This window comes from Gimesia aquarii, assembly GCF_007748195.1.
Classification (GTDB): domain Bacteria; phylum Planctomycetota; class Planctomycetia; order Planctomycetales; family Planctomycetaceae; genus Gimesia; species Gimesia aquarii.
On sequence record NZ_CP037920.1, the window covers coordinates 2,083,529 to 2,141,199 of the forward strand.

The 57,671-nt window shown below is 43.5% G+C and carries 42 protein-coding genes and 1 pseudogene (1 of these 43 cut by a window edge); 27 read left to right on the forward strand and 16 right to left on the reverse strand.

Annotation, left to right across the window (positions count from 1 at the left end):
• The first annotated feature begins 176 nt into the window (after positions 1–176).
• The 3 genes from V144x_RS08335 (at position 177) to V144x_RS08345 (ending at position 1,589) form a co-directional block, all read left to right on the forward strand.
• Positions 177–380, forward strand: a complete 204-nt coding sequence (locus tag V144x_RS08335) for a hypothetical protein (protein WP_144984103.1) — start codon at positions 177–179, stop codon at positions 378–380.
• A gap of 286 nt (positions 381–666) precedes the next feature.
• On the forward strand, positions 667–1,020 hold the full coding sequence (locus V144x_RS08340; RefSeq protein WP_144984106.1) for a MerR family transcriptional regulator: 354 nt from the start codon (positions 667–669) through the stop codon (positions 1,018–1,020).
• 152 nt (positions 1,021–1,172) lie between these two features.
• On the forward strand, positions 1,173–1,589 hold the full coding sequence (locus tag V144x_RS08345) for a hypothetical protein (protein WP_144984109.1): 417 nt from the start codon (positions 1,173–1,175) through the stop codon (positions 1,587–1,589).
• 392 nt (positions 1,590–1,981) lie between these two features.
• Here the strand turns inward: V144x_RS08345 and V144x_RS08350 are convergent, their stop codons facing one another.
• On the reverse strand, positions 1,982–3,235 hold the full coding sequence (locus tag V144x_RS08350) for a hypothetical protein (RefSeq protein ID WP_144984112.1): 1,254 nt from the start codon (positions 3,233–3,235) through the stop codon (positions 1,982–1,984).
• A 767-nt stretch (positions 3,236–4,002) separates the two neighbouring features.
• Between V144x_RS08350 and V144x_RS08355 the strand changes: the two genes are divergently transcribed.
• From V144x_RS08355 to V144x_RS08370, 4 genes are all read left to right on the forward strand, one after another.
• Positions 4,003–4,299: a type II toxin-antitoxin system RelE/ParE family toxin gene (locus tag V144x_RS08355; RefSeq protein ID WP_197998823.1), complete on the forward strand. Its 297-nt coding sequence runs from the start codon at positions 4,003–4,005 to the stop codon at positions 4,297–4,299.
• A gap of 18 nt (positions 4,300–4,317) precedes the next feature.
• Positions 4,318–5,424 carry a HigA family addiction module antitoxin gene (locus tag V144x_RS08360; protein ID WP_144984118.1) on the forward strand — a complete coding sequence of 369 codons (1,107 nt, stop codon included), beginning with the start codon at positions 4,318–4,320 and terminating at the stop codon, positions 5,422–5,424.
• 15 nt (positions 5,425–5,439) lie between these two features.
• On the forward strand, positions 5,440–5,991 hold the full coding sequence (locus V144x_RS08365; protein WP_144984121.1) for a hypothetical protein: 552 nt from the start codon (positions 5,440–5,442) through the stop codon (positions 5,989–5,991).
• Positions 5,992–6,172: 181 nt separating this feature from the next.
• Positions 6,173–6,976, forward strand: a complete 804-nt coding sequence (locus V144x_RS08370; RefSeq protein WP_197998824.1) for a restriction endonuclease — start codon at positions 6,173–6,175, stop codon at positions 6,974–6,976.
• A gap of 218 nt (positions 6,977–7,194) precedes the next feature.
• Here V144x_RS08370 and V144x_RS08375 read toward each other — a convergent pair whose 3' ends face one another.
• The gene (locus tag V144x_RS08375; protein WP_144984127.1) at positions 7,195–10,230 is read right to left on the reverse strand and encodes a tetratricopeptide repeat protein; all 3,036 of its coding nucleotides are present in this window, start codon (positions 10,228–10,230) and stop codon (positions 7,195–7,197) included.
• A gap of 366 nt (positions 10,231–10,596) precedes the next feature.
• Here V144x_RS08375 and fxsT point away from each other — a divergent pair, with 366 nt between their 5' ends.
• From fxsT to V144x_RS28670, 3 genes and pseudogenes are all read left to right on the forward strand, one after another.
• Entirely contained in the window at positions 10,597–13,482 is a 2,886-nt protein-coding gene (gene fxsT, locus V144x_RS08380; protein ID WP_144984130.1) for an FxSxx-COOH system tetratricopeptide repeat protein, read from the forward strand.
• A gap of 171 nt (positions 13,483–13,653) precedes the next feature.
• Positions 13,654–15,135, forward strand: a pseudogene (locus V144x_RS28995) (leucine-rich repeat domain-containing protein); the annotation flags it as partial.
• A gap of 108 nt (positions 15,136–15,243) precedes the next feature.
• Positions 15,244–17,382, forward strand: coding sequence for a COR domain-containing protein (locus V144x_RS28670; RefSeq protein ID WP_232102764.1), 2,139 nt, complete (start codon positions 15,244–15,246; stop codon positions 17,380–17,382).
• 142 nt (positions 17,383–17,524) lie between these two features.
• On the opposite strand, the gene V144x_RS29000 is transcribed toward V144x_RS28670, so the two are convergent.
• Positions 17,525–17,683: a LexA family protein gene (locus V144x_RS29000; protein WP_144990790.1), complete on the reverse strand. Its 159-nt coding sequence runs from the start codon at positions 17,681–17,683 to the stop codon at positions 17,525–17,527.
• A 323-nt stretch (positions 17,684–18,006) separates the two neighbouring features.
• On the opposite strand from V144x_RS29000, the gene V144x_RS08395 reads away from it, so the two are divergent.
• On the forward strand, positions 18,007–18,552 hold the full coding sequence (locus tag V144x_RS08395) for a hypothetical protein (RefSeq protein ID WP_144984136.1): 546 nt from the start codon (positions 18,007–18,009) through the stop codon (positions 18,550–18,552).
• A gap of 269 nt (positions 18,553–18,821) precedes the next feature.
• Here the strand turns inward: V144x_RS08395 and V144x_RS08400 are convergent, their stop codons facing one another.
• The 4 genes from V144x_RS08400 to V144x_RS08415 all read right to left on the reverse strand — a co-directional run bounded on the left by V144x_RS08400 (position 18,822) and on the right by V144x_RS08415 (position 21,968).
• Positions 18,822–19,409 carry a P-loop NTPase family protein gene (locus V144x_RS08400; RefSeq protein WP_197998825.1) on the reverse strand — a complete coding sequence of 196 codons (588 nt, stop codon included), beginning with the start codon at positions 19,407–19,409 and terminating at the stop codon, positions 18,822–18,824.
• Positions 19,390–20,316, reverse strand: a complete 927-nt coding sequence (locus V144x_RS08405; protein ID WP_144984142.1) for a hypothetical protein — start codon at positions 20,314–20,316, stop codon at positions 19,390–19,392. The genes V144x_RS08400 and V144x_RS08405 overlap by 20 nt, the downstream gene beginning before the upstream one ends.
• A 127-nt stretch (positions 20,317–20,443) precedes the next feature.
• The gene (locus tag V144x_RS08410) at positions 20,444–21,346 is read right to left on the reverse strand and encodes a hypothetical protein (protein ID WP_144984145.1); all 903 of its coding nucleotides are present in this window, start codon (positions 21,344–21,346) and stop codon (positions 20,444–20,446) included.
• Between the two features lie 343 nt (positions 21,347–21,689).
• Positions 21,690–21,968, reverse strand: a complete 279-nt coding sequence (locus V144x_RS08415; RefSeq protein ID WP_144984148.1) for a hypothetical protein — start codon at positions 21,966–21,968, stop codon at positions 21,690–21,692.
• Between the two features lie 745 nt (positions 21,969–22,713).
• Between V144x_RS08415 and V144x_RS08420 the strand changes: the two genes are divergently transcribed.
• On the forward strand, positions 22,714–22,908 hold the full coding sequence (locus V144x_RS08420) for a hypothetical protein (protein WP_144984151.1): 195 nt from the start codon (positions 22,714–22,716) through the stop codon (positions 22,906–22,908).
• Between the two features lie 154 nt (positions 22,909–23,062).
• Here V144x_RS08420 and V144x_RS08425 read toward each other — a convergent pair whose 3' ends face one another.
• The 5 genes from V144x_RS08425 to V144x_RS08445 form a co-directional block, all read right to left on the reverse strand.
• Positions 23,063–23,443: a hypothetical protein gene (locus V144x_RS08425; RefSeq protein WP_144984154.1), complete on the reverse strand. Its 381-nt coding sequence runs from the start codon at positions 23,441–23,443 to the stop codon at positions 23,063–23,065.
• A gap of 81 nt (positions 23,444–23,524) precedes the next feature.
• Positions 23,525–24,079 carry a hypothetical protein gene (locus V144x_RS08430; protein ID WP_144984157.1) on the reverse strand — a complete coding sequence of 185 codons (555 nt, stop codon included), beginning with the start codon at positions 24,077–24,079 and terminating at the stop codon, positions 23,525–23,527.
• Between the two features lie 170 nt (positions 24,080–24,249).
• Positions 24,250–25,311, reverse strand: a complete 1,062-nt coding sequence (locus tag V144x_RS08435) for a hypothetical protein (RefSeq protein ID WP_144984160.1) — start codon at positions 25,309–25,311, stop codon at positions 24,250–24,252.
• Between the two features lie 379 nt (positions 25,312–25,690).
• Entirely contained in the window at positions 25,691–25,921 is a 231-nt protein-coding gene (locus V144x_RS08440; RefSeq protein ID WP_144984163.1) for a hypothetical protein, read from the reverse strand.
• Positions 25,922–26,133: 212 nt separating this feature from the next.
• Positions 26,134–26,415 carry a hypothetical protein gene (locus V144x_RS08445; protein ID WP_144984166.1) on the reverse strand — a complete coding sequence of 94 codons (282 nt, stop codon included), beginning with the start codon at positions 26,413–26,415 and terminating at the stop codon, positions 26,134–26,136.
• A gap of 1,494 nt (positions 26,416–27,909) precedes the next feature.
• On the opposite strand from V144x_RS08445, the gene V144x_RS08450 reads away from it, so the two are divergent.
• Positions 27,910–28,665, forward strand: coding sequence for a hypothetical protein (locus tag V144x_RS08450; RefSeq protein ID WP_144984169.1), 756 nt, complete (start codon positions 27,910–27,912; stop codon positions 28,663–28,665).
• A gap of 21 nt (positions 28,666–28,686) precedes the next feature.
• Here V144x_RS08450 and V144x_RS08455 read toward each other — a convergent pair whose 3' ends face one another.
• Entirely contained in the window at positions 28,687–29,685 is a 999-nt protein-coding gene (locus V144x_RS08455) for an adenosine deaminase (RefSeq protein ID WP_144984172.1), read from the reverse strand.
• Between the two features lie 191 nt (positions 29,686–29,876).
• On the opposite strand from V144x_RS08455, the gene V144x_RS08460 reads away from it, so the two are divergent.
• From V144x_RS08460 to hslU, 11 genes are all read left to right on the forward strand, one after another.
• Entirely contained in the window at positions 29,877–31,181 is a 1,305-nt protein-coding gene (locus V144x_RS08460; protein WP_144984175.1) for a neutral/alkaline non-lysosomal ceramidase N-terminal domain-containing protein, read from the forward strand.
• Between the two features lie 703 nt (positions 31,182–31,884).
• Positions 31,885–33,945: a PrkA family serine protein kinase gene (locus tag V144x_RS08465; protein ID WP_144984178.1), complete on the forward strand. Its 2,061-nt coding sequence runs from the start codon at positions 31,885–31,887 to the stop codon at positions 33,943–33,945.
• Between the two features lie 103 nt (positions 33,946–34,048).
• Positions 34,049–35,155, forward strand: coding sequence for a DUF444 family protein (locus V144x_RS08470; RefSeq protein ID WP_144984181.1), 1,107 nt, complete (start codon positions 34,049–34,051; stop codon positions 35,153–35,155).
• An 88-nt stretch (positions 35,156–35,243) separates the two neighbouring features.
• On the forward strand, positions 35,244–36,773 hold the full coding sequence (locus tag V144x_RS08475; RefSeq protein WP_144984184.1) for a SpoVR family protein: 1,530 nt from the start codon (positions 35,244–35,246) through the stop codon (positions 36,771–36,773).
• Between the two features lie 37 nt (positions 36,774–36,810).
• A complete protein-coding gene (locus V144x_RS08480) occupies positions 36,811–37,305 on the forward strand; it encodes a hypothetical protein (protein ID WP_144984187.1) in 495 nt (164 codons plus the stop codon).
• A 164-nt stretch (positions 37,306–37,469) separates the two neighbouring features.
• Entirely contained in the window at positions 37,470–38,279 is an 810-nt protein-coding gene (locus V144x_RS08485) for an IclR family transcriptional regulator (protein WP_144984190.1), read from the forward strand.
• A 28-nt stretch (positions 38,280–38,307) separates the two neighbouring features.
• Positions 38,308–39,450 carry an aminotransferase class V-fold PLP-dependent enzyme gene (locus V144x_RS08490; protein WP_144984193.1) on the forward strand — a complete coding sequence of 381 codons (1,143 nt, stop codon included), beginning with the start codon at positions 38,308–38,310 and terminating at the stop codon, positions 39,448–39,450.
• 201 nt (positions 39,451–39,651) lie between these two features.
• Positions 39,652–42,153, forward strand: a complete 2,502-nt coding sequence (locus V144x_RS08495; protein ID WP_144984195.1) for a PSD1 and planctomycete cytochrome C domain-containing protein — start codon at positions 39,652–39,654, stop codon at positions 42,151–42,153.
• Between the two features lie 71 nt (positions 42,154–42,224).
• Positions 42,225–43,643, forward strand: a complete 1,419-nt coding sequence (locus V144x_RS08500) for a DUF1501 domain-containing protein (protein ID WP_144984198.1) — start codon at positions 42,225–42,227, stop codon at positions 43,641–43,643.
• Between the two features lie 320 nt (positions 43,644–43,963).
• Positions 43,964–44,524 (forward strand): ATP-dependent protease subunit HslV, encoded by a 561-nt coding sequence (hslV, locus tag V144x_RS08505; RefSeq protein WP_144984201.1) that lies wholly within the window; start codon positions 43,964–43,966, stop codon positions 44,522–44,524.
• Positions 44,512–45,876 (forward strand): ATP-dependent protease ATPase subunit HslU, encoded by a 1,365-nt coding sequence (gene hslU / locus V144x_RS08510; RefSeq protein WP_144984204.1) that lies wholly within the window; start codon positions 44,512–44,514, stop codon positions 45,874–45,876. Before hslV ends, hslU begins: the two co-directional genes overlap by 13 nt.
• A 101-nt stretch (positions 45,877–45,977) precedes the next feature.
• Here the strand turns inward: hslU and V144x_RS08515 are convergent, their stop codons facing one another.
• Positions 45,978–46,886, reverse strand: a complete 909-nt coding sequence (locus V144x_RS08515) for a DUF1559 domain-containing protein (protein ID WP_144984207.1) — start codon at positions 46,884–46,886, stop codon at positions 45,978–45,980.
• Positions 46,887–47,215: 329 nt separating this feature from the next.
• Between V144x_RS08515 and V144x_RS08520 the strand changes: the two genes are divergently transcribed.
• Genes V144x_RS08520 through V144x_RS08530 form a run of 3 tightly spaced genes read left to right on the forward strand, consistent with a single transcriptional unit; the run spans position 47,216 to position 49,282 of the window.
• A complete protein-coding gene (locus tag V144x_RS08520) occupies positions 47,216–47,527 on the forward strand; it encodes a zinc ribbon domain-containing protein (RefSeq protein WP_144984210.1) in 312 nt (103 codons plus the stop codon).
• A 17-nt stretch (positions 47,528–47,544) separates the two neighbouring features.
• The gene (locus V144x_RS08525) at positions 47,545–48,174 is read left to right on the forward strand and encodes a Maf family protein (RefSeq protein WP_197998827.1); all 630 of its coding nucleotides are present in this window, start codon (positions 47,545–47,547) and stop codon (positions 48,172–48,174) included.
• A 37-nt stretch (positions 48,175–48,211) separates the two neighbouring features.
• Positions 48,212–49,282 (forward strand): tRNA dihydrouridine synthase, encoded by a 1,071-nt coding sequence (locus tag V144x_RS08530; protein ID WP_144984216.1) that lies wholly within the window; start codon positions 48,212–48,214, stop codon positions 49,280–49,282.
• Between the two features lie 97 nt (positions 49,283–49,379).
• Here V144x_RS08530 and V144x_RS08535 read toward each other — a convergent pair whose 3' ends face one another.
• Together V144x_RS08535 and V144x_RS08540 are read right to left on the reverse strand one after the other, a co-directional pair.
• Positions 49,380–54,329, reverse strand: coding sequence for a GEVED domain-containing protein (locus tag V144x_RS08535; protein ID WP_144984219.1), 4,950 nt, complete (start codon positions 54,327–54,329; stop codon positions 49,380–49,382).
• 414 nt (positions 54,330–54,743) lie between these two features.
• On the reverse strand, positions 54,744–57,671 hold the 3' portion of the coding sequence (locus V144x_RS08540) for a choice-of-anchor Q domain-containing protein (RefSeq protein ID WP_144984222.1). 1,821 nt of this gene lie beyond the right edge of the window; 2,928 of the gene's 4,749 nt are visible here — the last part of the coding sequence; its start codon lies off the right edge, out of view — the gene reads right to left on this strand; it ends in the stop codon at positions 54,744–54,746.

Sequence of the window (57,671 nt, forward strand, 5' to 3'; positions counted from 1 at the left end):
TGAATTCCGGACATGATCGATCAAGGTGCGCCAGCTCCCTATGACGGATCGCTCTTTTCTTTAATGAGTACGTTACACATTGGCAAGAGGGGCCTCAACGGAGACAAGTTTCGTAGTATTCGTTGCTTTATTTGCTCTGATCTATCTCGGATTGAAATTGTTGAAAGGAATCAAATATGAAAAGCCACAGCTCAATTGATCGTCCAGCTGATAAATTACCGGGAGCTGATCCCATCATTCAGCCTGATGAAGATCTCGACAAGGCTTTGAATGAGCTGTCATACCTGGACGAGTTTGATCAGTCGACCAATGAAACTTGCACCAGGTACATCGAGCAACTCGAACAGGAATCTGAACAACAAAATAATGGTTTTGATTGAGTGCAAGAAGAAAGCCAATTCGCTTCCACATGATTTGTTAAGCGCTTAAGATCAGCTAGCCAAGTCTAAGTCTGACTAAAAAATTTCGCGGGTCCTCCCGCGGGGGGCCCGGGGTCGCGCGCGGTTGCACAATCGCACTTTTTTGGTCTCAAAACGCAATTTTAAGTCACTTCTTCTTCTTCCTATTAAATTGAGGGGCAAAACATCAGCAAAGCGATCGTCCAAAAGAGTCGCATCAAAACGCACCACCTCAAAAACGAAATAAACACCTAAAAAAAAGGCTCCAGTGAAAAAAATGGAGCCGGTCAAATGTGTCATTGGATTTACTGTCGCTGCCGAACGGTGGGACGTGAGCGACAAGGCGATTCGGAACTGGATCAAAAAAGGACTTCCGGTTAGCGGAACTCAACGAAAGAGAGTATTCGATGTTTCTGAGTGTGATGCGTGGGTGGCATCATATCGCGATGAGATGCTGATCAGTCGGGAAGAATACGAGTTGTTTGCTGCGGAATGTGTGATCGAAGCCCGCGACCAGATGTTGACGAGACGCCGTTTCACTTTGAGGGCGTTTACCAAGATTGACCGGGTAACCGTAATTACCCGCCCATTATTTTTAATTTTAGAAGGGAAGTCACAGTGACCAGTATTGAGCATATCAATCGAGCTTTATCGACTACCAAATATGTGAAAAATGCCCCAAGTCAGTCTTTACCATCTAGCATCAATTGATAGTAGACAGGAACGCTGATAGGTTATGGCAGAATCAGATTTTCTCCTTCAAGAGTTAGTAGCATGGACCAACATCTTCCTCATCACCATGTCGTAGAGATCGTAAAGGGGATCTGGTCATCTGCTAATGCGAGATGGGATCCGATCATGTGGTTCTTCAGAATGATAGGTGCAGCTCAAACTGTGGATGCTGTGTTTGTTATTGAATATGGCTCGGGAGATTGGGAACATCCTCTTTGTAAGGGTGAGCCAGATCAGATCTGGAAATACGATGGTTCAAACTTCGTCACGATAGAAGAAATGCCAGATCTTGTTCATGGATCCATTTCAACTAAAACACCCATTGTTAGATATTGCATCAATAACAAAGGTAGTAAGATGATCTTGAATACATTTTATGGCTACCGCTCTGGCATTGGAACGGTGCTAGAGGAAAAAGGTGGAAAATGGATCCGAAGGGGACCAGCATGGCGCTCGTGATCCCTGCTGTTAACAAGGCGCCAAAGCGGCTACATCGCGCCCTTAGCTATGACTTTATCTGGTCACTTTTTGTGCGCGGTCTTGGTTCTCTTAATGTCATGGTAACGCTTATTACCCGGGTATTTGCATTGTAAGAATAAGATTAGGGTTGGTGACAGGCCCACGATAGACATAAGTCGTGTGGTCGAGCATTTCTTGATTAATATAATCAGAGATACGCTTCCACGCTGAGAGCTTGACCTCGATTGCGCCTATCTTGAGTTCGCCATACTATTAGACCAGCGAGAAGTGCGTGCCATAGTTCGGAGATCTTCTGCTGGCTAACGCCTTGCTCTGGGGCTGCATGGAGCGAAGCGTAATGCAGAGTCCCTAGCAGCTGATTATTAGGCCATTTACATATCATCAATTAGATCTTTAATCTCGTCGATCTCATCGATGCTAGCTTGAATTGTTAGCTTTCCTTGAATGTAATCCAAAAGCGATTTCGCTTTAACTCTGGGTTTATTTTGGAATAGCTCTCCATTGGCTCTCTCATTGTCCTTAAACATTCTCGCCAAAGTCATGAGCTGATTACTATTGATCGCATCAATAAACGGCTTTAGTATCACGTGGGAATCTGATCTACCCCAGTAGTTACCACACCACACTGCAAGGATTTCTTGATAAACGTCTTCGAAAGCAATAGAAGGTACATGAGGACCAAATTGAGCTAGTGCTTTAGCCGCTTTTTCTTCGTCAGTCCAGCCGTAGGAAGTATCTTTTGCCTTTGCAAGCTTTTTAATAGTATGCCTGTAAAGGCTAGCCCTTGCTGCATCTGGGATATATTTTATACCCTTGACTTTCACTAGAGTTTCAAGAACTCTAATTTTTGCGCCTTTGTCGTCGCTTGAATCTGAGTCAGGGTCTACTAGATATGAGTGGTATCTCTGCCCTGCTGATTTCATCAGGTCTTCGTTCGCTCTTTCCCAGGCATTTGGAAAGAGCTTGCTAGCATTTTCGTGAGATGGGCTTTCCCCTTTACAAATCATGTCTAGTAAAAAGCCAAAAGTAAGACGGATGTCTCCAGGTTTAAATGCTCTTATTTGATCCTTTAAAATCTCTTCATTCTCTTCGGATAACTCCGAGCTTTTAATTGGCTCAAATAGGCCAGATGGAGAATGTCCAGGATCTGGCATCTCAGCTTTAAAGAGATTTACTTCAAGCATAAGTGCTAGGCCGTAAACCTCCTCAGCTTTTACAGAGTCATCACTTCCATGAGCTGGGGATGCGTGATTGCGCATCCAATTGATCATCTCAAGTGACTTTCCAGCTTTCTTGTTTAGAACACCAAGCTTTGTGGCACCATTTATTAATGTAAGATCATCAACACCAGACCATCTTTCGCCAAGAGTCTCACCATCTTTATCGTATTTTTTTCTTCCCGCTTCATCCTTCACTGCTGATACAAATAATTCAATACCATACGCTTCCAGTCTCCGACGCAAGTTATGAACTGCAGCATTCCATATGTCTAAAAGTGAATGATCAGGAAAGCCTGCATCTAAAAGCTCTCTTGCTTGAGATAAGTATCCTATTTCGGCATTAACAGTTGCGGGAAAATTATCCGTTGAAGGTTCCCCTAGTATCGCTGGTAAATTATCTGTCACCTTTAGTCCTTAATTTTATACCTTGCCTGTTCCGGGTGTGGGCATAACTTGTTATTCAGCTGCATGACTCGTTCATATATGAAACTGATATTGAACAAATACATACAAAATGACTAGTTTTTTTCAAATATGATTCCACAGAGGCTTCATATCACGCACAAATGCAAGTTATGGTCCTAGCATCCTAGATACTTCGCCAGACTCTAGACACATTATAAAGCAAAAAATGGTATTTATGTCTAGTATTCTGTAGATATGAATAAACAGAAAACGCAACAGATCAAACTAGCTTCTCGGCGTAATGTCGGGGAAACCCTAGTTTCCCCAACACCAACCAACGATCTCACAAGAAAAAAATGACCGGGTAACGATGGGGTCTGTTGCAAAAGTCTTTACAGCCACCGTAAGTCCTTAAGCCAGGTTGTGCGAGCATTGCCTATCTTGCCCACTTCGATGAAACAAGGGGTTTTTCAACATCCATGAGGAAGCCGTTGTCAAGTTGATAGCGAGAAGGATACGGGATCTCCATCAGCTCATGTTCTAATTCTCTCCTCATTACAGTCTTGTGAATCTTCCAGTTTATATCAGACTAAATAACTGGAAATTTGCTTCCATCAGAGTATTCTAGGGAATGTGCACATACGCGCACATCTTTCTCGAATTTTAATATGTAACAATGTAACATATATTGTTACATATTAAGTATTGACTTTTGCGCGAAATGTTCGATAATTGATAAAGTAGGGCCGCTTTTCTGGAATTTTATTATGGAAGTTGATTTCGAAGATGATGAACTCCAAGAGTTAGAAAACAATGAAGATGCCAAAAGCAGGCTTGATGACTCGGTTATTAGGGCATTTAGAAAGCGTATGCGTTTTTTGAGAGACGCTGTAGATGAGCGTGATTTACGTGAAATGAAATCGTTACATTTTAAAAAACTTAAAGGTGATAGGGATGGTCAATATTCGATTCGCCTAAATGATCAATGGCGACTGATTATTCAAATTGAGTTCAAAGAAACAGGAAACGTGATCCGTATTTTAAAAATAGAAGACTACCATTAAATCAAAGGGGGCAATCCAATGAACAAGCATGTTTCAATTGAACCGTTCCCTCCATGGGAATTTATAAAAGAGGAATTGAATGAACGAAATTGGACACAAGACGATCTCGCCGATGTAATGGGGTGTTCTCGTCAACATGTCAATAGATTATTAAAAGGGATTACTTCAATAACTCCAAAATCAGCAAACGAATTAGCCGCTGCTTTTGGAACTTCTGCCGAGTTATGGATGAACCTTCAAATATCATATGAGTTGTCAAAAGCAAAAGTAGATGATGATAACATTGCGAAGCGCGCTAAAATTTACAATGAATATCCTATAAGAGATCTTGTGAAGCGTGGGTGGATTGAGAAACCTTCTGACGTAGTGGATCTTGAAAAATCACTTTGTAAATTGCTTAATGTTTCTGATCTTACTGAAACTCCACAACTGGCAGTAGCAGCACGAAAAAGCACTCCATACGATAGCCACACCGGATCTCAGTGGCTGTGGTACAATTATGCTCGAAAGATGGCTGCACACGTATCCGCCTATCAGTTTAAGCAGGCAAAATTTGAGAAAGGTTTATCCGAGATTACTTCACTTGCAGCATACCCTGAAGGAGTACGTCAAGTACCTAAATACTTAGCAGAGTTGGGGGTGAGATTAGTTATTTTAAAGCACATTCCAAGTACAAAGATTGATGGCGCTGCACTTTGGTTGGGTTCCAAATCGCCAGTAGTAGCTCTGTCTTTGCGATATGACCGGATAGATAATTTCTGGTTTACCCTTATGCATGAATTAGTTCATATTAAATACGGTCACGTTGCGCCTGTTGATGAAGACCTAAGTGGTAATGAAGAATCTGATATCGAAAAACAAGCTAACGAAGAAGCAGCAAATTACCTTATTCCTAAAGAGAAACTAGATTCCTTTATTTCAAGGCACGGAAAACTGATCTATCAAAAAAATGTTATTCGGTTTGCAAATGCGAGAGGAGTACATCCAGCTATTGTTGTTGGACAACTTAAGCATCGTAAGAAGCTTCCTCCTACTCACTTAAATAAGCTTCAAGCAAAAATTAGAGAGCATATTGTCGGATATGCTTTAACAGATGGATGGGGAGATTCCCCTTTGGCTAAATGAGAACGGAGTAGTGTGATGTCTAAATCCTGTAATACGTTTCTTGAGAAAATGCAGAAATATACAGATGAGTTCTTTGAAGAAACCGGTAAAACAACAGTCACTACCAAAGAACTTGCGGTATGGGCAATCACAACGAACAGATGGGAACCTCCCATGGATCTGGTTGTAAAGAAATGCCAAGAAGACTTCGCGAGAGCGATGCGTGAACAGCATATTAATAATGAACGTGGCCAACCAGTTAGAGTAAAACATGTTGCCAGAATTCGTAGTGGAGACCAACAGTTATACTTGTGGGGCGATATCCGGAATATGCCCCAGGAGCACATGGAAATATCCTTCCAGCAACGAAGAGAGCAAATTGTTGGTGAATGTAAGCAGCTAAAGCGAGATGTAGATTTCTATAACGAACAGAATATCGGCGCAGAAAAATACCAGATGGTCTTCGATTTCCGTGAAGATATTGAAGAAGGTGAATTCTCAGCAGAATATTCTCCCGTTAGGACATCAATTGGGGATCTCAACTCATATGAAGTTGAGCCAAAGCACTCTAAAAAGGTTGCTAAGTAAAACTTATCGGTCACTATTTATTTAACAGCTCATGTAAGAAAGTAGTTATCTAATGTCACTTGCAACCGTACTTCGTGAAATTGAAAAAATGCAGAGTATGTTACCCTCTGCAAGTACAATAAACAAATTAACCTCCCATGCTCAGTTGGTGAGTAAGCTCGCGTCACCGAGTATCTCTGAAATGTGTCGTACAAAAAAACAGTTCGACTCTATTTTTCAGAAAATTGATGCTGGACTGAATAACTCTTCTGTTACAAAGTTTTTGACCACAAAATCTGAATTGGAAAAGTTTACGTCTACACTCGAACCGACACTTGAATTCTACAATTCATTAAGACCATTAATGTCACCTCTGAGTTCATACCAAAAATCATTTCTTTCCGGACTCAAACCACCAACTTTCCGTATTCAAGAGACGATTGACAGACTTGCTGAAGAAGCAGAAATTCTTGACGAATACGAACCTTGGGCTAAAGAAGAAAAACATGGCGATGAATACGAACCATCAAATCGCAAACAGGAAGTCCGTAATCGTATTGCTCAAGTAAGGTTCCTTCCGATTCGAATCATAGATGCAATCACTAATAATCCGCAATTGATGCATGGTATTACTCCACGGGAATTCGAACGACTTATAGCTGAATTACTTTATGCACAAGAATTTGAGAACATTGTACTAACATCTGAATCTTGTGATGGTGGTAGAGATGTCCTCGCTACAAAATTTGTTGCTGGTATACCACTTCTGTTTGCATTCGAGTGTAAGCGTTACGCCGAGACCAACAAAATCGGCGTTGACATACTTCGTACGCTTTTGGGTACGGTTAATCATGCTAGCACAAAAGCTACAGTTGGGGTCCTTGTAACGACATCAACCTTTACCAAAGGGGCTCGAGATTTCATTGTCACCGAACCTCATGTTGACGGAAAGGATTTCAACGAACTAGTCACGTGGGTAAACGATTACAAGAATCACAATACATGATCACAAACAACTATAAAAATACTTTATTGGTGTGTTGATTAGACTTGAAACCTCAGAGCTTAATGTTGCCTAGTCAGATTACTGCGGCGTTATTTCTACCACATATAGTAATCTTTATAGTTTTCCCGTGAAGCTGATAAATATGACGGGTTTAAGTTTGTATTTAAAGCAAATGTCTGGGAAATTATTGTTACCCGGTCATTCTGAAACCTACGAATTTAGTTATTCATTTTGCATTCTAGTTTTGTGAGAAATTGTTTTGTATTCTGTTGTTTATCCTGATCCAAAGCATTCATTGATAAAGCTCTTCTAAAATCATCCTTTGCCAATTTCCATTCGCCCTGTTTGTCATAACCATAGCCACGATGGACGAGTGCCTGAGCAATCCAATCGACTGGGGCTTCGGTGAGCTGGTCGATGACCCGGGTGTAATCATTCTTTGCTAATTCCCATTCGCCCTGTTTGTCATAACCATAGCCACGAAGGACAAGTGCCTGAGCAATATCATCGACGGGGGCTCCAGTGAGCTGGTCAATGACCCGGGTGTAATCATCCTTTGCTAATTCCCATTCGTCCTGGTCGTCATGATTATGACCGCGGTGGATAAGTGCCTGAGCAATCCAATCGACGGGGGCTCCAGTAAGCTGATCGATGACCCGGGTGTAATCATCCTTTGCTAATTCCCATTCGCCCTGGTCGTCATGATTATGGCCACGATGGACGAGTGCCCGGGCTACCTGATAGATGGGGGTTCCAGTGAGCTGATCGATGACCTGGGTATAATCATCCTTTGCTAATTCCCATTCGCCCTGTTTGTTATAACTAATTCCACGTTGGACAAGTGCCTGAGCAATCCAATCGACGGAGGCTCCAGTGAGCTGGTCGATGACCCGGGTGTAATCATCCTTTGCTAATTCCCATTCGCCCTGGTCGTCATGATTATGGCCACGATGGACGAGTGCCCGGGCTACCTGATAGATGGGGGTTCCAGTGAGCTGATCGATGACCTGGGTATAATCATCCTTTGCTAATTCCCATTCGCCCTGTTTGTCATAACCATAGCCACGATGGATGAGTGCCTGAGCTACTCGATTGACGGAGGCTTCGGGAAGCTGGTCGATGACCCGAGTAAAATCATCCTTTGCTAATTCCCATTCGCCCTGATTGTTATAACATAAGCCACGGTTGAGAAGTGCCATTGCAATTTGATCGAGGGGAGCGCCAGAGTATTCGTCGATGCCCTGCGTATAGTCCTTGATTGCACTCCCATAAAGTTCAAAAATGTGGAAAGAGAGTCCACGTCTGAAAAAGGCCAAGCTAGTTAAAAAGGACTTGTCAGTACATTGTTCGTTCGATAATTTTGCGATTAACTCTTTCGCTGGATGATCAGGAAAATCATCCGCAGTTCTTAATAAAAATGAAGCAGTATTTAAAGGGAATCGACACCAAGCCAGCTTAAGCAATTGATATGCTTCATTCTTGCTTTTTATTGTTCGTTTATCATCAATTCTCAAATCTGCGAGTAAACGCTGTAAGACAAAATATTCTCCAAGAATATCTGGTTCATAAGAGAAAACTTGTTCTTCTCTAATAGTTTGCGAAAAACAAAATACTTGCTGTAAGTCTTGAGTGTCAAGTTCTTCACCGGAAATCAATAATTGTTCTTCCTCACTGATTGATTGATTAATGTCATCAAATAATTTATAGGACTGTGCTCCTGTTATTGTGCTGAAAAACACATTATTCAATAACCGATCATCGAGCTGTGATTTTTTCCAACGTCCAAATTCTTTGTTAAGTATCATGTCTGACAGTATTGACTGATCCCAATGTCGCATAGATTTTAAATCATCTGTTGCACTTGAAGAGATAGCATCGGCCGTCATCATTGCGAATAGTGGTCGTTTTTGTGGGTCAATCAAATTGAGCGTTTCCAAAATCTTAGATTGATGACAATTGTATTTTTTCTTGTCCTCATCGAAGATTGAACACATTAATTTCCAAAGAGCATTATTTGAGAGTGGACTTAATTCTCGAGGGTCATCATATTTGAATGACTCCACCAAATGACGATTTGTGTTAATCTCTGGAAATCGAAACGATTGAAACCATCGATCAAGGTCATTGTCAGCAGAACGTTCCAAAATAAGAATACGAATGGGAGCGCTAACAGATGATTTATGTGTATCTATTTGCATTATCAGTTTTGATGCAATATCCGGTCGAAGAATCGTATAATCAATAATGATTAAATGAGGTTGTTGAAAAGATTCCTTGTTGATCTCTCCTGTACTATCGGTAGGAAGAAATCCTGCGTGGTAACCTTTTGAATGAGCTTCAAGGCAGAGTTCCAATGCTAACCGGCTTTTTCCTAAGCCTCCAGGACCGGTCCAGAGCCACCATTTCAAGTCAAAGGGCTTCGAAGTGTCTGGTTCCAGAAATTGCAACAATTCCTTCAGTTCCTGATCACGGCCTAATAATTGAGTACGTCTGCTTTGATAATGAAACCGAAATATATTTTGATCGTTGTTTTTGTGATCATGAGCATAATTTGGGTAGATTCTAAAATCCAATGGAAGCAGCGTTGCATTTTGTTTCTGAATTTCCGTCAACAGGGTATTGAAACGTTCTGAAAGTTGGTTTAATTCATCAAGTGTTAGCTCAAAAAACGCATCAGAATCATCAAAATAACTCAATGATTTTGCAACTAACTGTTTTTGTAGTGCAAGATTCTCTTCTGATTGTTTCTCGATTTGTTCAATTTTTGGATTCGTTTTTGCAATTTCTCTGCAAACAGTTAATAGTTGAAGTTGTCGTTTTTGACTTTCATTGAGTTCTTCTTTGAGGTCAGTCTGTGACTTAACAATTGACTGGACTTCCTCAGTCAAATGATCGAATTCTCCTTGTATGAAACGATGAATGATCAAGTACGGAGATCTGGAATCATGATAGCCTAAATGATCAATATTGATATCCTTCTCAATAGCAATGAAGTCTGCAATTAATTCAATCCCTTCATGTTGCTGCTTTAATGATTCGAAAGCATCCTCAACATGCTTTCGAATAGTATCAATATCTTTTCCCTGTTGGATGTCGTCGATAAGCTCTTGAGTGAGTAATCCAAGTGCCCCCAAGCAAAACAAGAGACAGCTTGAACCAATCTCCCCCCCAGACAAGCCACACCCTATTGCAACAGCAGATGGAAAATTGGAGATCAGCTTATTAAATATATTCGAGGCGATGGAGACCTTCATTGATAAAACTCAATATGACCAATCAGAAGAGGTAGTACACGAATGACTACTCTTTACGGTACTGTCAGATTTGACGAATTTCAATTCAGGGCAGAGTGAAACCAAATTCTAAAACTGAATATTTCCAAGGAAATTTTCAGTTCCGCAGGTATCAAACGGTGTCTTCACAAAAAAGTGACCAGGTAATAGCAGTTACCCGGACATTTCCACCCTTCGATGATTTTGAGTAAATTCTCCGTGTCGCGAAATTTCATATCGCAGAATGTGTACATATAGACCGATTCGTGTTCTAGTATACGAAACAGCTCATTCGTCCATTTATTTTGAAATTGGAATGTTTTTTTTCACGACCAAGGGTCTACAGAGATGTCACCGAAGCAGCTTTTTTATTCCTATTCTCACAAGGATGAAAATCTACGTGAAGAACTGGAAGAACATTTGAGCCTCTTGAGAAATCAAGAAATCATTAGCGAATGGCACGATCGAAAAATTATCGCTGGAGAGGAATGGGCTGATGAAATTGATCAGAATTTGAAGAATGCAGATATCATTCTGCTACTGATCAGTTCCAGCTTTAATGATTCCGATTACTGCTACAAAAAAGAAATGAAACTTGCGTTGGAGTTGCATGACTCGGGACAAGCTGTTGTTATCCCCGTCATCTTGAGAGATTGCGATTGGGATTCTGCTCCCTATGGAAAGCTTCAGGCACTACCCAAAGATGGGAATGCAGTTACAGGTTCTTACTGGCATAGTACCGACAAAGCTTTTAAAGATGTTGCCAATGGAATTCGTAAAGCTACTCAAAAAAAAACGACAGTAAAAACTAAGATATTTGATGTCCCATTTAATGAAAATCCGGCTTTTACAGGTCGTGAAAACGAACTGAAAAATCTTCGTTCTCGCCTCACTTCCGGTGGTCGAACTGCTCTGACTCAAGCTATCCGCGGATTAGGGGGTATTGGGAAAACACAAATTGCCGTCCAATATGCTTATCAATATCAGGCAGAATATGAATTTGTTTTCTGGGTCCAGTTGACCGATGAGGAAAAAAGGGAACAGACTGATCCCTTACTTCTGCTGTTAAATAGCTATGTCGGTTATTGTGAAAAATTAAGTATCCCCTTCGATCAAACCGAAGCTGAGACGGCGATACCAGCTTTTAAGAATTGGCTGGAACAGCATCATAACTGGTTACTGATTTTTGATAACGCAGATCAACCGAACTCCTTAGAAAGATTCTTACCACTCCAAAGTCAGGGGCATATTCTATTGACCTCTCGGGCAAGTGTGTTCGACACACTGCAAATCCTAGAACCAATCGAAGTCGACAAACTACCTCTGGATCAAGCGACCGCTTTCTTAATCAAACGAGTGGCACGTGAGTTGAATGAATCAGAACAGACATTCGTGCGAGAACTAGCGGAGGAACTCGATAGATTACCTTTGGCCTTAGAGCAAGCCGGTGCCTACCTTCATAGAAAGAAAGCCTCTACTTTCGAAAACTATCTGCGTCGCTATCGCGAGTCAAAATTGACTCATTTAAAACAGCAGGGACCGGTTCTCGGCCAATATTCGAAATCCCTCGAAAAGACTTGGCTAATCAATTTTCAGGAAATAGAAGAAAAGGAGGAATCACAGGCTTCCGCTGATGTACTTCGTTTTTGTGCATTCCTTGCCCCTGATTCCATACCCATAGAATTAATCAGACAAGGGGCACACTATCTGAATGCATCCATTCAGCGTTTTATTGAAGAGACTGGCAATGATGTGTCAGATCTACTTGAGCCATTATTGAATTACTCTCTGATTCAGATGGTGCCTGGGAAGAACGAATTCAGTATTCACCGTCTTGTCCAGGAAGTGATGAAGTCAAGGGTCGACTCACAAGATGAGCAATCGATCTGGCAGGAACGCGTAGTGAACTGTGTCAATAAAATCTATCCCTGGCCTAAGCATGGTAATTGGCAAGTTTGCCGAAGTCTTGCACCACAATGTATGGTCGCCAACGATTACATTAACCAGTTTAAGATAGAAACAGAAAATAGTAGATCATTGTTAGGCAAACAAGCCAATTATTTTTATCAGGTCGGTGAATACGAAGAGGCTGAACCACTCTATTTGCAGGCAATGGAAATTAGTCGTACGGTCCTGGGGGAAAACCATCCGGACTTTGCAACAAGCCTCAACAACCTGGCTAGTTTGTATACAAGCCAGGGGCGTTACGAAGAGGCCGAACCACTCTATTTGCAGGCAAAGGAAATTCGTCGTACGGTCCTGGGGGAAAACCATCCCTCTTTTGCAACAAGCCTCAACAACCTGGCTTTTTTGTATGAAAACCAGGGGCGTTACGAAGAGGCCGAACCACTCTATCAACAGGCAAAGGAAATTCGTCGTACGGTCCTGGGGGAAAACCATCCCTCTTTTGCAACAAACCTCAACAACCTGGCTGGTTTGTATCAAAACCAGGGGCGTTACGAAGAGGCCGAACCACTCCATCAACAGGCAATGGAAATTCGTCGTACGGTCCTGGGGGAAAACCATCCGGACTTTGCAACAAGCCTCAACAACCTGGCTGAACTATATAGAAGCCAGGGGTGTTACGAAGAGGCGGAACCACTCTTTCTAAAGGATATGGAAATTCGTCGTACGGTCCTGGGGGAAAACCATCCGGACTTTGCAACAAGCCTCAACAACCTGGCTGTTTTGTATAAAAGCCAGGGGCGTTACGAAGAGGCGGAACCACTCCATCAACAGGCAATGGAAATTCGTCGTACGGTCCTGGGGGAAAACCATCCGGACTTTGCAACAAGCCTCAACAACCTGGCTATTTTGTATGAAAACCAGGGGCGTTACGAAGAGGCGGAACCACTCCATCAACAGGCAATGGAAATTCGTCCTACGGTCCTGGGGGAAAACCATCCGGACTTTGCAACAAGCCTCAACGACCTGGCTGGTTTGTATCAAAACCAGGGGCGTTACGAAGAGGCCGAACCACTCCATCTAAAAGCAATGGAAATTCGTCGTACGGTCCTGGGGGAAAACCATCCGGACTTTGCAACAAGCCTCAACAACCTGGCTGGTTTGTATGAAAACCAGGGGCGTTACGAAGAGGCGGAAACACTCTATCTAAAGGCAATGGAAATTTTTACTTCGACACTTGGATCGGAACATCCCAAAACGAAAACTGTTAGGAAAAATTACCAGCATTGTAAAGACGCAAAAGATGGGAGAAATGAGGATACACAATGATGTCTTGGTAACTTATGTTACCCGAACATTTTTGTTTGTGTACTCGATAAATAATGACCGGGTAATAGAAGTTACCCGGTCATTAAACGAAGCTACTATGGCAGAGGCAACTATTTTATCCACACCTGAATCGCATTAATATTCCAGTCACTCTCCAGATCAGGACTATCGATGAATTCCACAAAACCACTCATTCCGGTATTAAAAACAAACTTTGATTTACAAAGGGTTTTAAAACAAGCACATGCTGAAGAATGGAATGAGCTTTCTCTTATAAACAATAATTTAGCCATTTCTAATCGCGTGTTCGATCAACAAATCATAGATTACTTAAATATTGCAGAACGATGCTTTCGAATTAGTTCTCCTCTATCATTTGGGAACTTTAATGTAATCAAAAATCTGAAAACACTAAGTTTATTTTTTTTTCAAATCGGAGCTGAGGGGGCACAGACAATCGCCCAACTTCAGAATCTCACCTCGCTCAATCTTATCGAGAACCAGATCGGAGATGAGGGGGCACAGGCGATCGCCCAACTTCAGAATCTCACCTCGCTCAATCTTACCGGGAACCAGATCGGAGATGAGGGGGCACAGGCGATCGCCCAACTTCAGAATCTCACCTCGCTCAATCTTACCGGGAACCAGATCGGAGATGAGGGGGCACAGGCGATCGCCCAACTTCAGAATCTCACCTCGCTCAATCTTAACCGGAACGAGATCGGAGATGAGGGGGCACAGGCGATCGCACAACTTCAGAATCTCACCTCGCTCAATCTTGACTGGAACGAGATCGGAGATGAGGGGGCACAGGCGATCGCCCAACTTCAGAATCTCACCTCGCTCAATCTTGACCGGAACCAGATCGGAGTTGAGGGGGCACAGGCGATCGCCCAACTTCAGAATCTCACCTCGCTCGATCTTTATAGGAACCAGATCGGGGATGAGGGGGCACAGGCGATCGCCCAACTTCAGAATCTCACCTCGCTCAATCTTGACGGGAACCAGATCGGGGATGAGGGGGCACAGGCGATCGCCCAACTTCAGAATCTCACCTCGCTCAATCTTCACTGGAACCAGATCGGAGCTGAGGGGGCACAGGCGATCGCCCAACTTCAGAATCTCACCTCGCTCAATCTTGACTGGAACCAGATCGGAGCTGAGGGGGCACAGGCGATCGCCCAACTTCAGAATCTCACCTCGCTCAATCTTGACCGGAACCAGATCGGAGTTGAGGGGGCACAGGCGATCGCCCAACTTCAGAATCTCACCTCGCTCAATCTTACCGGGAACCAGATCGGAGCTGAGGGGGTACAGGCGATCGCCCAACTTCAGAATCTCACCTCGCTCAATCTTGACGGGAACGAGATCGGAGATGAGGGGGCACAGGCGATCGCCCAACTTCAGAATCTCACCTCGCTCAAACTTCACTGGAACCAGATCGGAGATGAGGGGGCACAGGCGATCGCCCAACTTCAGAATCTCACCTCGCTCAATCTTGACTGGAACGAGATCGGAGATGAGGGGGCACAGGCGATCGCCCAACTTCAGAATCTCACCTCGCTCGATCTTGACGGGAACCAGATCGGAGATGAGGGGGCACAGGCGATCGCCCAACTTCAGAATCTTACCTCGCTCAATCTTCACGGGAACCAGATCGGAGACGAGGGGGCAAAAACTTTATTAGAATTATTATGTAGTTTATCTCGGAAAATTTCCATAACATACTTGAATCTAAAAAACAATAACATATCAGGACTTATGCTTCTCAAAGAAGTCCTAGATACAACAGACGCACAATCAATACTTGCTGCATATCGTCGATTTACTGATTCAGAAAAACAACAAAATAACGAACCACTAAACGAAGCGAAATTACTTGTGGTAGGCCATGAGGATGTAGGAAAGACATCCCTAATTAAGTTTCTTGCCAAAGGTGAAACTTGTGATCCTCAAGAAAAAAAAACCGTTGGTGTTGATATCAGAGAAAAAATTGAAACGCATACTTGGGCCCCAGAAAATACTAACATCATACTAAATATTTGGGACTTTGGCGGCCAATTAATGATGCATCAAACGCATCGTTTTTTTTTCACTGAAAGGAGTCTCTATTTAATTGTGTTGAGTGATCGGACTGAAGATGAGAAGAAGTCTGCACATTCATGGTTAAGAACAATTCAGTCTCACGGAAGAGAATCACCAGTTATTATAGTGATCAATAAGTCTGATGAAGGTAAACAGAGTTTACAACTCAATGAAGTAGGATTGAAGAAAGACTATCCAAATATTATCTGTTTTCATCGCACATCCTGCACAAAAGGTGAATTTGCAAAACAGAGTATTGATAGTTTGAAAATAATAATTTCAACTGCACTTTTCAATGAAGAACAGTTGAAAGAGATCCATGATCCAATCCCAAATTCTTGGAAAAGAGTGAAAAATTCATTAGAAGATCAGTCGGCACAAAATAATGTCTTGAAGCACTCTGATTTTATTAAATTATGTGAGATCCCAGACTCGAATGAGACAATTGAATTAATTGATAATCCAGATGAACAACGAGCCTTACTTAGGCTATTAAATAAACTAGGTGTCATTGTATCACATGGGCTCGACAATAACTCTCCAGCAGCTTTTAAGGAAATTGTTTTACTGAACCCGAATTGGATCACTGACGCAATTTACAAATTGCTAAATAGTCAACTAATCAGTCACCAAAATGGAGAATTTTCGAGACAGCAGATGGCTAAGATCCTGGACGGCACGATCTACCCGAAGGAAACTTATGAGTACATCTTAAGTATGATGGAATCTGATGAAATTGGGCTCTGTTTCGAAATCCCGAATAGCAATCATGAGAAATATCTAATTCCCGAAGCTCTTACTCCTAACGAACCTGAATATCAATATTTTTTTTCTGATTCGTTAAGGTTTCGGTTCAGTTATGACTTTTTACCAACTGGCTTGATTCCTCGATTCATTGTGAACTCTTTTGGTAATTTAACGGCTAAAAAAACTCTTTGGAGAACAGGTTGTTTGCTAGAAGCTGCTTCTTGTCCGATCGTAGTCAAGGGAAATAACGATAAGAATGTCGTTGATATTTTTGTTAGTGGAAAAGCTCAATACCGAAGATCTGCGCTTAGTATTATTATCAATACTCTAGAAATTGTTCATACACTTTTCCCAGAGGCGGGTGCAGAAGCACGCGTCCCCATGCCAAGCCTACCAGAGGTCGATGTCGGATATAACCATCTACTTAAATTAGAATCGAAATATGGTCCGGAACATGAGTTTGAACCAGAGGACGCTGATCGACTCTATACAGTTAAAGAATTGCTGGATGGAATTCGTTTTGACAACTCGATATCTACAGAAAAATCGAGAGAAAAAAACTATTCTCTCGATGGACTGAGTTCTATTCACATGGGTGATTACTCACAGATCAATATCGGTGAAAGCCGGCAGAATCAAATTAATTCAGTTCAAAATCATCAATCACCAAACAAATCATTTAAATCTACCGTCATCTCGTGGCCATATATATCAATAGCTGCTGGCATCATCACCAGTATTTTTATTCTAATTATGATTTTGCTCCCTTCAAATGCATGGCGTGCTTATTTAGGTTTACCTATTGGTGGAGGAATGCTAGTTGCAATTTGGACATTTTTTCGAGATCCAAAATATTACTATCGTCGTTTGCTGAGCTATATTATTTCGTTCGGATTGGCAGTGATAGCGACTGGTGTTTCGTTTGATGCATATTTTAGAACTGATACTAGCCAAGGAGGAATCAGATGGGATGGTTCAATCAGTTTTGGATTTTATTTTGTCTGGGCAATCTGCATCACAGTATTTGTAGTTGCAGATTTTTTGACAAATAATAGGCAAGATTCATGATGACCGGATAATAAGCGTTACCCAGTCTTCTTTCATTAATCTCACAAAAGAAGAGATCCGTAAACGAAAACTTACCAGATATTTTTTACTGAATCACACCACGGTACGGAATTCTTAGATTATCTATCACTTCTAAACCACATTACATGAACTGGAGTCGTCTCTCCTTTGCATTTGCTTCTATAGCTTTAAGATGATCAGAAACACCATTCGAAGAATTAATTCCAAATCTACTTTCAATTTTTCTTACTTTGAGAACATAGCCAATCTTGGTAATGAATTCACGAATGTAACTTAGGATTCGCTGTTGTCTTTAAGTTAATTTTTCATGAGTAAGCTAAGTGTTTCTAGTCAGAGACAAGAACTCAGATGATCGTCATACCAAAGACAAAAAGTAGTGGTTGGATAAATGCAAAGTTTTTCCATAATTTGAAAGGATAATAAGTACACAATGACTAGACAACTTTTGTTATTTGAAAAAACTAATGAATATTATTTATCAGATTCCATAAACATGTATATTATTTTTTATTGGCTAAATGTTTACATGTGGTATTATGAAATTCGTCCATTATTGTTAAGTAAATGTTTAGAATTAGTAAATATGATTGAGGGGAGAAACAAATGAATGATCAAAAGTTAACATCGAACGAAATAATTGCATCATTAAAAGAATTGACAGATAGAATACAAGATGTTGAAGATGAGCTTTTTCCTGAAATTTCAGAAGACGAATACATCGAAAATTGGACATATAATAACGAAGTGTTTAAAGAACCTTCAAACTTTTTGGAACGGGACGATGACAGACCTCACCCAGGAGAACTACCTCACGAGAGAAGGGAGGAAGAAGAAAGAGAAGCGAGAAGGAAAGAAAGAATAAAAGAGATCGAACGAAGAAAGGAGCACGAAAGAAAACTAAATACATGTATCAAGCTTAAATTACGAAAAATAAAGCGTAATAAAAAAGCTTCAAGAGGAGTGAAAAATGTTGATAAGAAAAAAACTGCAGATAAAGCTCTCAAAAAAATGAAAAAAAATCCAAACATGAAAAAAGGGCGAATCATGGCTCCGAAAATTAAAGAAATAGAAGATGATTGTAAGGTTCGACTAATCATTTCTTGGAAGGATGATTTTGAGTTCAGATTTGAATTAGAGTGTGTATTTTAGTTGTAACAGTTAAGACTTAATCTGGCTTCCTTTCTAAAATTAAAAATGATGGGTGGTAAACAACCTTTTCCCACCCACTCACTCTCTGTTTTTAGCAGAACACAAACATTACGCGCTAATTGCTTTAACCCTTCGCTACTGCTTGCGCGTTGCGCTAAACAACCTGTCTAGGGCAATACCAGCAGGTTTCAACCTTACCTGATCCATGATGATGGGGGCACAACTACTCTACTTCAGCCGTGTCATTGTCATAATCACAGCGAATGAATTTAGGACTCTCCACTTTCCTGCCTTCGCCATTCAAAACGTCGGTCTTCTCCTTCTGCCCACACGATAGGACCACAGAATGCACGACTATAGATTCGCTCATCAAACACCTCGGTAAATCGTTTGTGATCCAGATTCGTTGTGATCAATGTGGGTTTCCCCGGTCGCAAATCAAGAATGCGTTTTAAGATTTCGTATTTTGATGGTGTCGGCTCTTTAATCCCCATATCATCCAGGCAGAGCAGACCAGCCCTGGAGATCTTCGCATAAAAATTACCTTCAAACTGTTCTGAGGTCGTTCCGTTGCTGAATCTGGTCGTTATGGAATGGGTCGGTGAAGTACGACAGGCAATAATTTTTGATAATAAGTCTGAGGTGTCATACCAGAGGATTGTGGCCGGCTTTTGAGGGGGCACTCGCCATGACCGATAGACGCACGCCATGGCAAACGTTTTCCCTGTCCCGACAGGCCCTGAAATCATGATTGGCCATCTCAATTTTGTCAGGGCCTCCACAAGATCCTCGGCAAGTGTTTTTGATACTTTCACCCAATCTGGATCCGGAACACCTTCAGGTGCCTGCCTTGGCATTTCTGTCTGCGTCAAGCAACTCAAAACTATCTGGTGTGGAGTCAATTCTTGCGGGGTCTCTGCGTTCGATTCTCCGTTTTCGTTCGTCATAACTTCCCTCCAGAATTTTCATGACATTTTTTTCACCTGTTTTCCCTTTGGCAAACAACCACACAAACTTGAACCAACCCTGTCCATGCAGGAACGTACCATCGCGAATGCGGTTCATGAGTGTGGGAATGTCCTCGAATGCCTCGCGCCACTCAGGATCGTTCTGGACGCGACGCCAGCCCCGGAGGACTTCTTTGCCCCGATGATGGGAGATTTTGTGGCCTATCCCAGGGGGGAGGGCTTCGAAGGCGTGTATGAGTTCATCCAGCTTTTCAGGTTTTGCAATTTTGGGGTCAGGAGGGAGATCGCTGCCGTCAGGCTGCGAATCCTTTTCTTTTTTCTCTTTTTCTTTTATTAATCTATTCTCATTCTCTTTCTCTCTCTTAGTCCGACTAATTCTGGAAGATGTTCCAGGATTACTCGGAACATTTTCGGAAGATGTTCCAGAAATATTCCGAGTTTGCTCGGAAGGTCTGCGCACGGTTTTTTGCTTTCGTCTTCGATCCATGGCCCGCTTTTTTGATGATTCTCCCATGTGTTCCTCGAACTCGGGAAATAAAACCCCGTCATCACTAAGTTCAAGCCAGCCAACGGTTACCATTGCCTGGGCAAACCCCGGGCAGTCGACTCTTTTGTCGATATCGGCATCATCTGCAAAAGGGACAAAGCCGTCCGCGGTTCTTCCGTCTGCCCAGGACCAGACAACGATCAGGCACCCGATGACGTCAAAAACCCGCAATCCCGTTGCTTTGGCGATCGCGGAAACCTTGGGTTCGTCTACCAGACATTTCCTCGCCTTGATCCATTCGTCATACATGTTGTGAAACACCTTCCCAAATTGTTCCGAGTGATTCTGGAACATCTTCCAGAAATACTCGGAATGAATGACTCGGCTGCAGACACACTGAGATCTCCTTCTCAACAGCCGAGTCGCTTCCTTGTAACTAGGCTGGAACCCCGCAAAGCAGTGAAACAACCGCTTCAATGATGGGTCTGATCTCGCGCCAGCGTTTGGGAGAAATAAAACGGCCTCTGATTCCATCTTCGTTGAAAGAGAGCCAGTCATGCCAGCCATGGGTCAATTGATGCCCATTACTGGCACGCGATTCATACTGAATCAATTCATTTGACAAATCGAAAGTCAGTACACACCCGATGAAATAAATGATGTGTTCTCCGGTCGAATCCCGCCATTTATGAGCTACCTGATGACGGTTCAGGAAGGCTCTGATCTGTTTTTCCACGGTCATCGGTGTGACTGGTACTTCATCAGAAGCGGGAGACCAAGCTGACTTGAATACACTCCCCCGATTCTGATCAGTCTGCTGGCTGTGATTGAGAACCGAGTCTGGAGGGACAGCAGAACTATGATTCACCATTGGCGGACTGATTCGTTTGACCTTGATCCCGTTGCACCACCTGATATTTCGATAGGCGTGAATCCATTTCAGGAAGCCTGCCGGCAGTAAATCTGTTTGGGGGAAACGGGACGTGATTTCAAGAAAGACCGGTTCAAATCGGTTCCACCATGCCACATCAATCTTTCGATACTGCAAGTGAGTCTCATCCAGAGCCGCCCATTCCTGTGAACTGCCGGGCTGAACCCGATACGGACGGCTGTTGTGCCAGATCGCCACTCTGTTGAATCTCGGAAAAAACAGGACTGAATGTGATTCGACGCCGATGGCGTAAACTTCCTGTTCGGGATTCCAATCGTAAACAAACTCTTTGAATCCATGTTGCTCCATGAGGTCCAGCAGCTCTGTTTCTGAGATGATCAATGTTTGTCTTTCCTCATTAACTGGATTCTTCTGATCTTCAGGAGTTGGATTTCTGTCTATTGTCATTGTCCTGACTTTCTGAAAAGTGATAAAATTTCCCAATGACGATGTGGTCAAAGGATGTATAAAACAGGGGACGCCAATCGAGTAAGGGCGAGTGAATGACGCTAGATAACGAATCTGCACCCTGCAAAAAGTTTTGAAAATCCACACGGCAATGAGAGTCATCAGCCCTCTCGATCGCTTCAGACTGTAAGGTTAGAGATTTCTGCGAGATGTCTTCGTGTGGATGTTTCAGGTGGTTCATTAGCGCGTACCTTCTTCGCAGAAAAAATAAAGTTGTTTGAAAAATAGCATTTAAGTAACGGTGGTTAGGCTCTGTGCTGTGCTCTTGATTTGGCTTGATGGCTTAAGCAGTGGCTGATTCTGGTTGTTCTGAATCTTCGTTGATTAGTACATGCGATTTACGTTGTCTTTTTTCAACGGGTCGCAACAGATCCCAGAGGTCAGATGCTCGTGCCCATTGTCGACCAGCAAACCACCTCAATTCAAGACCATTACTTTTGAGTTGTTCAATAGCTGGCCTTCCAGCTCCTGCAGACTTTGCGATGTCTGAAATTGGATAAATACAATTTAGATCGAGCTTTAAAATATCACCTGATTTGATTTCTTTTGTTTTTGTTTTCATTTAATTCCCCATCTATTTGAGTAAAGACGAGGTCAACATTACATCTTTTTTTTCGAGTGTAAATCGTGATTGTTGTATTAACTGTAGTTATGGCATTGGTGCCAAAAAAATGTTATGAGATTTTTATGGAAGAGTTCCTGGAAAGTTCCGGGAATTTTTATTCTAGAGTTTTTACAAAAAAATTCACTGAATGTGGAATGGCATCTGTTGAATGTCACCTAATCAATAATCCGATGGATCATGAATAGATCCTGTAGACCCAATTGTAGACCAGGGCATGGATAAAAACGCCATCGTTGACCAAAGTGCGGCTTGTAAATCAATCGAACCTTAATTAGGTTACAATCACTATGACATTATCATGACAGTGTTTATATATTCCTAAAGCATAGGTCGCAGGTTCGAATCCTGCCGGGGGTAATAAAATTGATCTGTTATTGTGGGTTTGGGTGATCAGATATTATTAAGTATCTGTGTATGCGGTTCGGTGTAGTGATGTCATGATCGGACTTGTATTTTATTTAATTATAGTTACTTTTGTGGCGTTAATAATTTATGGCGCCATACTTGCGTTTGCATTTACACGAAAGAAGAATCACTGGTGGGCACACGTCATAGTTGTTGGTAGCTGCGTCGTATTTCTTTTATGGGGGCAATACTTGATATTTGTCTTGGCTGATTTCTCAGTGATTCTCTTAAAATTATGTATGAAGTTGAGCCCAGCTGGGACATTTAGAGCCAGGTGATGCTGTCATTCGAAGGATCGCAAAGAGACGGCCACCGCAAAAACGAGTATTACCAACGGCTCTGTGAATTGGCAGTAAAGCTTGAACTGCCTTATGACTCACCAGTCCACAAGATCCTTGCCACAGTCAAAGCCCCCACCATAGAACAGGCTAAGCTGGTAGCTACAGTGCTGGGGCGAGGAAAGAGCGGTTGATATTCATTATAAGCTGGGATGGTGAAGAGGATTGAGGTACCGAAGTGTAGAGAGGTAATGGAGCAGAATTAAAAACTCCCAACCACAAACAGGGCCGTGAATATTATGTCAGAGAATCAAGAGCCTGCTTGACCACTCACGTCATCATCCTATCTCATAATAGCGAACCGTCATACCCGAGACTTTTGAGATAACTCTCCAACAGGCTAAGCACATACCACAATATCGTGCAGTTAACCACTATCATGAACCATGTCGCCAACTTAATATCTGAAAGATTCGTATCCCCGCTTGGGAACCACGAGAAAGCCAATTCACCGAAGACTATCCCATTGACGCCAGCAATAATCGCAAAAAGTCCCAATCCGATGAGCTTTTTGGAAATCTTAATCTCCGTGACTTCTCCACTTGCCTGGTAGACCGGCCAACCGACGAACACAAGGAGAATTAGGCAGCCAATTCCAAGCACACCAAGCCCTATGAGTCGATAGCTTGGCGATTTCTTGCTTGTTGATTCATCGTCGACTTCATCCATCACAGCCCCCTTTTCTTGTGTCCTATCTAGAATTTGACTGAATAATATTGGTAGAATCCGCCCTAATCAGGGCGGCTTTGTTTATTTGGGAGATGGGTCTTCTGAGTTGTCGCCTTTGCCATCTCGTCTTTCCTTGCACCATCCACGACAACACTGCCACTTCATGTACGGAACTTTGTCCCCATTCGCTGAGACAAACAGGACACGTTTTTCGCTTCTGCGGCGTTCGTACAACTCGCCGCATCGGCATCTGAAGTAGCCGAACTCCCCTTCGTGTTGTTCTAGCTCAAAGTCACCAAAGTCTGCAAGCAGTCCGCTCCTGCAATTCCCGCTTCTGCACGGCGGCAGGTACGGGATTCCATCTTTGACGACCCCCTCCAGCAGAGCAAACAGAGCAATCAGCCCATACAGGACAGCAAAGGCTATAGCGCAACCCGCAGGGAACCCTGCGAGATAGCCCAACAAGCCGAATCGTTCTCCACAAACCATGGTAAACACCAAACCTGCCAACAACATAGTCAGGACGAGAAGCAATTCAAATCCCGTTGCACCCGTGCGTTTCTTCCTCCAACCGGGAATTCCCATATGGGTTGAGCCTGAGACCGATCCGGAATCGTCATTGATAAAGGCGAACATAATCATCAATTAACCAGCCTACCAAATCCATCCTCGTGTTCAACCATCAAGTGTAAAAGCGAATCCTAAAGTGGGGAATTAATGTAAAAAAGCCGCCCAGAATTGGACGGCTTTTTTGTTTAGAAACCTGTCCTAACCTCGCAATTGCCGTTAGAAAATTACCACAGTAATCAATAGGTGACGTAAGTAGAGCCATTTTTTACAGAAATAGATTTATCATCAGTTTTTGCAACGTTTCTTACAAAGCTTGTATGATTTATTGTTCCAGAAAGTAAATATATGTGACCATTGGTAATATCAAGGCGACTGCTATAGTCGACTACAATATTCATTTTGGTCGCTCCAACCCTGCCCAGGAACATAGAACTAGAATAACTATGATTCACATTAAGATCTGTTGTCTCTATCGCACCAATATTTACAAAGGCAGAATGGTTACTTTTAATTGAAGTAGTACCTGGATTAGTAATTGTGCTGATTGTAACCGTACTGGAACTTGAAACTTCGACTGAGAGATCTAAACATTTTAGATTAGTAATTACAATACTTCCTGAACTAGATGCTTTGATAATTGCACTATCGCAAAAGAGGTTTTTTAAGCTTTTACTAGTACCATTAACAATGATTTCACGAGATACTGGTGGAACATACTTGTGCATCATTATTTTTACAAAATGCTTCCAGTTGTTAGGCAATGTACGATTTCCAAACCAATAAATATTACAAGTGCGGCTATTGTAATTAATAACTGAGCCCTGAACCGATATCTTTGCTGCAAACCCAATAAAGTCAGTTGGTTTTCGTCCAAGCATTTTTATAAGCTGACTATGCATCGTTTTGGCGTTAGGATCATCTTCATACTTAAACAGGGGTTTTGTTTTTACATTTTTAAATTTTGGAAGTGGATCAATCCATGTTTTCGGTTTTTCTCCTTTTTTGACGAGTTGGCCAGGAAAAAGAAAGCATGTACCTGGAGTGATTTCTCCATAGTAATCGTCTTTCCAAGATGTAACAGCCACTAATCCAGTTACTCCAAACTGAGGATTCATCCTCAAGAGGTAATAATTATTAATGGATTCCTGTACTATTAAACTCTTAGTAGGAATTGGAGGAGGGTCAACATAAGCTGACTGACAAACAGATGATTTTGAGAGAACGAAAAGAATGCAAAGGGAAATTAAATAGCTTCGTTTTTTTAGTGGTGAGGTCAAATGATTTAGTACAGTTCTCATAATGTGTAGCCCCTGATTTCAAAATGGTTATTCTTGTTATGACGTATTCCCATACAAAATATGTCCATACTCAAAAATATATACTTATCAACATATTCATAGTTTTCAAATGGTAAATATATGTTTCTAATAAAATCATGCGTATACATCCATGTGTGTATATTTTTTCTGTAATAGCTTTTTACTTCAGGATTTTATTGCAATGTACAAAGTACAGTGTATTGTGAATAGATCTCAGTCCCCAAGTTCGCCAGGTGGCGACCGCGTGTGACCCGCTGGAGGTGGTCACGTAGATTTAAAATCCGCGTCAATTCTTCAGGTCTGCATTGAATCCCAGACCTCCAAACCAAGGAAGTCTTTAAGCGATTCTGCGCGTCGTTTATTGAGCGATATTCTTACGCGCCGAGAGACAATTATGCCCCACTTCATACGAACCATTAGCAGAAGAAACTACCGAGTATTCGAGCTCATAAGAAAGCACCATGAGCAGTGCCAAGATGGTATGACCTTCAATTCTATGCACCTCTACTTCAGGTGTGATCGAAGCAAGCTTTTGAATGCAGTAAACGTTCTCATGCGGCACAGATTCATCGAGCAGGACGACCGGCATATGTATTACCCGGTGGATCGTATGCCGCTTCTGATGCCTTACTATGGGACAGTATCTGTGTAATGACAGGCAGAATTACTAACGACATTGTGTGACCGGCGAAACAAAAAGGGATGGTTGATTGTGTTGGAGCTGGAGCGGTCACCAGAACTGGTTGAGAAGCTTTATTTGCAGATGTTTAGTGATTAAGAAGCCGGTGGGGAGTGGTATGATTACTTCCACTTTGCCCAAAATAAAAGTGGAAGGGAACAGCCAAGTCCACCACCTGCCAGGATACCTATGGGGACGGTAAAAAAAAGAAAAACCCAACCAACTTGCTCGAAACCATCGCCCATGAGTACGCAAAAAAAATAAGGGGCATAAAATCCAACAACTGCACCAAGAGCGACTCCAATAATTGCTAAAATTACACTTGAGATAAAGGTTAAGATAGCTTTCAACACCATCAAGAGTTCGTCTTCTATTCCATCTTGTATTTCGTTTTCTTCAGACACGCCAATACCTCAGTTTTCAGTCTAGTTGAACAGGAGAGCCTAGTTGTCGCGTACATATTAAAGGCGTAGGAAGTAATCGGATATCACGCGATGTTTGGATAATTTGATAAAAAATCAGGCAGAAGTGATTAAGAAGCTGACGGGGGAGTGATATGAGCGATTAATGCTTAGGACTACACAAGTCATAGTAATGCTCAAAAAGATCACCGCAAAAAGAATTGTTTTGTATAGCCTAAGCAAGTGGGGCGTAAATGGTTATTAATTGAGCTTCCCTTCTTGGGGGAATTTGCCCGTACTCGTCTTCTGACAAAGCGCAAACAGGGCCAATACTTAAGATATAAACCACAAGCAAAAAAGGAATTGCATAACAAACGAACCGAATAAATCGAGATTCTTTTCGTTCAGACATAAGAACTATCTCAAGCAGCCTCAGCATTTGAGGGAGAATGATTAAAATAAAATACAACAGAAATCTACGTAAAAGATATTAACTAAGTCGTTCCTAGTCTAAATAAATTATTTCAAAACAAAAATATTGGTAGTCAAAAAGAAGCTCACCAATAAATTGATTGTTTTCTGCAGTCCAGAACAAGGGAGCATAAAAAGACTCGATATTCATATTAGAGAAAATTGAATCAGATTCCACTAGTTCATGAGTATGTCTAGCCATTAAACATGAGTTTAAAACTTTCGCATAAACAGGGCCAACACTCAGGACATAAATCACTAACAGTATGGGAATGGCATAACCGACAAACCGGAGAACTTTCCATCGCTTTTTTTCAGACATACGAACTACCTCAAGCAGCCTCAGCGTGTGTGGGAGAGTGTTTAATTAACCTAGCGATCTGTTCCATTGCAGACGTCAATGTAAGCACGAATAGAGTCACCGACAAATTTATTATTAGATGCGCACCACTCTAATGGACCATAGAATATCATTATGGGTTTCATGTATTTCGTGTTTACTGCGTTTCCATTTTTGTCCAAAACCCAAGCAGCAACAGGTCCAATACTCAATACATAAGACACTAGCAAAATCGGTATTGAATAGCCAAGAAATCGAAGGATTCTTGATTCTTTATTTTCAGTCATAGGGATTACCTTCAGGTAACTAGAATCTGACAACCCAAGTTTAAACGATTGAAGGCAGTTAAGCCACTAAAATAAGCGAGGTTCACTATGGTCACGGTAGACCAAATGAAGAGTGCCTGGGAAGACTCCTGTAATAAAAAGTCTCTATTGCTTACAAGTGATCAACGTTTTGTACAACACTCTTGCCTCCGCACGCGTTCCAAGGGGTATTCTATGCTTTATTAATTGCTACAAAAAATTTATTATAATGCTTTATATGTAGTGTTTACCCCTTGAGTAGTTGTGTGATGCCGCTTTCCTGAAGCATAGGTCGCAGGTTCAAATTCAGCCGGGTGTATGTTTTTGGAGAGTTGCTCGTGTCGTATTTTCTATGAAGCCGGGATTGAAGGATAGAATCGAATGAATAAAGTATCTCAGTTTTTTTTCTCTTGCATTCTTACGTTTTGTGTTTTGTCACAAGTTACTTTTTCGCGGGCGGATGAACTGAAAAAAAGCTATTACCTGATCGGTAATTCGCTGACGTGGGACACGGTTCCATCTCTGCTGGATGGTGATGTGCAGTGGCATGTGGATTGTGGGAAGAGTTTGCCCTATATCTTTGAGCATCCGGAGATGCCGTGCGTCAAGAATTCGTCACTTTGGCCAAAGGCACTCAAAGAAAAGCAGTACGATTTTATTTCGGTTCAGCCCCATTATGGTTCCACATTGTCAGAAGATGTTGATGTCATTTCCAAGTGGATCGAAATGCAGCCCAAGGCAGTATTCATTATTCACACCGGTTGGGCACGGAGTGCAACGCGCGCTGATGAATATACGAATGAGGACATCGAAGGAAAATTACAACATAGCCCAGACTATTTTAAGGCCCTGTTGGAAGAACTGAAGAAGCGTTATCCGGATCGGCAATTCAAGCAGACTTATGCCATTGATCTCTTAGATAAAGTGAATTCGGATATCAAAAATAAGCAAGCACCCTTCAATCAGATTTCAGATTTGTATCGGGACGCGATTCATATGAAAACCGATAGCGGCCGTTACCTCATGCACAATGCGATGCGGCATGCGATGGGGCAGCCACGGTCTGAAAAGGGATATGAAAAAACGGATACGAAAACAAAACAGTATCTGAATCAGGTTCTGGATACATTGAAGTAATGGTTCTGTCTTTTAGTTGTGTCAGCCAGCGTAGTCTGCCAATTCGGAAATCAGTTTTTGTTTTTCTTTGTCAGTAAGAAACGCTGATTCGAACGAATTTCGCGCGAGCTTGACCAGTTGATCATGTGAAAGATTAAACGCTTTTTGAACAGCCAGGAAATTTTCATTGACGTAACCGCCGAAGTAAGGTGGATCGTCCGAGTTAACGCTGACGACCAGACCGGCGTCCAGCATTCGTTTCAAGGAATGTTCTGTCATGGTCTCGAAAACACAGAGTCTTATGTTAGAAAGCGGACAGACTGTTAAGGGAATCTGCTCTTCAACAAGCCGCTCGACCAGTGCTGCATCTTCCATACAACGCACGCCATGATCGATTCGTTCTGCCTGGAGTAGGTCCAGTGCTTCGATGATATATTCAGGTGGTCCTTCCTCACCCGCATGGCACACGACGCGGAAACCCTGCCGACGGGCTTCTGCGAACACATTCACAAATTTGGACGGGGGATGGCCCAGTTCCGATGAATCCAGGCCGACAGCAATGATTTGCTCGCGAAACGGAATGGCCTGCTGCAGAGTCTGTATAGCTGATTCCTCAGATAGGTGACGTAAGAAACTGAGGATTAAATGGGAGGAAATTCCAAGCTCGGTCTGTGCCTGTTTGAGGGCCGCTGTGATTCCATTGAGGGCTGTTTCAAAGGGAATATTTCGGTCAGTATGTGACTGAGGATCGAAGAAAATTTCAGTATGTCGCACGTTTTGCGACGCTGCTTTTTTCAAGTAGGCCATCGTCAGGTCATGGAAATCTTCTTCTGTGAGAACGACACTGATTGAAGCGTAATATAAATCGAGAAACGACTGTAAGTCCTTGAAATTGTAAGCGGCTCGCATCTCATCCACAGATTGAAAGGGAATTGCAATTCCATTCTTTTCCGAAAGTTGAAAGGCCAATTCAGGCTCCAGAGTTCCTTCAATGTGCAAATGTAATTCTGCTTTCGGTAATCCTGTAATAAAATCATCCATGTCCGGTCTCCGAATTTTTGTCAGCTCTTTCAGTTGATAATGGCCTATGAGAGTAACAGATTCTGAAAGAGATTACGATTCCGTATTATCATTTTCAAAGCCAGGCTTCGTTTTTGTGAAACGATATTGTAGGATCAGTTGACAGGAAGAGATCACTTGTTTTTACAAAGAAATTGAGATCATGTTAAAGAATGTTCTGTTTATTAGCAATTCTGATTTTGGATCATCCCGAATTACAGGGAGGAGATTTGAGAGTGGGGATTGCGCGTGTCGACATCACGCCTGCAAAATCAATTTGGCTGGCCGGCTATGCCGCTCGTAAAGAGCCTGCTAAGGGAATGACACATCCTCTGTGGGCCAAAGCGTTAGTTTTCGAAGATAAAAATGGTAATCGGGCAGCGATTGTGACGACTGATCTAATCGGATTGACACGAGAGATTTCCGATGCGGTTGGAAAACGCGTTGCGAAAAAGATAGGAATGACACGTGAACAGATTCTGTTGAATTCCTCACACACTCATTGCGGTCCTGTTGTTCGTGGTTGTGCGGCACTCGCTTATGATTTAACTGACGCACAGCAGAATGACGTGAATCAGTATGCAAAGCTACTGGAAGACAAACTGGTGAACCTGATCGTCCAGGCCAGTCAGTCAATGTCGGATGTGATGCTAACATATGGGGAAGATCAGGCGAAATTTGCACGAAACCGTCGTGGTCGGTACAACCCGGATGGCCCTGTCGATCATACGGTACCTGTCCTGCGAGTATGTGACAAAGCAGGTAAAACAAAAGCCATCTTATTTGGATATGCTTGCCATAATACGACCATTGCCCTCTCTCAATATTGTGGCGACTATGCAGGTTTCGCACAGATTGCTTTAGAGAAAAAGTACCCCGGTGTCACGGCTCTGTTCATGATCGGTTGTGGGGGAGATGCGAATCCTCATCCTCGACGTACACTTGCATTGGCAGAGCAGCATGGAAATGCGCTATCAGATGCGGTTGTGCGTGCGATTGAGAAAACGATGGAGCCCGTCAAAGGGACTGTCAAAGTCAAGTTTCAGAGAACGGATTTACCGTTTGTTGATCCGCCATCCAAGGCAGAGCTTCTTATGAGTCAGGGAAAGGGGGATGTCTATTTGCAACGCCTGACGAAATCTCTGCTGAATCAACTGGATCAGCAGGGCGCTATCAAAACTTCCTACCCATTCCCTGCTCAGGTCATCTCTTTTGGGGATGATCTGACTTTGATCGGTTTAGGAGGAGAAGCGGTGATTGATTATTCTATTCGTCTCCATGAAGAATTCTCTCATCGTCGGATCTGGGTTGCCAGTTATTGTCATGAAGTGTTTGCCTATATCCCTTCGGAACGGGTTCTCAAAGAAGGTGGTTATGAAGGGGGTGGGGCAATGAAGTACTTTGGTTTCCATGGTCCTTTTCAACCTGGAGTAGAAGATCGCATTATTAAGCTCATTCACAAGCTGATTGAGCCGTAGGGAGTCGTACGTATTTCGATTGTACGTCAAATATTTTTCTAATCAAAAGCTACAAAATCGTGTTGCTCTTATTATCTCAATCAACTGATTGAGCTCGCAAAAATTCTTAAACGTTTTAACAAATTTCAGCGTAATAATGTTTGAGAATTGTGTTGATGTTTGATTCGAAAATCGTAGCACATCCAGTCTGTCCAATCGGCTGAGAATCGTTTCGTTCAGGAGTCTTTGGTTCACTTTGCAGGAATCTATACTTGTTTAGAGATGTTTTTCTAACTGGTTGTATGATATTAACTTACAGTTATTGAACATGTTGCCCCTAAAAGGGGTGATTCTTTTGCATTCAAGATTGCTATTGTCTCGATATGAGAGGTGGGAAATAATAGAGGTGTTCGAAGAAAAGTTTCGTCACTTTACATTCCTGTGTGGCATACTTTGAGCACTAGTGAGTCACGTCCACACAATAATCCCAATTTTACAATTTGGTGTTGGCCATGGATGGTCTTGTAAATACCCTCATCACAAATTTATGTTTGTATGTGGGAACTATCCCTGCGCTGTGTGTGTCTAAATTCATGCAAAACTTCCGTCTTTGTGAAAGGCTGTAGCGCTTTAGAACATTCTTTTAAATTAAATTACCTCGAACTTATTGGCCTACTATGCGGCCTGCCAGAGTGCAAGTCGCGACGCCAGGAGGAGGAGTCCCATGGAAAATGGTCGATCAATTTTAAATCAGATCTCCGGTCAGCTTAATTCTGAATCTTTTCAGCAAGAACATTGGCAGGGGACTTTTGAAGAGTACCTCGATCTTGTTCGAGAAGATCCCAAAGTAACGCGAACGGCGTTCCAAAGAGTTTATGATATGATCATGAGCTATGGGACCTATCCGGTTGAAGGTAAAAAGGGACTCATTCGCTATCGCTTTTTCGATGATCCGGTCAATGACGGACGCGACGGAATCTTCGGTCTTTCCAAGCCGTTGATGGAACTGGTCAATGTTTTTAAATCGGCTGCGCTGAAGTATGGTAGTGAACGCCGTGTCTTGTTGTTACATGGTCCTGTGGGAAGTTCAAAAAGTACTATTGCGCGTCTGTTGAAGCAGGGGCTGGAACGCTATTCACGTACCGAAGAAGGTGCCCTCTACAGCTTTGGTTGGAAAGAAGAGGATGGTTCTATTCTTTGGGATCCTATGAATGGTGACCCTTTACAATTAATTCCACTCGAGAATCGTCAGGAAGTTTGTGACCATCTGAATGCCGGCCGCGATGCCAGTAAAGAGTCCGATTACATCGTCGAAATTGCTGGCGAAGTATGCCCGTTGAGTCGTTTTATGTTCAATGAAAAATTGAAAGCAGCTAATGGCGACTGGACTAAAGTGATGGAGCAGGTTGTTGTGAAGCGAATCACCTTCTCAGAGCAGGATCGAATTGGGATTGGAACATTCCAGCCTAAAGATGAGAAGAATCAGGATTCTACCGAACTAACGGGAGATATTAACTACCGCAAGATCGCGCAGTATGGTAGCGAAAGTGATCCGCGTGCTTTCAATTTTGATGGTGAATTCAATGTCGCCAATCGTGGACTGATCGAGTTTATTGAAGTCTTAAAGCTGGATGTGGCATTTTTGTATGATCTGCTTGGTGCCTCTCAGGAACACAAAATCAAGCCGAAGAAGTTTGCCCAAACGGATATCGATACGGTCATCATCGGTCATACCAATGAACCTGAATATCGTCGTTTGCAATCAAATGAATTCATGGAAGCACTTCGGGATCGTACCGTAAAAATTGATGTTCCTTACGTTACGAAGCTGAGTGAAGAAATTAAGATCTACGAGAAGGATTACAATTCCAAACGGGTCAGAGGTAAACACATCGCTCCGCATACGCTGGAAATCGGGGCAATGTGGGCAGTACTGACGCGACTCGAAACGCCGAAGCATCATGGTTTGACGCTGGTTCAGAAAATGAATTTGTATAATGGCAAGTCATTGTCTGGATTTACCACTGAAAATGTCGAGCAACTTCGTAAAGAAGCAAAATCAGAAGGGCTGTTTGGAATCTCTCCTCGTTATGTTCAGGACAAAATTTCCAATGCACTCGTGGTAAACTCTCATAGCTCGAATCTGAATCCGTTTATGCTTTTGAATGAGCTGGAGGAAGGGTTAAAGCATCACTCGTTGATTGCCAACGATGACTTGCGAGATCATTATCGCCAGTTAATTACTGTCGTCAAAGAGGAGTATACTGATATTGTGAAAAATGAAGTTCAGCGTGCGATTGCCGCTGACGAAGAAGCACTCACGCGATTGTGTGGTAATTACCTTGATAACGTGAAAGCGTACACACAGAAAGAACGCGTCAAGAATAAATTTACTGGTGAATATGAAGAGCCGGATGAACGACAGATGCGTTCTATCGAAGAGCGAATCGATATTCCTGAAACCAGAAAAGATGATTTCCGTCGTGAGATCATGAACTACATTGGCGCGTTATCAATGGATGGAAAAACGTTCGACTACAAAACGAACGAACGTTTGCAAAAGGCGCTCGAAATGAAATTATTCGAGGACCAGAAGGATACCATCAAATTGACGAGTCTGGTATCGAACGTGGTCGATGCCGAAACGCAGGAGAAAATCGATATCGTCAAAGCCCGGCTGATTCGAAATTATGGCTATGATGAAGAGTCGGCAACAGACGTATTGCAATATGTCGCTAGCATCTTCGCTCGTGGAGACATAAAAAAAGGTAGTGATGCAGCTTAATCTTTGAGACGATTGTAACTTCATACAGAGTACTTAAGAGAAGAAGGAATTGTTTGAGAGCCGACGAACCCCTGCTTCCCTAAACTGAAAGGGTCTCGATATTATGGTACGTAGAATTGATCGTGACCAGCAACGATTTAATAAGATTATCAAGGGGAAGGTTCGTCAACAGCTCCGGAAGTATATCAATCATGGTGAGATGATTGGTCGCAAAGGTCGAGAAACTGTCAGTATCCCTGTTCCCAATATTGAGATCCCCCATTTTCAGCATGGCGAAAAAGGAAGTGGCGGAGTAGGCCAGGGGGAAGGTGACGTAGGAGAAACAATCGGCCGTGGTCAGGATGATGGTGATGGTAAAGGTCAAGCCGGTAACCAGCAGGGGCAACATATTCGGGAAGTGGAATTAACACTTGAAGAATTGGCTGACATGCTCGGCGAAGCTCTGGAACTTCCACGAATTGAACCCAAGGGCGATGACGCGCTGACATCCAAGAAAGACCGCTACACATCAATCCGACCCACTGGACCCGATTCATTAAGACATTTTAAACGTACCTACAAACGAGCGCTCAGGAGAATGATTGCGACAAACAATTATGATCCCACTGAGCCGTCAATTATTCCTACTAAAGATGATGAGCGGTTTCGAAGCTGGAAAACCGTTTCAGAACCACATACGAATGCCGCCGTCATTTATATGATGGATGTATCGGGATCAATGACAGACGTCCAGAAAGAAATCGTCCGTACGGAGTCCTTTTGGATTGATACCTGGTTAAAACGTCAATACGACGGTATTGAACGTCGTTATATCGTACATGATGCTGTTGCTCATGAAGTGGATGAAGATACCTTCTACCGAGTTCGCGAAAGTGGTGGAACGCGTATCTCATCCGCTTACCGGGCGGCAAACCAGATCATTCAAAGAGACTTTCCCCCTTCGCTATGGAATATTTACTGTTTTCAATTTTCCGATGGGGACAATTGGGGAGAAGATAACACCGAGTGTATCGACAATCTCAAACAGAACATTTTTCCGATCTGTAATCTTTTCTGTTATGGACAGGTAAGAAGTCCTTATGGGTCCGGGGACTTTATCAAGGAATTACGGAAGATTGAAGAAGAGTGGGATAATTTGATCCTCTCTGAAATTGACGATAAAGAAGCGATCTATGGTTCGATTAAGACGTTTCTGGGAACAGGAAAATAGATTGACTGAAAGTAGTATGTTTTAGAGTTTGAGTGAAAGAACAGTCAGCCTCTGATTCGGAATCGATTGACCGCTGACGGAGATTCATATGGTAGTCACAACTCATCGCCCTTTACCTAAAGAATTGAGTGATATCCAACAGGAGATGGAACAGCATGCGCTCGATTATGGTCTCGACTTCTTCAAAACCATCTTTGAAGTCCTGGACTACGAAGAGCTGAGTATGTTTGCCGCCTATGGTGGATTTCCGGTTCGTTATCCTCACTGGAGATTTGGAGCCCAGTTTGATGAATTGATGAAAGGCTATTCGTACGGTCTGCAGAAAATCTATGAAATGGTGATCAATACGGATCCCTGTTATGCCTATCTCTTGAGTGCGAATGACATCACCGATCAAAAACTGGTGATTGCACACGTTTATGGTCACTGTGATTTTTTTAAAAACAACGCCTGGTTCTCGCACACCAATCGCAAAATGCTCGATCAGATGGCCAATCACGCCACCCGTATGAATCGGCATATTGATGATTATGGTTATGAAACAGTGGAGATGTTTATTGATACTTGTCTTTCTTTGGAAAGCTTGATCGATCCCTATGCGCCGCATGTCAGGCGAACGAAGAAGCCTCCCACAAAAGAAGAGACAGAAAAACAAAAAACCGATACCGCTGAAACGTCTTCAGGACGATTTCCAGCAAAGCAGTACATGGATCCGTATATTAATCCTGAAGACATACTCGAAGAAGAGGCCAACGAAAAACGCAAGAAAGCTCAGGAATTGGCCGATCAACTGAAATTTCCAAAAGAACGTTTGCGAGATGTGTTGTTCTTTTTGATTCAGTATGCGCCTTTGGAAGATTGGCAGCGTGATGTGCTTTCGATTATTCGAGATGAAGCGTACTACTTTGCTCCCCAAGGGCAGACCAAGATCATGAACGAGGGTTGGGCCAGTTTCTGGCACTCCACAATTATGACGCGTCATGGTTTGACGGATGAAGGCTTGATCAATTATGCCGATCACCATAGTGGTACGATGGCAACCAGTCCAAACCGACTGAATCCGTATAAGTTAGGAATTGAACTACTCAAAGATATCGAAGAACGCTGGAATAAAGGGCAATTTGGCCCCGAGTACGAGAACTGTCCTGATATGTTTAAAAAAGAGAATTGGAATCAGGATTTAGGGTTGGGCAGAGAGAAAATCTTTGAAGTTCGACGGATTCATAACGATATCACGTTTATCGATACGTTTTTGACTCCTGAGTTCTGCTATAAAAATCAGATGTTTTCGTTTGCCTATAATGATTCCAATCGAACTTACGAAATTCAGTCACGCGAATTTGAGCAGATCAAACTACAACTTTTGAGCAGCCTTAGTAATCATGGACGACCTGTGATTTACGTTCAGGATGGAAACTATAAAAACCGGGGTGAACTCTATCTGGAACATGAATATCTGGGAGTCGAACTCAAGCTCGATTATGCTCAGGATACGCTGGTCAACTTGCATACGATCTGGAAACGACCCGTGAATATCGAAACGGTCGTTGACGACAGACCTACCATCTTGAGTTATGACGGTAAGAAGCATTCCACAAATTCAAAAGAAAAAGAATAAATCAGGGAAGGGATGTCTCCGCAAGGAGGATTGAATAATGACCGTGATAAATCAACTAAATCATGAGCTGAAGCAGCTGGCAGGATCGCAGATCGCACAGCCGAGTACAATCACACTGGCTGCCACAGGCAAAATTGAAGTGCTGATCGATTTTACTTCTGTCGACTCGATGAGTTGTTCTTTAAGAGAAGTGCGCGTAAATGTGCCGTCCTTAACCCAGGCAACGTTTGACAAGTTGAAAGAATGGGGGCAGAAACTGTGTCAGCGAGTCACCTATCTTTTAGAAAACATAGGGCCTCTCGAATATGATGAAGATGCAGGGCAGGTATTAATTCGTTCGACTCCCCCCGACCAGAATCAAGCGGGGACTCGGTTTTATGAAATCATTCTCTCATCACATTCCAATGGGCAATTCAGTTTAAAACGTTTCGAATATCAAAATGGACAAAGTGGTCGTACTCAGGTTGATATTCAGGTCACTCATGAAGTGCTGCGAAAGTTTGTCGAGGACCTGCTAGATACGATTCCTTGATCTGGTAAGAACTCAGTAATTCCCTTTGGAATCTACAATATCGAACCCTATATGCCTTAGGTAATATTTTGCCTAAGGTTTTATTTTTTATATGGTTACAGATTGTGGATTAATGTCATGATTAGTGCTTGACGAAACCTGTTTTACATGTAAAATCATATTTCATGAGTAAAACATTAGAAAGAAACGACTCGAGATTATCGTACCGTGTGCCCGCTCTTGAAAAGGGGTTGGAGGTTCTGGAGCTATTGTCTGGTATCTCGCAACCATTGTCTCTGACAGACATTGCAGATCGTTTGGGGCGGACCAAGCAAGAGCTGTTTCGAGTGATGGCCTGCCTCAATGAACAAGGGTATTTAATTCGCGATCTCAATCAGGGCTACCGGATGAGTACCAAACTGTTCGAACTGGGATCCAAGCATGCAAGTACGGGGGCATTAATTGCGCGTGCCACTCCGCACATGGAGACATTGGCGAATGAACTGAATGAGCCATGTCACCTGAACCTGGTCGTTCGCAATAAAATGTTGGTGATTGCACGTGTGAATTGCGATGCAGATGTTGCTTTGGCGGTCCGCATCGGTGCCAGCTTCAAACTTCACGAACGTAACAGCGGTTTAGTAGCGCTATCTTTTTTACCTGACGAACAGAGACTCAAATACTGGTCACAATGTGATTTACCGGATGATCAGATTCGCGAATATGAGGCCGAGTCACGTGCGATTCGGCAAGCTGGTTTTCGTACCATGGCGAGCACGCTGAATCAGGGAGTTCAGGATACGGCTACTCCGATTCTTGGTGCAGAAGGACGGTTGTTGGCAGTGTTGTGTGTTTCACATATTTTACGTGTTGGCGAGTCGCGGGACAGCACGACGATTTCCTCAGCGATGTTACGCTGCTCGCAAGCGATTTCAAGTGAGTTTGGACCGACGATGTTAAAGACACCAGATGTTGAAACGCACGCTGTCCACTGAATCAAGTGGGTAAACGAACGGAGTTTTTATGCTGGATCAACAGATTCGAGATCATGATTTTCCCAGTTTGAAAGGTCGTGTTTACTTAAATACGGCTGCAGAAGGGATTCCTCCAATTGCGGTGAGCGAAGCGTTCCAGCAGTACTTTCAGGACAAAGAACTGGGCATGGATGGCCGTGAGCTTCATGAAGTACAATGGGAAGCAGCAAAAAAAGTAGTTTCCCAATTGTATGGTATGAGTTCCGATGAAGTCAGTATCTGTTCCTGCAGTTCTGAAGCGTTTAATCTGGCATATCAGTCTTTGCAGCTAAAACCAGGTGATGAAGTCATTATCAGTGATTTAGACTTTCCTGCCAGTTATACGTTCGGGTTACAACAGAGTTGTCCTGCCACCGTAAAAATCTGGGAAGCCCGTGATTGGGAATTACGATTGGAAGATCTGCAGTCACTTTTAACAGACAAAACACGTGTGGTGAGTATCTCACTGGTCAGTTTTTTCAATGGGTTCAAAATTCCTTTGAAGGAAGTGATTCAAACGATTCGCCAACATTCTTCCGCTTTAATCGCCTTAGATGTCACTCAGGCCCTGGGACGAATTCCGCTCGATCTGGAAGACATTGATCTGGTAATCAGCAGCACACATAAGTGGATTCTGGCTTCTCATGGTGGGGGGCTGGTAGGCGTGCCTGCGTCGCGTGCGAATGAATGGACTGTTCCCGCCGGGGGCTGGTTTAATCTGAAAGACGCATTTGGAGATCGGCGTTTTGAAAAAGCAGAGAGCCTGCCAGGAGCGGCGAGCTTTACAGTGGGCATGCCCAATTATCCCGCCGTTTATGCAATCCGCGCTGCTTTGGATTATATTACAGCGGTGGGCCTCGAAGAAATTAATCAGGCAACCGAGCCTCTGGTCGAAGCCTGTCTGGCAGGACTCGCAGAGTTACCGGTTGAATTCATTTCGCCGCGGAAGATCGAAAACTTAGCGGGTATTATTGCATTTCGACATCCTGAAGCGGAAAGGATTTATCAACACTTACATAGTAAACAAATTCATCCTATGTATCATGCGGGCAGGATTCGTGTTGCCTTGCATGGATACAATACACTGGACGATGTAGAAACATTTTTACGGGAATTGAAGTACACACTCTCAAAAAGTTTTGTCGGTACATGAAACGGACCGTTGGTCTGAAATAGTTTTATCGAGCGTATTTTTTTACTGATTTTTGATCTAACTGGAACTATAATAATAGGGTAAGCATAAGCTCATTATCCTAAAGTCTTACCTTCACGCATAAGCGACAGACTGCTGTTTGAGAAGCGAACACTCATCCAGAAAACTTGTGGCTCCTACCTGATAATGCTGGAAATAATAATGACGATGCATGCGAGATTACAAAATCAATTCGATTCATTCGGAACACAATTTCTCTCAGGATTGTTGATCGCTTTTGCTGTGTTGACGACTTCCAGCCTTTGCGCGGCTGAGAAGCAACCCACACAACAACAGATTCAGTTTTTTGAATCCAAGATTCGACCGTTGTTTATTAAGCATTGTTATGACTGTCATGGCCCCGATGAGCAGGAATCCGGGCTGCGTATGGATTCCTTTCAGGGTATTGCCAAAGGGGGCAAAGCAGGTTCGTTGATCGTCCCGGGTAAGCCGGAACAGAGCTTATTGATCACGGCCGTGAAGTACCAGTCGCCCGATTTACAAATGCCACCCGAGGACAAACTAAGCAAACAGGAAGTCAAAGACCTGGTCAATTGGGTCAAAATGGGGGCACCGTATCCTAATGCTGACTTAAGTCTTCTCAGAACTGCGGATGCAAAAGGCAAGTTGGATCTGGAAAAAGAAAGACAATTCTGGTCATTTCAATCTGTGAAGAAACCTGCATTGCCGAAAGTCAAAAAGAGCGAGTGGGTGAAAAATCCGATCGACCAGTTTGTATTGCAAAAACTGGAGCAAGCGAACCTCACTCCTGCTGAACCGGCTGACAAGCGCACTTTAATTCGACGTACGACATATGGCTTAACGGGACTGCCTCCCACATTGCAGGAAATCAATGATTTTTTGAACGATACTTCACCACAGGCGTTTGAAAAAGTGGTTGACCGCTTGTTGGCTTCGCCACATTACGGCGAACACTGGGGCCGTCATTGGTTGGATGTCGCACGTTATGCCGACTCAAATGGTCTTGATGAGAATGTGGCCTATGGAACGGCCTGGAAATATCGAGATTACGTGGTCAATGCTCTGAATAAAGACAAACCTTACGACCAGTTTCTGAAAGAACAGTTGGCAGGAGATCTACTGGAACCAACTCAAGATGTCGCCGTACGTAATGAGCGTTTGATCGCGACGGGGTTTTTGTCTTTAGGTCCTAAAGTCTTGGCGGAAGTCGATGAAACCAAGATGGAAATGGACATTATTGACGAGCAGATTAATACCATCGGTGTTTCTCTGATGGGGCTGACGCTGGGATGTGCCCGCTGTCATGACCACAAATTCGATCCGATTCTAGCACATGATTATTATGGTTTGGCGGGCATCTTAAAAAGCACTAAAATCATGGAGCATTATAAGAAGGTCGCCCGCTGGCATGAAAATTCATTGGCGACCGAAGCAGAACTTAAAGTGCAAGCTCAATGGGACCGGAAGATCAAATACGAGAATGATAAGATTGCCGGCTTGATCAAATCCGAAAACGAACGTCTTCAGAAAGCAGGGGGGAAGGATTTTAAACTCCCTGCGAAACCAGAATCTTCTTATTCCAAAGCAGCTCAAAAACAATTAAAAGAATTCCGAGATAAAGTCGCTACCCTGAAAAAAGAACGCCCCGAAGTTTCTACTGCGTTGGGGGCGGCGGAACGAGAAATTGTCGATGTTCCCATTCATATTCGAGGCAGCCATTTGACATTAGGAGAAATGGTGCCACGGCAGGTTCCCGTGGTTTTGAACCAGCAGTCGTCAGATCCATTTCCAAAGGATCAAAGTGGTCGACTGAAGTTCGCTGAATGGCTTGTAAATCGTGACCACCCTCTGACATCACGAGTGATCGTGAATCGAATCTGGCGCTGGCACTTTGGAAAAGGAATCGTGGCCACACCAGACAACTTTGGAAAATTAGGGGCCAAGCCGACCAATCAGCCTTTACTGGATTGGTTGGCAACCAACTTGATGGAGCAGGGGTGGTCGCTCAAAAAATTACATCGCATGATTTTACTTTCGAATACCTGGCAGATGAGTAACAAGTGGAACGAACAAGCCGCCTCCGTTGATCCTGATAATGATTTGATGTGGCGCGCCGACCTGCGTCGTTTGGACGCAGAATCTATTCGAGATTCGATTCTACTTGTGAGCGGAGGACTAGACCTGAAGATGGGCGGTTCATTACTCAACGTGAATAACCGCGAATTTGTCTTCAACCATGAATCAAAGGATGGTGTGACATACGATTTTAACAGGCGCTCGATTTATCTGCCTGTGATCCGTAACCATTTGTTTGGGATGTTTATGTTGTTTGATTACTCAGATGCGAGTGTATTAAATGGCGATCGTGCTTCCACTACTGTCGCGCCGCAGGCGCTGTTCCTCTTGAATAGTCATCTTGTGGAAGATGCTTCTGAACGTATGGCAGATTCTATTTTGTCTCTTACTTCACAATCGCCAGAGCAGAAAATTCAACAGCTCTTTTTAAAATCGTATGGCCGCTTACCATCTGAACTTGAAGTCAACAGATCACTGGAGTTCCTGGATGAAGTGGAAAACGATTTACAATCAGAAGAAGCAGATTCTGTGAAGCGTATCCATCGTGCCTGGCAGGTACTCTGCCAGTCTTTTTTTGCATCAAGTGAGTTTATTTATCTCAAATAATTTGTTTGAGAGATTCGAGTTATCCTTAACGCTATGACCATACAGCCAATCAATACCAACTGAGACCTGCCATGAGTATTCTACCTCAAACACTTTATTCTCGACGCGAACTGCTAAAAAAATCAGCAGTTGGATTTGGGAATCTTGCCTTATTGTCGATGTTAAACGATGAAACGCAGGCGGCTTCTTCCAAAGATCCACTAGCGCCCAAAGAGCCTCATTTTACACCCCGGGCCAAGCGGGTGATCTTTCTGTTCATGAAGGGAGGCCCATCCCACATGGACACATTCGACTATAAGCCTGAACTTCAAAAGTACGACGGGAAACCATTACCTTTTGATAAACCACGTGTGCAGTTTGCACCGACTGGAAACTTATTAAAATCGCCTTGGAAATTTAAGCAATATGGCGAGAGCGGAATTCATGTGAGTGAATTATTTCCGAATGTAGCCGAGTGTGTTGACGATCTTTGTATTATCAACTCGCTTCATGGAACGAACGCCGCGCATGGGGGGGCTTTACTTAAACTTCATACCGGCAGTGATGCATTTGTGCGTCCCAGTATGGGGTCATGGGTGACTTATGGTTTAGGAACTGAAAATCAAAATCTTCCAGGCTTCATTACAATTTGTCCTACTTTGGCCCATGGTGGCGTCAAGAATTGGAGCTCCGCTTTTTTACCGGCGCCTTATCAGGGAACGCCTCTGGGGAATGCAGCCGTAGCTGCCGAACAGGCGCAGATAGAATATATCAAAAATAGTTTTCTTTCTCGTAAGGTCCAACGCAAGCAGCTTGATTTTCTAAACGATTTGAACCGTCAACATCATCAGCAGACCGGTCCCAATCAGGTTTTGGAAGATCGGATTGGTTCTTTTGAATTAGCATTCCGTATGCAGGAAGAAGTTCCTCAAGTTCAGGATATCTCTGGAGAAACAGAAGCCACTCGAAAGATGTATGGGCTGGATGAAGAAAAGACGGCTGATTTTGGTCGTCAGTGTCTTATGGCACGCCGTTTTGCGGAGCGGGGAGTTCGTTTTATTCAGGTATCACACAGTGACCAGAAAGTTCAATGGGATCAACATGGTAATTTACTGGAAGGTCATGGGAAAAATGCCAAAGAAGTTGATAAACCCATCGCGGGTTTACTGAAAGATCTGAAACAGCGCGGCTTATTGAAAGATACTTTGGTCATCTGGGGAGGAGAATTTGGACGAACCCCCACTGCACAGGGAAAGAATGGTCGTGACCATAATCCGGAAGGATTTACGATGTGGCTGGCAGGAGGGGGAGTCAAATCTGGCTTCCAGTATGGCGCGACCGATGAGTTTGGCTACTATGCTGTCAAAGATAAGATGCACATTCATGATTTCCATGCCACTCTTTTGCATCTTTTGGGTATGGACCATAAAAAGCTGACCTATCGTTATGCGGGACGAGACTTCCGCCTCACAGATGTCGCCGGTCATGTAGCACACGGCATTCTTGCATAACTGTTTGGTGTGAGTGACACTGATTCATTCATGATAAAGACCCTCTTTTGGAAAAATGAGGGTTTTTTCATGCGCGGTGAACCGCAATCGCATAAAATTTGGTTATGCGGTTCACTTTGAGACTATGGGAAAAATGATCATATCCTCGTTGAGTCAATTCAAAGAGGAGTCGAACTGCTATGATTGAAAAACAGAGTCGTTGCAAGCTATGATTCAGGCTCAGTAAGCTTGCATGTCCTCTGGCTCTGTTCTATGGTGTCTCTGCTTAGCAAACTACCGGGCTTTTGTATCAGCATTTATTTATGAAATGTCGAGTTGTTATGAGTTCAAAACAGAAAAAAAAGTGGCGTTCCACGACGATTTTAACAGTCCGTCATCAAGGTCAGGTGGCGATCGGCGGCGATGGACAGGTGACCCATGGCGATACCGTAATGAAAAGCGATACCCGTAAGATCCGTAAAATTCTGGATGGACAAGTCGTGTGTGGATTTGCGGGATCGACTGCAGACGCCTTTTCACTCTTGGAGCGTTTTGAAGTCAAAGCCAAGGATTATCCAGGAAACATGCCACGTGCGGCAACAGAGCTGGCCCGTGATTGGCGGACTGACCGGGTTTTACGAAAACTGGAAGCACTGATCATAGTTGTCAATGATGAGCATAGTCTGCTTATCACTGGGCAGGGGGACGTGGTCGTTCCTTCAGATGGAATCATTGGCATTGGTTCCGGGGGGAATTATGCGACTGCCGCAGCGAGAGCACTCGTAGGGCATTCTCAGTTGTCGGCCGCAGAAATTGTGAAAACGTCTTTAGGTATCGCATCAGAAATCGATATTTATACGAATAATAATATCATCGTGGAGGAACTTTCGTGCAAGAGTTAACGCCTCGGCAGATTGTCGCAGAGCTGGATAATCATATTGTTGGTCAGGATGACGCAAAACGTGCTGTAGCGATTGCCTTACGAAATCGCTGGCGCTGGCAGCAACTACCAGAAGAGATCCGAAAAGAAATCACACCAAAAAATATTATTATGATTGGGCCAACTGGAGTCGGAAAGACCGAGATTACTCGCCGTCTGGCTGGGTTAATCAATGCGCCCTTCATCAAAGTGGAAGCGACAAAGTATACCGAAGTGGGTTATTACGGGCGTGATGTCGAAAGCATGGTACGTGACCTGGTTGATTCTGCTAAGAATCTGGTGCGTGAAAAGAAACGGGTAGAACTGGTTGATAAAGCAAAGGTTCGAGTTGAAGAACGCTTACTCGACCTTCTGGTTCCGCCTCCGGATTGGGAATCATCCTATCAAGAGTCTACAGAAGGGGGGCAGGAGGAAGATTCAAAAGAACGCTACGAGCGCACACGAGACAAATTTCGAAAAATGCTGAGTAAAGGGGATCTGGAAGACAAAGAAGTTGAAATTTCTGTAGACCAGAAAAGTTCTCCCGTGCAGGTATTCTCTAATATGGGTATGGATCAAATGGACGTTGATCTACAGGGAATGTTAGAGCGAATGATGCCTTCTCAGAGCAAAAGCCGCAAGCTGACTGTTGCCGAGGCGCGTAAGGTATTGCTCGAACAGGAAGTCGAAGGGTTGATGGATAAAGACGCCATTGCCGAGGAAGCAATTGAATTGGCAGAACGCAATGGAATTGTTTTTATCGATGAACTCGACAAAATCTGTGCATCTGAAGAAGGCGGAAGCCGTGGCGGTGATGTAAGTCGACAAGGTGTCCAACGCGATTTACTACCCATTGTCGAAGGAACTACCGTTCAGACACGTAGCGGTTCTGTGAAAACTGACTATATGTTATTTATTGCAGCAGGTGCCTTTCATCGCACAAAACCTTCCGACTTAATGCCCGAACTTCAGGGACGGTTTCCGATTCGAGTTGAATTACAGGAACTGACACGCGACGACTTCTTAAGGATTCTGACCGAGCCAACGAGTTCGATTACGATGCAATATCAAGAGTTGTTGAAAACGGAAGGTGTGAAAATCAAATTTGAGAAAGATGGTCTGGAAGAATTGGCTAAAATTGCTTTTCAGGTGAATCAGACCACTCAGAATATTGGTGCACGACGACTGCATACGATTTTAGAGCGACTTTTGGAAGAAGTCAGTTTTGAAGCACCCGATTTAAAAACAAAGAAAATCACCATTGATGCTTCTTATGTACAACAAAAACTGCATGCGATTGTTGAAGATGAAGATCTCAGCAAATTCATTTTATAGGGATTTGCATCGTCTTGATTTAAAAGTATCCCCATACACAAAATGTAAAGCATTTGTTTTGGGGATACGTTTTACTTCTTCTAATTTGAAAGACGTTCATTTTAAAATTCGCCGATTACATTTCCGTCACTGATTTTTCCAAGATTTTCGTAAGTCGTACCATCGACATTTTCACTAATGAAACGTACTGCTCCATCTCCTAATAGAAAGTGAGCACCGCCAGTATGTGAGCTACTGAATGCCCAAGGTAAGGTTCCATTAATCAGCGAACCAGGATGATTTTCCATTTTCCAGACAACGGAAGCCGTCTTTCCGTTATCAAAGTAACCAACCCAGATACCTCCATTATAGGTGTTGGCCCCCACACGGCCTCGGGCGGTTTCTCCAATCAGAACCGTATTACTGGCTCCATCTTGGATGTCACGCAGACGCGTATTGCTATTTGACCAGAAGGAGCCATTGCCACCAGCTGCATTATGAGGGCTGGTATTAATTGTATTCCCAATACCTCGGCTACCATAAACACCTTTATAGTTTGAAGTTGCGTGTCCACCTCGATCTGAATTCAATTTACTTCCCGAGTCGGAAGGGCAGCGAAAGAGCGGGAGCGTAGTTTTGGACTCATCAGTAGGAGTGACAACTAGGTTAATCATTCCTACATTGAGGGCATTATAGAGGGGAGATTGGTCCAGAAAGGGGAGAAGCATCGTCCCCCATCCCCATCCGGGTAAGCAACCACTGGTGCTCGTGGAACTTGCCTGACATGTAGAAGCGGTCGATGGTTGAACCCAACCTGAAGGAAAAGAGCGGTGAGTTTCATGATAATTATGCAGTGCAAGGCCGAATTGTTTTACATTATTTTTGCAGGTACTGCGACGAGCTGCTTCGCGTGCCTGTTGCACGGCCGGTAACAATAGAGCGATCAAGATCGCAATGATGGCAATCACCACAAGTAATTCAATAAGTGTAAAACCAAAGCGATTGCCCAGTTTTGAAATACGCGGCTGCATCTTTTCTCCTCTGATTGTAAAATAATTATGAATAAAAGAATCCATCGAAGATTTTTGCTTCGGGTTTGTATTTCCCTAGATATAAAAAATGAGTTAGATTAGAGGCGTATGTTTACCTTTTTGTTGGTAAAAGTACCTCAGTGGATTGATTAAGAGTCTTTTAAGATGGTTGATTCTATGACAGCTGATAAAAATCATTATTGGATACCAGGAATGATCGCAATCTCACTCAAAAAATTAATATTTTGTGAGCTTCGAATGAGTTTTGATCTTTCACTACTAATGTGAGACGGTGTACAGAATTGTCTTTTTAAAGCAGGAAGACATACGTGTTAGGATGTCTCTTTGAAATCAATAGTTCAGTCGTTTCTGAAAGTGATGCGAAGATGGACGAGGATTGGAATTTAGCGCCTGATGACGATTATGAGGATGCTGGGACTGACTCTGATGAGTTTGAGACGGCGACTGTTCCCTGTTCAAATTGTGGAGCAGACGTTTATGAGGAGGCAGTTGCTTGTCCCGTTTGTGGTGAGTATGTTGGTGTAAACACGCATCCTTTTAGTGATCGCCCTCAGTGGTGGATCACTCTGGGAGTAGTGGGGGGCATTGCCACGATTTTGTGTTTGATATTTTTATTTTGAATGAAATGCAAAGGAAAATGATAAGCTTTGATAAGATCATTTTGGGATCCAGATCTCCTCGCCGTCAAGAATTGCTATCTCAGATTATCCCAATAACCTCTATTGAAGTGATTCCTCCACAGAATTCAGAAGAAGCGGATTTTGAGCAACTATGCGATTTAGAATCTATTCGTCAGAGACTGATTTCCATTTGCAAAACAAAAAACGATGACGTATTAGAGCAAGTCGAGCAGAGCGCAGGCACCTTAAATCCAATCTTAACGGCCGATACCGTTGTTGTGGTTGAGCAGGAAGATGCAAAATATCTTGTGTTGGGACAACCTCCTGAAAAGGGCGAATGGAAGCAGACCGTCAGGCAATGGTTCACTGACTACTATGCTGGCAAGACACATCGAGTATTGACAGGTCTTTGTTTTCGATCGGGAGATCAAATTAACACCGAAGTTGTGCAAACACTGGTGACCTTTCATGGGATCGATTATGTTAACCGATATCTAGATTGGTATCTTTCAATTAAAGAATCATTGGGAAAAGCTGGCGGGTATGCCGTTCAGGGAAGTGGTAGCATTTTTGTTCAACAGATTGAAGGCAGCCTGTCAAATGTTGTAGGATTACCTTTAGAGCAACTAATCGAATTGTTCCACTGAATGTTGCCATAGTTTTCATCGAAGTCACATTGGTCTTATGCTACTTTCAAAATGGAGATCAACAGAATCTCCTGAAATCCAAATTGGTAATCGTATCCTCAAAACTCGGTATTTTCTTGCGCCTTTAGCGGGATATACGCAGTATGCTTTTCGTGTCGCATTGAGGGAGTTGGGTGGGTTAGGATTATGTACGACCGATTTGGTCCTGGCTTCGCAGATGATGGCCGGCAGCCGTAAATCCAAGGCACTGTTAATGACTTCTGTTGAAGATGAGCCTCTTACCGTACAGATCTTTAGCGGGATCACTTCCGAGTTAGTGAGAGGAGCACGCTGGTTAGAAGATCGGGGATACGAAGCCGTCGATCTTAATATGGGATGCCCGATGGCTAAGATCAACGGGAACGGTGGAGGCGCAAGGATTATGTGTGCTCCGGAGGCAGCCTGTCAGATGGTGGCTGATGTAGTAGATGCCGTTTCTATACCAGTGACAGTGAAAATGCGATTGGGATGGGACCGAGATTCTATTACAGCACCTCTCCTGGCGAGAGAATTTGAAAAAGCAGGTGTAGCAGCAATCACCATTCATGGCCGCACTCGCAATCAAGGATTTGGAGGAACCGTTGATCGTGAAGGAATCAAACAAACAGTCGAAGCGGTTCATCATATTCCCGTGATTGGTAATGGCGATATTTGTACGGTTGAGGATGCCTTTCAAATGAGAAACGAAACCGGGTGTGAGGCGGTTTCCATTGGTCGAGGAGCCATGCTTGATCCTTGGATTTTTCGTAAGATTTCTCAGGCTGTTGGGCGAGAAGAACCTCTCTCAGAACCAACTGTAGAAGAACAAATTCAATTTCTGGTTCGGCATTTTACATTGATGATAGAACAATATGATGACTATGGTTGCAAGTTAATTCGCAAGTTTGCTGCTTGGTATGGAGCCCGTTTGGGAATTCCTGAAGATCTGGAAAATCGCTTACGACAATTTGAATCGATCGACGAATTCCATGATATCGTCGCGAAAATTCGTTTGCGGCATGGAGAACGCAAATCTTCAGTAGCAACCGCTTTAATTAAGACTCCCAATGGTCCGGTAGAACGTTGGTGAAATTGAAAGGGGTGTTAAGTTGTACGGTCAAAAAAACAAGCCCTCTGAAATATTTCATTCAGAGGGCTTGTTTCTGTTTCAATTGTGAGCCGCCGTTTTAGTTAAGAATATCATGAGCACCGGCATTGTTCAGATCCAGTCCCAGATCAAGCAGGAACCAGTCATCACCTCGGGCAACAGCTCCAAAGAGTTTATCAACCTCACCATCGTTAAAGACAGTAGTGCTATCTAACTTGATATTATTGACACCCGTTGCGGTGTTGGTGACACGTGTGCGAATATTTTCGACACGATCTCCAAACGGTGTAGCAGACGTCCATTCTGATAGAATTCCAAATAGTTGGGTCAATCCATTGTCGTAAACCGTAGAACCACCAATCAGAATATCACCATTGGCACCATAGTTTGTGTATGTCGCTTCATCATGACCACGAATAAAGTCGGATCCCGATCCACCGATGAGAATATCAAATCCGTCAGGGCCACCTTCGAGAACATCATTACCAGCACCACCGATTAGTACATCACTGGCCCAGCCACCTTGTAGGTAGTCATTGCCAAGGCCACCGAAGAACATGGATTCGGTATCATAAAAGGTGTCATCTGCGATGATATGATCGTCTCCGCCCAGACCCCAGGCATACACACCACCAGTGGGAGCAAACTCTCCAAGATTGACGCCGTTAATCGTAACCTGGATCAGACCAGCAAAATTTTCCGAGATCAAGATGATGTCATTTTGCTGAGTACCTGTAATAAACAGAGCCGATTTTCCAGGTCGGTTCGGGTCAGGTAGTAAGCCAACAAAGTTTTGTGGAACGATTGTGACCAGATAGTCTTCTACTTCACCATCAGCGGCAGGGCTAGTCGTGGTTAATCCACCAGCTGAACTCAGACGGAATCGAGCGGCAACTTCACCCACGACGATTCCCGGTGGTAATGATACTGCAACAGAATTGGCACCAGCGACCACTGCATGGCTACTGAGAACTTGCTCATTAGCTTCCCAGGTTCCATTGCCGTTGAAATCAATCCAGGCATCGATAAACCCAATTCCAGTCGAAAGTACCGTAATAGTGGAAGCAGAATCGCCGGCAATGATGGGATTCAGCAAGATGCCGTCATCATCATCGAGATTAGCGGCTGCAGATTCTTGCCCATCAGCTTCAGCGGAGACCACACTTCCTAAAAGAAGACCGTTATTATTGAGAGCGTGTTGTGGGCCTTCACCATCTGGATCACCAACGAGGTTGGGGAAGGAGTCAGGTGCATCACCAAAATCAACACCATTAGAGGCGACGATGAGTGCTGTATCGGTAATCGTTTGAGGAGTTGTGGTGCCAAAGGGGCCTGCAAACTTGAGAACTTGACCCAGGTCGGTGTCAACGACATACAAGTTATTATCAGGACCAAACGTGACACCATATGGTAGTTGCACAGCCCGTCCGAAGGTGTAATTGTCAATGAAGTCGCCTGTGTCCGGGTCGAAGCGGAGGATACTTTCAGTCGCACCATTCGCAACATAGAGTAATCCATCAGGCCCAATTGTCAGACCACGTGGATTTGCTAGACCGCCAGTACCAGCGGCAATGAATGGACCCCCGGGGACAACATCACCATTGGAATCGAATTTCAGAATTTCGTTAGTACTGAAGCTGGCTACATAAAGGTTTCCATTAGAATCAAAGGTCATACCATATGGTTTGCCCATACCTCCTTCATTTCGAGCGACAAACTCACCGATGAAGGCACCTGTCAGACCATCATATCGTAATATACGGTCACGTAGAAATCCGGTGTCTGCCACATAAAGATCAGGAACTCCAGGAGCAGAGCCCGGACCAAAAGTAATAAAGCGTGGCTCCACGAGACCACCGCCTGATGCAAACACACCTGTTCCGATAATCGCTCCTGTCTGACCATCGAAACGCAGGATTTGTCCGGTATCAGAACTGGCAACATAGAGGTTGCCATCAGGGCCAAAGGCCATTCCATTGGGGACATCAAGTCCTCCTGATCCCGGAATCACAAAGGAACCTTCAGAAGCTCCTGTTTGACCATTGAATCGTTCGATACTGTGGTCCGAACCATTGGAGTTTTCAAAACCATTGCTTACGTAAAGATCACCATCGGGTCCAAATACGATATCGCGTGGACTGTTTAAACCAGATGATACAAATTCGAGCAGGAAATTACCGGGTTGGCCTTGGCCTGTGTCGGCATCTTCGTAAGCTGCTGTGATGGTTTCGCCAAATACAACTTCCAAAGTTCCGTTTTCAGTGACCACCGTACCAGGTGAAGAGAAAATAGTACCTACGAAGGTCCCGGATCCTGTTGCCGTTAAGACAACGGTTTCAGAATCTCCACCCGATGACGTCACGAGTACATTTACTGTGGCTAATCCCAGTAAGTCACCATCAGTGACAGTGATGGTAATTAAATCACCGGCATCATAAGTGGCTGCATCAAACGTAATAGTACCAAAACGTGAAGGAGTAAGATCGACACGGTAGTCTTCAACTTCACCATCAGGTGCAAAGCCAGTGACACCAAGTCCCGCTTGTGTGCTCAATCGGAATCGGGCGAAGGTTTCACCAATGCTGAATGCGGCTCCCTGTGGGATGGCGATTTGAACGGTAGTGACACCGGCTGTGACTTGAAGGTCAGTGACGACTTGCTCGCTGATATCCCAGGCTCCATCACGATTGAAATCAATCCAACCCTGCAGGAATCCATCACCAGATGACTCTACCTGAATTGTAGTGAATCCGTCGCTTTGAGAAATCCCATTCGAGAGGAAGATGATTCCATCTTCGTCGGCTCCATCTCCAGAAGCATCCAGACTCGGAAGTCCATCCAATTCCAGATCGATAGATGAGCCAAGTGTCAGGCCCCCTTCCAAACTGTGTCTGGCTCCGTCATCTGCGAGAAGTGTTGGGTAGGGGCCAGGAGCGTCCCCGAAATCAAGACCAAAGTTACCGGCGGTAGAAAGTCCAAATGCTAATGTGTTGATACTATCCTGTCTGCCAAGAAATTCAAACAAGAAGTCCGTCCCAAATTCGACAGGATCATCATCGGTTGTGCCGAAGAAACCATCAGGACCGATACCAATGCTGTTGCCAATATCTCCCCCTACGTCCATAATTTGAGAGTCGGCGTTAAACCTCGAAGTGTGCCAAAGCCCGAAGAAGTGTCCTGCCTCGTGTGAAACAATATTTCCAACTGCCTCTCCCACCAAATCTATGATCGTGGTGTTAAAGTTTCGGATAATATTATTCAGAGAGTTAGGGTCAGCTGGGTTTGTACTACTGAGTAAATCAAGAAGAACAACCGCTGATTCAGTTGTATCAAAGTTTCCAACATCGATTGATTCGGCAATGCCAATGGTACTGATTCCAAGTTCAGCGATCGTACCACCTACGATTACCCGACTGACGTTTTCCTGTCCGAAGGGGTCGGCATGATCTCGACTATTCAAAATTCGAATGCCGTAATCACCAGGATTACCACCGTTGATGGGGTCAAAGAAATCACCATTGTTTCCTAGTGAGCCAACATCAGCGAAGTTGTCCGTAATCGTTGCCATGATCGCGTCAATCACGGCATCTTCATCTGCATCTGTCAACCCCCAATTACTGAGGAAAGCACTTAAAGGAGAGAGATTCGCAATGTCGGGGGGGACCAGAAAATCATCAAAGAGAGCTGGGTCGACATTGGCTCCATCAAAGTCAATGAAGAGGGTTTGAACCGCCCCGGAATCGACGAGTTGAGTTTCCAACTCAGGACGGAACACTTTTAATTCAAGATTATACAGGCCGATAATTCCTGTGACTGAGACAAAATAAGTGCCAGAGGTCGGTGCTACGAAAGAAGCAGATGCGTTGCCGTCTCCTGGTAAAGGACTATCTTCGGGATAGAGATCAGAGAGAAACCGTGAGGATTCGATAAGCAACTGCCCTGTAGAATCATAAAGCGCAAGCGTTTGACCTGCACCAAATACATTGGCACCAAGAACATCGCCTGCTTCTAGTTCAAAGGAATAATAATCGATGTCGACCGCATTAAGACCTACAGTGAGATTGTATACTCCTTCAGCACTTGCATTGGGGCCGACACCGGCACCACTTGTTTCATCATTTGGATCAGAGGGGAGGCCTGTACCAAACCCACCTACCATAATAAAGTAATCATCATCCAAAGGGGCGACAAAATTGATCAGGCTATCGAGGAATGTGCCACTATCATCATCAAAAGCCACTTGAGTACCAGAGCTGCTATAGATAGCGACAATAGGGTCTAAGCCAAAGAATTGCGTAGCGTCTTCCACGGAAACTGTAATTCTCTGTCCTGCTTGAACTCCTCCCAGACGGTAAAAGTCAAAGTCGCCAGTTCCGGTTCCAGCGCTACCATGAGGGCCATCCCCGATCGTACCACCTACGACTCTAATTTGGGTACCATTTGCTAAACCCAGATCATTAGCCAATGGGATTGAGCCATCATCTTCTGCAAAGGGGCCGAATGTGAGGATACCCGTATTTGCCAGAAAACCAGCAAGATCGACTTCAAAGTCATCATTGAGACCTGTTCCAAAGCCAGCAATAAACTCTGCATTGGATAGATCGTCATTTGAGCCTGTCGTACCAATGGTTTCATTTTCATTTGTGGCAAATTGTGTAAAACCATCTGGATTATCAACTTGTCCCAAATCATTTCGATTTTTTTGCTTGTCTTCTTCAGAGACGGGAATCGCTGCTCTTTGTTCGGCTTGTGTTTGATGAGAAAGTGGAATGATATTGAGGTGTGAGGTATCATCACTAGAGTTTGCTGGTGTTACATCATTCGAATTATCGTAGGCATTGGGATTAAAGAATGGATTTGTTGCTGAAAGCAGTGTCCTGTCTTCTAAGAGCTCAGTCGTAGAAATCGCAATTGATAATGAGTTGAGACGTTGATTTCTTAATCGTTTGTCACGACCTTTGCGAAGGTAATCTAGTAGTGAACCAATTCGACCTGGCTGGTTACGACGTTTAGTTCTCGTAAACATCATTTGCATCTTTCCATATCATGCCAAAACAGGAGACTCTGTTTTATGCGAGTAGCTTGTCTTTACAGAATTATTGATGAGTTTTCGATAACTCTATTATTTTTAAACACTTAAGTATTTGGTGTGTAAAAAGAGACGCATCCAAAGATGAATCACTTTTCACGATATTTGTTGATATAAGCCTATTTTTTACAAATTCTGTTAAAATAGGCAGTTTAAAACCGATTGTGCAGCAACAAAACTACGGATGTCAAGTAAAAGATTCAAAGATCGTCCGAAAAATGAGTCTTGCAAATCGGTTATACGGTTCAGCCCAAGTCTGGTTGATACGTTGTGGACGTCTGAGACACTAATTTCTCACATTTATTAGGGGGTATTTTCCTGGTAAAAGTATTTGAACAGGGGTTTTATGTGTATTTAAATGCTTTCGAATTCAGGATCTAAATAACGTCCGAAATATTCATCTGTTTCCGTAAAGTCTTGACTTTCATTCAAAGAAAGTTTTCGTTCTCCGGGGGCTAAATCAGGTTCCATCAGAGAATCCTCGTGATCATGTTTGTGTCCCAGTAAGTGGTTTAATTCATGCATTAAGACAGTCAACAGATCAATTTTTCCATTTGCAGAGCTAAATAAAGAGGCCTCAAATATTCCTGGGACTGAGGTTCCATTAAATTCTTCATTCGAAAGTGGAGTCTGGTCAACGAACCATCCCCAGCCTGCTGCATTTACATCCAAGTAGATAATATTAGTAGCTGTGTCTGCTTTTGCTAACTGATTTCCAGGTAATTCAACAATTTGAACTTCTACATCAGCAAGTTCTTCATTCACAATGTCGCCATAAACGCCATCTAATTGTTCTTGGGCAGCATCGAGAACAGGTTCCACCTTTTCGGATGTCAGGGTTTCCAGATTTGGTTCTACTGGATTGATGATTGAAGTAATCAGATTATTTTGTTGCCAGACTTCATCGAAATTAGATGGATAGGCAAAAAAGTGACCACTTCCCTGAGTCTTATTATAATTTGAAGCAAACAGGATCAGGTCACGAAAATCAACTCTTCCGGAGCGGTTAAAATCAGCAGCCCAGGCACCCGGCGCTCCTGGATCACCAGTAGATGTATTATAGACTGAGGCAAAGAGGATCAGGTCTTTGAAGTCGATGGAGCCATTATCGTTGAGATCATATAAGGCGGGTACCAAAGTTAAGTTAACCGCCGCTCCCTCTGTTACAGAAACATCACCTAATGAGGAAGAGAGATCACTGTTTGAGATTTCAAAATTCAAATTAGCTACAGGTTGAATATATTGGCCGTCAGCATTTAAAGGAATCGGTTTTACAGAGAGATGAACGCGTGCTAACAGAACACGTGACTCCGCTCCGTGGTCAGTCTGAGTCGTTGATGCGCCAAGTCCCGTGATCATACCCGCATCGTTATCGATGTTACCTGTTTGATTTCCAGTAAACTCAGGTCCGTATTCGATGGAGTTGGCAATTAAGTACTGTGCGTCGAAGCTTAAGTCGACTGAAGCAGCAGTCACTCCGTTTTCTGAAGAATTTGTTACACTCACCCAGATTTCAACGATCACCGGATTCCACTCATCGATAAAATCGACATTCGAAGGCAAGGAACCGACTTGCCCCGAACTTCCGACGTTCGTGGCTGCCCGTTTCACGGTCAGTTCAGCACTGCCTAGCACTGATTCTGCTTCGTAAGCCCCGATATCGACGCGGCTGATCGAATCATTATTTCCATCCGCTACACGAGCTGAGTTTCTCTGGTCCAAAGTCAAAGCGGGGGTAAAAGTGTTCGGGTCAAATGCGGGATCACCAGCGTCGATTGCCACACTGCCAGTAGAGAGGGCGTGTGTTTTTGTTAAGCCGCCGTTCTCAGCCAGAGGCAATAGGCCGGGATCCAGACCTGTGATAAAGTTGGTTCCGCTAATGCTCACAACGGCTGTGTTTTCAACGAGACTATAGCTTCCAGTAATTGTTCCCTGTAGACCCCAGGCATCGTCTCCACCATTTGAAGCAGAGTTGTCTGCGATGATGGTATGGTTAACTCTGACCTCACCAAAACTTACGTGGAGTCCTCCCCCTTGATTCCCGGCAGTGTTATCTGCGACGGTGCTGTGATCAATGACTCTATCCGGAAGCTCTTCATTTTGTATATCTATCCCAGAAGTATCGACTAAATAAATCCCACCACCGTCCTGGCCAGCCTCGTTTCCGGAAATTGTGGAATTCAGGATAGATACCTCTGTCCTCATACCAGCATGAATTGCTCCACCATCGCCATTAGTGGCTATATTTTCAGAGAACGTACTATCTCGAATCGAAAGGCTTCCATCTAATTGATACAAACCACCGCCTGATAGTATGCTTTGGTTGTCATGAAAAGTCGATCCAGTAATGATTGTCGTTGTTTGTGAAGCAGAGATTCCTCCACCGTTTAGTGGCCCCTGACTAGAATTACTGAGAAAAGTCGAGTTAGTAATATTAAGCTGACCATTTAGTTGGTAAAGCCCTCCCCCCTCACCGGCGAAGCCAGTATTATTTGAGACGAGACTGTCTGTGATTGTAATATCGGCATCTGAGGCGTGGATCCCCCCCCCATTACCTTCTGCTCTGTTATCGTCAAGTGTCGTCTGATAGAGAGTGACTGATCCAAATTGGCTGGCGATGGCTCCACCATTTGAAAATTGCGAATTATTCGATTGCAATAAGGAGTTTGAGATTTCGAGTGTACCTGTATTGTAAATTGCACCACCCAGGCCTGTATCTGTTTGATTATTGATCAACTCGCTATTGGTGATCACCAAGTGCTCTGAGTTAAAAATGGAGCCACCATTCCCATTTGTTTGAGCGTTAATTAATTTAAGATTTTGCAGACTGACGATGAGAGTATTCTCTGATATTCCATCGTCGATTAAAAAATGCCGAAATGGCAGACCAGGATTGTCAGCATCTAGGGTAAGTAATGCATCTCCTTCTGGTGATGTGGGTGCAATAATTGTGAGTGAGTCAGTGATGAGAAATCTGCCGGCAAGATCTATTGTTCTAGTTGAGCCGGAGCCTTCATCGATAAATAAAGCAGGATCAAACATGATCGTATCGTGACCATTTCCCGCAGGGGCGACATCGAAAGCATTATCACTATTCGCTGCTTCAATAGCCTCACGCAGAGAAACTTTACCATCCGCGGTTGTTTGGTCATTGAGTGTTGTGACTAGAATTACTCCTGTAGGAGCAATAGAGAAATCCACGGTTGCTATATTAGAGGATATTCCAAGATTGTCGTAGACTCGATACGTAAATGAACCAAGACCCATAAACCCAGAACCATC

Excerpts from the sequence above, each read along its gene's own strand:
- V144x_RS08360 (WP_144984118.1), top strand. The coding sequence starts at position 4,318 with ATGAACAAGCATGTTTCAATTGAACCGTTCCCTCCATGGGAATTTATA.
- V144x_RS08465 (WP_144984178.1), top strand. The coding sequence starts at position 31,885 with ATGGAAAATGGTCGATCAATTTTAAATCAGATCTCCGGTCAGCTTAAT.
- V144x_RS28670 (WP_232102764.1), top strand. The coding sequence starts at position 15,244 with ATGCTTCTCAAAGAAGTCCTAGATACAACAGACGCACAATCAATACTT.
- V144x_RS08335 (WP_144984103.1), top strand. The coding sequence starts at position 177 with ATGAAAAGCCACAGCTCAATTGATCGTCCAGCTGATAAATTACCGGGA.
- V144x_RS08405 (WP_144984142.1), bottom strand. The coding sequence starts at position 20,316 with ATGTATGACGAATGGATCAAGGCGAGGAAATGTCTGGTAGACGAACCC.
- V144x_RS08430 (WP_144984157.1), bottom strand. The coding sequence starts at position 24,079 with ATGTTCGCCTTTATCAATGACGATTCCGGATCGGTCTCAGGCTCAACC.
- V144x_RS08355 (WP_197998823.1), top strand. The coding sequence starts at position 4,003 with ATGGAAGTTGATTTCGAAGATGATGAACTCCAAGAGTTAGAAAACAAT.
- V144x_RS08440 (WP_144984163.1), bottom strand. The coding sequence starts at position 25,921 with ATGCCGGTCGTCCTGCTCGATGAATCTGTGCCGCATGAGAACGTTTAC.
- V144x_RS08535 (WP_144984219.1), bottom strand. The coding sequence starts at position 54,329 with ATGATGTTTACGAGAACTAAACGTCGTAACCAGCCAGGTCGAATTGGT.
- V144x_RS08500 (WP_144984198.1), top strand. The coding sequence starts at position 42,225 with ATGAGTATTCTACCTCAAACACTTTATTCTCGACGCGAACTGCTAAAA.
- V144x_RS08395 (WP_144984136.1), top strand. The coding sequence starts at position 18,007 with ATGAATGATCAAAAGTTAACATCGAACGAAATAATTGCATCATTAAAA.
- V144x_RS08515 (WP_144984207.1), bottom strand. The coding sequence starts at position 46,886 with ATGCAGCCGCGTATTTCAAAACTGGGCAATCGCTTTGGTTTTACACTT.
- V144x_RS08470 (WP_144984181.1), top strand. The coding sequence starts at position 34,049 with ATGGTACGTAGAATTGATCGTGACCAGCAACGATTTAATAAGATTATC.
- hslV (WP_144984201.1), top strand. The coding sequence starts at position 43,964 with ATGAGTTCAAAACAGAAAAAAAAGTGGCGTTCCACGACGATTTTAACA.
- V144x_RS08435 (WP_144984160.1), bottom strand. The coding sequence starts at position 25,311 with ATGAGAACTGTACTAAATCATTTGACCTCACCACTAAAAAAACGAAGC.
- fxsT (WP_144984130.1), top strand. The coding sequence starts at position 10,597 with ATGTCACCGAAGCAGCTTTTTTATTCCTATTCTCACAAGGATGAAAAT.
- V144x_RS08345 (WP_144984109.1), top strand. The coding sequence starts at position 1,173 with ATGGACCAACATCTTCCTCATCACCATGTCGTAGAGATCGTAAAGGGG.
- V144x_RS08490 (WP_144984193.1), top strand. The coding sequence starts at position 38,308 with ATGCTGGATCAACAGATTCGAGATCATGATTTTCCCAGTTTGAAAGGT.
- V144x_RS08455 (WP_144984172.1), bottom strand. The coding sequence starts at position 29,685 with ATGGATGATTTTATTACAGGATTACCGAAAGCAGAATTACATTTGCAC.
- V144x_RS08425 (WP_144984154.1), bottom strand. The coding sequence starts at position 23,443 with ATGGATGAAGTCGACGATGAATCAACAAGCAAGAAATCGCCAAGCTAT.
- V144x_RS08460 (WP_144984175.1), top strand. The coding sequence starts at position 29,877 with ATGTTCTGTTTATTAGCAATTCTGATTTTGGATCATCCCGAATTACAG.
- V144x_RS08485 (WP_144984190.1), top strand. The coding sequence starts at position 37,470 with ATGAGTAAAACATTAGAAAGAAACGACTCGAGATTATCGTACCGTGTG.
- V144x_RS08475 (WP_144984184.1), top strand. The coding sequence starts at position 35,244 with ATGGTAGTCACAACTCATCGCCCTTTACCTAAAGAATTGAGTGATATC.
- V144x_RS08530 (WP_144984216.1), top strand. The coding sequence starts at position 48,212 with ATGCTACTTTCAAAATGGAGATCAACAGAATCTCCTGAAATCCAAATT.
- V144x_RS08415 (WP_144984148.1), bottom strand. The coding sequence starts at position 21,968 with ATGAAAACAAAAACAAAAGAAATCAAATCAGGTGATATTTTAAAGCTC.
- V144x_RS08495 (WP_144984195.1), top strand. The coding sequence starts at position 39,652 with ATGACGATGCATGCGAGATTACAAAATCAATTCGATTCATTCGGAACA.
- V144x_RS08400 (WP_197998825.1), bottom strand. The coding sequence starts at position 19,409 with ATGCCAAGGCAGGCACCTGAAGGTGTTCCGGATCCAGATTGGGTGAAA.
- V144x_RS08410 (WP_144984145.1), bottom strand. The coding sequence starts at position 21,346 with ATGACAATAGACAGAAATCCAACTCCTGAAGATCAGAAGAATCCAGTT.
- V144x_RS08420 (WP_144984151.1), top strand. The coding sequence starts at position 22,714 with ATGCTGTCATTCGAAGGATCGCAAAGAGACGGCCACCGCAAAAACGAG.
- V144x_RS08525 (WP_197998827.1), top strand. The coding sequence starts at position 47,545 with ATGATAAGCTTTGATAAGATCATTTTGGGATCCAGATCTCCTCGCCGT.
- V144x_RS08375 (WP_144984127.1), bottom strand. The coding sequence starts at position 10,230 with ATGAAGGTCTCCATCGCCTCGAATATATTTAATAAGCTGATCTCCAAT.
- V144x_RS08450 (WP_144984169.1), top strand. The coding sequence starts at position 27,910 with ATGAATAAAGTATCTCAGTTTTTTTTCTCTTGCATTCTTACGTTTTGT.
- V144x_RS08480 (WP_144984187.1), top strand. The coding sequence starts at position 36,811 with ATGACCGTGATAAATCAACTAAATCATGAGCTGAAGCAGCTGGCAGGA.
- V144x_RS08365 (WP_144984121.1), top strand. The coding sequence starts at position 5,440 with ATGTCTAAATCCTGTAATACGTTTCTTGAGAAAATGCAGAAATATACA.
- V144x_RS08370 (WP_197998824.1), top strand. The coding sequence starts at position 6,173 with ATGTGTCGTACAAAAAAACAGTTCGACTCTATTTTTCAGAAAATTGAT.